This window comes from Nostoc mirabile CHAB5784, assembly GCF_020829645.1.
Lineage (GTDB): Bacteria > Cyanobacteriota > Cyanobacteriia > Cyanobacteriales > Nostocaceae > Nostoc > Nostoc mirabile.
In genome coordinates this window covers 1-51,522 of sequence record NZ_JAIVFS010000057.1, presented here as the reverse complement: position 1 = coordinate 51,522, position 51,522 = coordinate 1, and the positions used below count along the sequence as shown (strand labels likewise).

Here is a 51,522-nt window from a genome sequence, read left to right as displayed (position 1 = left end):
TATTTGATTACTTCTCAATATTTCCGACATAGCAGCGCCTGTATTGTTCACAGTCTTCAAGGAATTTCAAAAATCTCAGCAAATCAGAGCATTTTTCTCTCACCAGAGACATAAAAGAGCGTTAGTTATGCCAGCTAATCTGCAACGATTTCAACTAGAAGCTGAATCTACTCAAGTTGATGAATTGTGGAATCAACCAGGTAATGAGCCAGTACCGCCAATTTTAGATGCGGGTGCGATTCAGTTTCAAGATGGTAGCTTTCGCATCGGTCAAATTAGCCGCGTTCTCACAGATCCTTATGCCAAGGTAAACTCAGAGGCGAGTGAAAAATGGTTGCGAAAAAATGTTGGTCAACTTTTACCAACTTTGGAGAATTTACCAGGAACTTGGCATCATTGCTTGGTGGGATTTAGTAGCGATCGCCTACCCTTGATTGGTACTATTCCAGATTTTGAAAGCATTCATCTATTCTCTGGTTTTAGCAATCCTTTGGTGATTATACCACCTTTGGCAAAGCGCTTTGCTAATTTTGCATCTGGCAAGAAAGATGAGATTATTATCCAGCTATCTCTTCATCACTGATAATAATTTCACAATCCTAAGCTTAACAAAGATTAATATTGTAAAGTTATTTTTTTGTTACAAAATCATCTATTTTGTATAATAAGTAACTTTTTACTAGTAAACTATCGCACTATCATCACACTTTAAAGTTTAATATTGTCAGCTTTCTATTAAGTTGGCTGATTGGTCAAGAGGAAAATTCATAAAAAGATGAGAAGACAATTTAACAGACGCAAGTTTTTAATCTACGGTTCTTTAACTTTTGGAAGCAGCTTTTTTCTGAAGGCTTGCGCGAATAATTCCCCAACTGCTACAGAGAGTCCAGTCGCACCTCCTGCTGCATCTCCTGCTGCTGCTACTGCTGGAGGCACAGTTAAAGTAGGTATTTTGCACTCCCTTAGTGGCACAATGGCTATTAGTGAGAAAAGCGTTGTCGATGCTGAAAAATTAGCAATCAAAGAAATTAACGCTGCCGGTGGTATCTTAGGTAAACAAATTGAAGCAGTTACCGAAGATGGTGCTTCTAACTGGGATACTTTTAGAGAAAAGGCAACTAAGCTAATTGATCAAGATAAAGTCGCTGTAGTTTTTGGTTGTTGGACATCTGCTAGCCGCAAGAATGTGAAGCCAGTATTCGAGAGCAAAAATCACATGCTCTGGTATCCTGTGCAATATGAAGGTCAAGAGTGTTCTAAAAATATTTTCTACACTGGTGCTGCTCCAAATCAACAAATTGAACCATCTGTTGATTGGCTGTTAAAAAATAAAGGAAAAGAATTCTTCTTAGTTGGCTCAGACTACGTTTTTCCCCGCACTGCTAACACAATTATTAAAGCCCAATTAGAAGCTGTGGGCGGAAAAACAGTTGGCGAAGATTATTTACCTCTTGGCAATACAGAAGTTACACCAATTATCACTAAAATTAAGCAAGCTTTGCCTAATGGAGGTGTAATTTATAATACTCTGAATGGTGATAGCAACGTTGCTTTCTTCAAACAATTGAAAGGTGCTGGATTGACACCAGAAAGATATCCTTCCATGTCTGTCAGTATTGCCGAAGAAGAAGTTAAAGCAATTGGTGTAGAGTATCTCAAAGGTCACTATGCAGCTTGGAATTACTTCCAAACAGTAGACACACCTGCTAACAAAAAATTTGTAGCAGCTTTCAAGAAAGAATACGGTGAAAATCGGGTAACAAATGACCCAATGGAAGCAGCATACATCGCTGTTTATTTGTGGAAGCAAGCAGTAGAAAAAGCTGGTACTACAGACATAGCGAAAGTGAGTGCTGCGGCGTATGGTCAAACTATAGATGCACCTGAAGGTAAAGTGACAATGGATGCCAATCATCACATATCCAAAGTTGTGCGAATTGGTCAAGTAAGGCTAGATGGTTTATTTGATATTGTCTATGCTACCCCGACAGCCGTTGAGCCAGTTCCTTGGAATCAATTTGTAAAAGAGACTAAGGGATTTGCTTGTGATTGGAATGACCCTGCTAAGGGTGGTAAGTACAAGAAAGTTTAAATAATTCGTAATGACGCTCCTGCGTCGCTAACGCTGCGCTAACGTAATTCGTAATTAATTACCAATTACGAATTAGTCAATCTTAACTTTGTAGTGGCGTGACAAGGCTAAAATGTTGCAAAAAAAATGTAGGTTGGGTGGAGGCTTTGCGTAACCCAACATCCTGATATATGTTGGGTTGCGCTCCGCTCCACCCAACCTACGTCTACGTTTAATGCACTATTTTAGCCTTGACACGCTAGTAGGGTGCGTTATAGCGAAGCGCAATGCAGCATTTATATCGGTGCGTTATGGTAAAAATATTTATTGTCGCTATGTTTAGTCACTTGTGCTGTAACACACCCTAAACATAATTACGAGTAGTATGTGAGGAAAAAAGTGTTAGCAGGATTTTTAGAAGCTGTATTTAATGGTATTAGTATTGGCGCTGTATTATTAATTGCCGCGTTGGGGTTGGCGATTATATTTGGATTGATGGGCGTTATCAATATGGCGCATGGTGAATTGATGATGTTCGGCGCTTATACAACATTTGTTGTGCAAAATGCCTGTAAGCAATTAGGCGGGTTGTGGTTTGAAGTCTATATATTTTTGGCTTTGATTATCGCTTTTATTTTCACGGCTGGTGTGGGATTAATTCTAGAAAGAGGCGTGATTCGTTATCTCTATGGACGGCCTCTAGAAACTCTCTTGGCAACTTGGGGAGTAAGTTTGATTTTTCAACAGTTTGTTCGTAGCGTAAATTGGATATTGGTAATTGGCATAGGCTTATTTTCTCTGTTGTTTTTTGGAGGTTTATGGATTTTAAATTCTCGCACTGATTTGGGAAGAGTTCGTAACTGGATTGTGGCTGTAATATTTTTATTATCGCTGGGAGTGACAATCACAACGGGCAATTTATTGAGTCAAACTTATCAGTTAGCAGTTACTCAACCTTGGTTTGGCGCTCAAAATGTAGATGTAACTGCGCCTACTTGGTTACAAGCGGGGATGTCTTTGGGTGGTGTGCAATTACCCTTTGCTAGATTATTTATTATTGGTTTAACGATAATCTGTGTGGCGGGAATTTATCTATTCTTACAACGTTCTAGCTGGGGTTTAAGAATTCGGGCTGTGACGCAAAACCGCAGTATGAGTGCTTGTTTAGGTATACCAACTCAAAAGGTTGATGCAATTAGTTTTGCACTGGGTTCTGGTTTAGCTGGTGTGGCTGGATGTGCAATTAGTTTGCTCGGTTCTGTAGGGCCAAATACGGGACAAAACTATATTATTGATACTTTTATGGTGGTTGTGGTTGGAGGTGTGGGCAATTTAGCCGGGACGATTGTGGCGGCGTTGGGTATTGGTACGGCTAATTTTTTAATTGGTTCTGGGACTTTGGCTTTGCTGTTGAGTTCTGTGAAGCCTTTGGCTGATTTGTTTAGTTTTTTTGCGACGACGAGTATGGCTAAGGTGATGGTATTTGCGCTGATTATTGTGTTTTTACAGTGGAAGCCTGGGGGGATTTTTCCGCAGAAGGGACGTACTGTAGATGTTTAAACCGCAGAGACGCAGTGAACCAGCGCTGCGGGAGGGTTTCCCTCCGCAGGCGACTGGTGTTAGCGAAGCGTTAGCGACGCAGGAGCGTCACCCGAAGGGAGGACGCAGAGAATGAGGAAGAGGGGAGGAGGGTTATTAATTGAGGTGGGGGTGGTGGTTGCGATCGCACTCTTCCTTATAATTGTTATGCCACTGTTGCTTACGGAGTTTCGTCTAAATTTGTTGGGACGATTTTTGTCGCTGGCGATTGTGGCTTTGGGTATCGATTTGATTTGGGGTTATACTGGTTTACTAAGTTTGGGACATGGTATTTTCTTTGGTTTGGGTGGATATGCGATCGCAATGTACCTGAAGCTGCAAGTTCCTACTGGTGAGTTACCTGATTTCATGGGACTTTATGGGGTTACGGAACTTCCCGCCTTTTGGCAACCTTTTTATTCTTTTCCTTTGACAATAGCTTTTGTCGTACTAATTCCAGGGTTATTGGCGGGATTATTGGGATATTTGGTTTTCCGAAATCGCCTCAAGGGAGTTTATTTTTCTATCTTGACTCAAGCCGGAACTATTGTATTTTTCAATTTCTTTAACGGTCAACAACAGCTTTTCAACGGTACAAATGGACTGATAGATTTTACAACTTTGTTTGGGGCAACGGTCAGCGATGCGAAAACGCAATTTGTTTTCTACATTTTGACGGTAGTGTTTCTCGCAGCCACCTACGGAATTTGTCGCTGGTTGACAACTGGACGCTTTGGGAGGTTGTTGATAGCTATTCGTGATGATGAAAGTCGGGTAAGATTTTCTGGCTACGACCCTACAGATTATAAGGTACTGGTGTTTGCAGTTTCAGGTGCGATCGCAGGCATCGCAGGAGCATTTTACACCATCCAGAGTGGTTCTGTATCACCCAGATCAATGGATATTGCTTTTTCCATTGAAATGGTGATTTGGGTAGCTGTCGGAGGACGCGCTACTTTAATTGGCGCGATTGTGGGAACTTTGTTAGTAAATTATGCCCGCACTTTTTTAAGCGAACAATTTGCTGAAATCTGGCTATTTTTCCAAGGCGCACTATTTTTGATAGTCGTTACAGTGCTTCCTGACGGCATAGTGGGATGGTTGCGTAGTCAGAATATTTCTCTTTTCAACCGCCGTCAACAAATTGCTACATATCCCACCTTGGAAGAAGACCCCGAAGTGCAACATGAACGCGAAAATATTGGAAACTGAAAACGTAACTGTTAGTTTTGACGGTTTTAAGGCGCTAAATCAGCTTAACTTTAGCATGGATGTGGGTGAATTACGAGTAGTAATTGGCCCCAATGGTGCGGGAAAGACAACATTTCTGGATGTGATTACGGGGAAAGTGCAACCAACTGTTGGGCGAGTTATGTTCAAAGGAAGAAACCTGCGTTCTTTACCTGAACATCAAATTGCGCGTTTAGGAATTGGGCGCAAGTTTCAAACACCCCGAATTTACTTAAATTTAACGCCCCGCGAAAATCTAGAAATTACTAGCAACCGCAATAAAAATGTCTTTTCTACTTTGTTTGGACGTTCTAATACTGCTGAAACAAATAGTATTAAAGGATTATTAGAAACTATCGGTTTAACTCATAAAGCTGACATCAGAGCAGGTTTACTTTCCCACGGCGAAAAGCAGCGTTTAGAAATTGGGATGTTAGTAGCACAGTCACCAGACTTATTACTCGTTGATGAACCCGTTGCTGGTTTAACAGATGAAGAAACCTACAATATTGGCGAACTACTTTTAGCATTAGCACAAAGTCATTCCATTTTAGTAATTGAACATGATATGGAATTTGTGCGTCAAATTGCCAAGAAAGTAACGGTATTACATGAAGGTTCGGTGCTGTGCGAAGGAAATTTTCAGGAAGTTCAAAATGACTCTCGTGTAATTGAAGTATATTTGGGAAAACAGGAAGACTAAATTTTTAGCTCTACAAGGCTTAGATATACTATAGTCACAAGCTTAGTGGATGAGGAAATATGAGGTTTAATGTAACGGTTGATCGTGATGAAGATGGTGCATGGATAGTAGAATGCCCCAGCATTCCGGGTTGTGTAAGTCAAGGTCAGACTAAGGAAGAAGCACTAGAGAATATCAAAGATGCGATAGCTGCCTGCCTACAAGTTCGTGCCGAGCGCGGTTTGCCACTTACCATAGAGACTCACCAAGTAGAGGTTGTGGCTTAGTTATGGCGTTTACTCTTCCTGTTCTTAGCGGACGTGAAGTCGTTCGTGTGTTTGAGTCATTTGGTTGGGAAGTTGCACGTTAAAGTGGAAGCCATATCATCCTGGTTAAGGAAGGAGAGTTAGCCACACTGTCTGTTCCTGAGCATCGTGAAGTAGCAAAAGGAACGTTGCGAAGTTTGATTCGCACTGCTGGACTTACAGTCAACGAGTTTGTTTCTGCAATTTGATGCGGAGTGCATCCCAGTTTTTATTTTTCAATAAGATTCTATTTGCTTGGTAATTCTGGTCGATTTGCGCTGTTAAACACCTGCTCTACTGTTAGCGCCCAATCAGCAATTACCACTGATTCCATGCAAGTCGCACCTGTAAATACCTTATCCTCATACTGTCCCTCCACCCACTGGCAAATCGTAATTTGTTGCATTTGTAAGTCAACAATCCAATACTCCAATATTTCTTTAGCGGCATACTCCGTCCGCTTGTAGCGATAATCACGAATGCGGTTTGCTGTACCCAAAGAAACAATTTCAATCACTAGCGCAGGCGGCGGCATATCACGGGTGAGGGTAGCACGAGTAGCACCGATAAGGGCAGCATAAGATTCTTCTGTGTGAACCATTAAGTCAGGTAAACGACATCTCGCCCGTCGCCCCGCTACCTCAATTTCTGTATCCTTATGAGCAACTAAATAAAAGGGGAAATGTTTTAGGAGTTCAACAAATAGAAATCTTGCCAGATTGCTATTTTCCTGACTTTCTGGTGGCATCTCGACTAGTTCTCCATCCACCAACTCATAGCGGGTGTCTGTACCATCGTCATAGGTAAGATACTCATCAAAGGTCAGCAGTTTTTGGCTTTTCGTCCTTTGGATCATTTGCTTTGCCTTCTTACCGCTCTGCTTTTTAATAGAAGTAGAAAAAATATAGTTTCTTTGGTATGTTTTTCCTGTTGTTAATAAAAAAGACGCAAAGACTTCACATTCTTTAACAATTTCCCCAAGTGGTGTTATTACAATTCCCAAGAGTATTACTAAATTAATGTGTTTATTTTAACTCTATAATCACTGTTTTTTCTTATAAGTAGAAAAATTATGATATTTTTGGTGTTTTTTACTATTGATAATAAAAAATGATTAAACGCATAACAACAACAATAGTACTAATTCTAGCAGTAACTTTCTTTGCTACTCGAGCATTCGCTGTAATAGTACAAACCAATCCTAACTCGACTATAATTCAGGGAAAAGATATTGTTGGTAGTACTTTGCCACTAATTGTTGAGCAAAAAGCTCAATTTTCTACCGAAAATACCTGGGGAAGAGTAATACGGTTAGTTGGTTCAAAAGGAGTGCCTGCACAATTTTTCGACCTTGGAATTGATGAACAAGGAAACTTTTTCATCAACACACCTCAAGACACAAAGACTTCACATTCTTTAACAATTTCCCCAAGTGGTGTTGTTAGAATTCCCAGGAGAGGATAACCCTACATAGGTTTGAGGCTTAGAGGATATCTGAACACCCCTTAATCCCCTCCCCAAAGCATCGGGGAGGGGAGGCAAAGCATAATTTTCTATGCAGTTTTAGCATTTTTATCTGATGCTTGTTCTGCAATATTTTTTAAGCGGCTCGATCTCATTTTGCGGAGGCGATCGCTATTGCGAACACCACCCGCCATCTCATATTCAGCGCTGTCTTTGCCGTACTTGATAGCAACCACCATTAACATTTTCTCAGAAAGCTGACTCAAATTTTTTTCCATCTCTTCAACTTCAGTTAGAGAAGAGTCAACTATAGCCAGAGCGCTATTATGAACATCAAGTTTGTTACGTAACTGTTCGATTGACTCAATCAGTTTTTGTAAAGTATAATCTTGTTCAAATTTAATGCTTGGAACAATCGATTTCATCCCAGATGCTCTTAACTCAACTTTTTCTAAAATGCGGGATGTACGTTTTTTACGAGACATAAATTTGCTCTTTTAAGATACTTCTAGAGCTAGCTTGCCTCAATTAAGCCCGATTCCGCTTCAGCATAAATCGCAATTTCTGATCATAAAATTTTTGAGCTTATCTCAGTAATATTTCGGTGTATAATTACTCATGTAAAAAGGCAAGAGGTAGCAAACACGAGAGTAGTCGCTACAGACTTGAGAGTAGTCGCTACAGACTTGAGAGTAGTCGCTACAGACTTGAGAGTAGTCGCTACAGACTTGAGAGTAGTCGCTACAGACTTGAGAGTAGTCGCTACAGACTTGAGAGTAGTCGCTACAGACTTGAGAGTAGTCGCTACAGTATTCTATATAGCAATATGCTTGGGTTAAGGATTTTTGGTATTGATTTTAGGTATGTAGAGACGTTGCAATTGCTAGTCTCTACAAATGATTTGGGGCTTAACTGAACTGTATTGAGCTATAATTGCCCTAGCTTTACTTGCAATCGTTTATTCCTATGAGCCAACTGCTAACACTGGAATTAAGTGATGATGTCTATGCAGCTTTGCAGCAGCAAGCTGATGCCATCGGGCTTTCGGTAGCAGAATTGATTGTGACATCTCTTGATGGGCAGCATCGTCTTCTGACTGGTGCAAAGCTACAACCAGAAGTTCAGCCAGAAGAAGCACATCAACGTTTACTTAGTTATGCAGGTGCAATTAGCTTGGGTTATGCCACAGGTATAGATAACGAAAGCATTGATGCTGACTTGGCAAAAGCTTATACCGTTTCTTTGTGAAGCTGCATATATTTACCCCCCGGCTACGCCGTCCCCCCTTATCAAGGGGGGACTACAGGGGGGTCTTATTATATGCATCTTCATGCAGAATTGGTATTACACCAATGACTTTTAAGCATTGGTAATGTAGATTATGCTGCTTGATACGTCAGGATTGCTCTGCTTTCTCCATAAAGATGAGCCACAACATGAAAGGGCAGTTGAACTGATTGCTAGTACAAGCAGAACTCGGCTTACGCACAACTATGTTTTAGCAGAATTAGTGGCTCTAGCATTGGTTCGAGGCTTTTCCCGTTCAATTGTACTGTCATACAGCCTTGAACTGATCAACAATTCAAACGTTCAAATTGTATGGGTTGATGAGCCGCTACATCGAGAAGCAATAGATTTATTGTTAGCAAGACAGGATAAAACCTATTCGTTATGTGATGCTGTAAGCTTTGTGTTAATGCGTAGGCAAGGAATTATGGAGGCATTAACAACTGATAAACACTTGAGCAAGAAGGTTTTACTCGTTTGTTGGAGCAATAGGCTAACACTGCGCTGCGCCTCTGGGTGAAATTTTCATATACAGGTAATTTCTAATGCTAAAAATCTCTAATCTTAACGTTTACTACGGTGAAAGCCATATTCTCCGCAATGTAGATTTAAGCGTACCATCTGGGCAAATGATATGCCTGATTGGACGCAATGGCGTAGGGAAATCTACTTTACTAAAAACAATTATGGGTTTACTCAAACCCCGCAGTGGTACTATTAACTTAGCTGGAGAATTAATCAACTCGAAATCTCCTGACCAAAGGGCAAAGTTAGGAATCGGTTATGTCCCCCAAGGACGAGAAATTATCCCCCGTTTGACAGTCAAAGAAAATCTGCTACTGGGGTTAGAAGCCAGACGCAAACCAGTAAAAAAAGCAGAAATTCCAGAGGAAGTTTTTAGCTTATTCCCGGTGTTAAAAACCATGCTTTCGCGGATGGGCGGTGATTTGAGTGGGGGACAGCAGCAACAATTAGCGATCGCTCGTGCTTTAATGGGAGAACCTCAATTACTCGTCTTAGATGAACCCACCGAAGGTATTCAACCCTCCATCATCCTAGAAATTGAAGCCGCAGTTCGTCGCATTGTCGAAACCACAGGCATTTCGGTTTTATTGGTAGAGCAACATTTACACTTTGTCCGTCAGGCTGATTACTATTACGCTATGCAAAAAGGTGGTATTGTCGCCTCCGGTTCCACAGCCGAACTCAGCCAAGATGTGATTCAACGCTTTTTAGCTGTTTAATTTTGGAAATGTCTATATCAACAGTATCTGAAGCAATTAAGTCTGCGGCTTCTTGTAAAAGCTCATGTTGTTCCTTTTGAATTGCTTCTAAGCGATAAGAAATTTCTGCTAATCGTTGTTGCTTACTTGGTTGAAAATTTTCAGGTAACAAAGCTGGTAGGTTATCAATTGTTTTAGTAGCTGTGATTCGTTGAACTGCAAAACTGCTAACTTTAGTTAAGGATAGAAAGCTAACTTTAAACAAAGCCTGAAGCAATTTTAACGGAACTTGGAGTATTGACCAACTAGCTGTTTCAATCAAGCGGACAATTGCTTTAATGATGCTCCAGATGAGAGCGATCGCAAACAGCAAAATCACTATACTAATAATTGGGTGATTAGTCGCCCAACCTAGTATTTGAACTAACCTAAAAAATATCGGGTGTTGTGTCAGCCAATCACTTACAGAAGATGCCATCGCATTTTTAACTGCGCCCGATGTTGTACTTTTAAATTTCTCAGCAGTTTGCCAAGTTTCCTCTAAACTTGTGGTGACAGTATCAATTGCTTTATCAGTCGTTGTAGTTGCTGTTGCCTTCAAAGACTCCCCAACTTGTTGTGCTGAGTTACTTAGAGAGTTAACATTTTCACTTACAAAATCTTTCACATTTTGTAAGCGTTGCAAAACTCCATTAGGCAAATGTATGTCTATTTGGGATGCCATAACACATTTCACCGAGGTTGAAATCTAACCCGCAACCCATCTTTAGGGCGATTAGTGGGAACCACAACTACCTCTAAACTTTGGTTGGGTAATATCTCCCAATGATAACTACGTAGCAAAAAAATTGTAGGTTGGGTGGAGGCTTTGCGTAACCCAACATCCTGATATATGTTGGGTTGCGCTCCGCTCCACCCAACCTACGTCTACGTCTAATGCACTATTTTGCGTAGACAGTCCACTACGTGCATTTCAAAAATCAAATACTAGTCCTATATCTCCCAATGATAACTACGTAGAAGATGAGCAGCAAGAATCTTCATAACCTAACCTAAAATGTATGGTGTGTTAGGCGAAGCTGTAACCATTGGTGTCAACTGAAGCTAGATAATAGCTTAACCGTTGGCTTGACTCACCCGCCTGGAACTAAAGTTCCTCTCTTATAGCTAAAGTCTACTAAAGTAGACTAAAGATTTTTTGGATTATTTAGTCATCTTTAGATGACTTTCGCTATTAGCAAGGAACTTCAGTTCCTTGTGGGACATGAGTTTTGCGTTAAGTTGACACGTATGAGCCGTAACGCACCAATTCGCTTGGTGCGCTACACAAGTCTCTCTCGTTGAAGCAGAAGATGGTTAACCCAACGCGGACTTTAACTCACTTTCGGCTTGTTCCAACGCTTCTGGTAATTTACTCGCATCCCGTCCGCCTGCTTGGGCTAAGTTCGGTCTTCCACCGCCACCGCCACCGCAGATTTTAGCGATCGCACCTACAAATTTACCAGCTTGCAAACCTTTTTTGTTCACTTCTGAACTAAAAGCTGCAACTATACTAACTTTCCCTTCTTCAGGAACAGAACCCAGCACCACTGCACCGTTCCCGATTTTTTGCAGCAAGCGTTCGGCTGCGGTTTTCAATGATTCTGGATCAACATCTTCTAATTGGGCGACAATAATTTTAGAATCGCCTACAGTTTCGGCTGTTTGCAACAAGCTGTCAGATTTTGCGATCGCTAACTGTACCTTCAAGGTTTCCAGTTCCTTTTGACTGGTTCTAAGTTCGCTTTGCAAACTTGTGATTCTGTCTGGTAATTCTTCGGGTTTAACTTTAAAGCGATCGCTCAAATCTTTAACTACTTTATCCCGAAGATTGAGATAATCCAGTATTGCTGGCCCCGAAACAGCTTCAATACGCCGCACCCCAGAAGCCACACCAGCTTCAGAAATAATTTTAAATACGCCAATTTCAGCCGTATTACTCACATGAGTTCCACCGCACAGTTCCATTGATACGTTGGGGAAGTCAATCACGCGCACTTCCTCGCCGTATTTTTCGCCGAACATCGCAACAGCACCTCTAGCTTTCGCCTCTGCTAAAGGTAATACTTCCACTTTTGCAGCATGTGCTTGGGCAATCCAAGTGTTCACCTGTTCTTCAATTTGTTGCACTTCCTCTGCTGTCAACGCGCGAGGACAGTTGAAGTCAAAGCGCAACCTGTCAAAAGATACTAGGGAACCAGCTTGAGATATGCTATCATCAACAATTTTTTTCAAAGCTGCTTGCAACAGGTGGGTTGCGGTATGGTTAGCTTGGGCGCGACGGCGACAAGCCGGATCAATTTGAGCGGTTACATTATCGCCTACGCGCAGTGTACCGCGTTCGATGCGTCCGAAGTGAACAAAGAAATCAGATTCTTTCTTCACATCTTCTACCCGAACTACAATACCATCACCAGAGATATAACCGCGATCGCCAATTTGTCCCCCAGATTCAGCATAAAATGGCGTTTTGTCAAGGACTATTTGTACCTGTGTCCCCGCTTCTGCTTCCTCTTGAGAAACACCTTCTACCAAAATCGCTTCGACTTTTGCCGTCGCCGCCGATTGGATATAGCCTAAAAACTCGGTGACTTGGATGTGTTCTGCCAATTTGTCGAGGGAACTTTGTACAGTTAAATCGATGGTTTCGTGTGCTGCTTTGGCACGTTCCACCTGCTTTTGCATTTCGGCATCGAATCCCGCTTCATCAACTGTGAGATTATTTTCTTCAGCAACTTCTTGAGTAAGTTCCAGGGGAAATCCGTAGGTGTCATAAAGGGTAAATGCGCTTTCACCACTAATTTGAGTTTCCCCTCGCTGTTTCACCTCTTGGATAATTTCTTCTAGAAGTTTTTCGCCTCTATCCAGAGTTCTGAGAAAATTCGATTCTTCCCGTTGCAACTCAGCTTTAATTGCGGCTTCCCGTTGGCGCACATTGGGGTAAGCTGATTCAGAAAGAGCGATCGCAGTTTCGGCAACTTGAGTAGTAAATTCTCCAGAAATGCCAATTAATCGCCCATGACGCACCACCCGCCGAATTAACCGCCGTAGCACATAACCCCGTCCCACGTTGGAAGCGCGAATTTCATCGGCGATCATGTGGACGACAGCACGAACGTGATCGCCAATGACTTTTAGAGAGACTTTGGTTTTTTCATCACTTTTGTGGTAGTCAATACCAGCAATTTGGGCTGCTGTTTGAATAATTGGGAAAATTAGGTCAGTTTCGTAGTTATTGGGTACTTTTTGGAGGATTTGCGCCATTCTATCCAAACCCATCCCAGTGTCAATGTTCTTGTTTTGCAGTGGCGTTAAATTGCCTGACGCATCCCGGTTATATTGCATGAAGACGAGGTTGTAAAACTCGATGAACCGGGAATCGTCTTCTAAATCTATATTTTCGTCACCGCGTTCTGGGTGGAAGTCGTAATAAATTTCTGAAGAAGGGCCACAAGGCCCAGTCGGCCCAGATACCCAAAAGTTATCGTCTTCGCCCAAGCGCTTAATTCTCGCTATCGGCACACCAATTTGATCGCGCCAGATACCAAAAGCTTCATCATCTTCTTCAAAAACGCTGACAACCAGGTTGTTTGGGGAGAAGCCAAAGACTTGTGTAGAGATTTCCCAACCCCAAGCGATCGCTTGTTCTTTAAAATAATCACCAAAGCTGAAATTGCCCAGCATCTCAAAAAACGTCTGATGCCGTTTGGTGCGTCCGACATTTTCGATATCGTTGGTGCGGATACACTTTTGCGAAGTCGTAGCCCGCTTAAATTCTGGTGTGCGCTGCCCCAAGAATATCGGCTTAAATGGTAGCATCCCCGCGATCGTCAGCAGCACGGTTGGGTCTTCTGGCACGAGGGAGGCACTTGGAAGAATTTGGTGATTCCGTTGGGCAAAGAAGTCGAGAAATATGTTGCGAATTTCGTTACCGCTTAGGTACTGGGGATTTGAAGACATGGGTGTTTTTAACTTTAGACTTTACAGACTTGGGCGTAGCGGCACTAAGTAAGTGTATTTTCATAAATAGCTTTATATATTCTTGCATTTTGTTTCATATTACTGCCAGCGAATTGTGCCAGTCGGTGAGCAAAATGCAGTGATTAGAAAGCTTTTACACCATAATCTGACTCTGGCAGGATGCGCGATCGCGCATTTTGGTCTTTAAGATTAATCCTTAAGAAATACTTTAAAATTCCCATACTAGGGTAACAAATGGCACTAAAACTAAAAGTATCAAATATTGCTTGTGAGGGATGTGGAGAAATACTTACTAAATCCATCCACGTTAGGGAACCTGAGTCCAAGGTGAATATCGATGTTAATTAATGCTAAAACTGTCACGCTAGAATCCGCAGCTTCTGAAGAGTCAATCAAACAGGTAATTCTTGCTGCTGGTTATGCTTTTGAGGGTTATTGATCAGGTTCTAGCTTTTCACAGAAGTTGAGATTTTCATATCTTAGGGTACGCTAACAAAATTTTTTATATTTTTTCCGCCCTTTCTACGGGCGGAATTGAACTAATTTCCCCACACACATTAGGGGCAGGTTTTAACATAAACTCTTTTATTTAGCTTTGTTTTCTAGATTTATGAGGTTGCGGTAAACAAAGAAAGACGTGAATTAAGTAAACAAATAAACACAGCAAAAGTGTAGATAGAAACCTTTTGTTTCTCCTACTAACACATTGTGGAACTTCACTTAAAGTGTGAATTTTTACCCTAAAAATTCCATCTAAAATTGTAGGGTAGGTTAGTGCTATAAGCCTACTGCCTTAGTAGTGGCGACTTTTGCTGTCTATTTGATTCGCGTTTTTTTTTGCAATTCAACCCCTACCTTGATACTTCATAAAAGCCTATTTTTTAAAGAAAAAGGCTTAACTACTGTTTGGTTAATAACATTTCTCATTCAATGAAATAGTTTTGGCTTTTATAATTGGATGAAAAATTTTTATAATTTATTTATTTATTTTTCTTCACAGGAATAAATTTGGCTACCTAAGATGACAGCTATTACAAATTATTTATTTTTGTAATTAGTTGAGGAAAAGAACACTTAAGAAACTACAAAAACAGTTTTCTGCTTCTCAATAATATTCAGTATTATTACGGTTTTAAAAATATACTGTAAAGAAGACATTAGTTGTCAGAAGAGGAGGTTTCAGAAACGGTAGTAGTAAAGATAAAGTCTAAAGAGGAGATTAAAATTGTAAAAATATAGTAGATTCGGCGACAAAATAATATATCAGCAAATATAACTCCACCTAAAAAATAATATTTGGTATTAGCCAACAAGAGCAGCAAGTCTTAGAAAGTTAATCTCTTTAAAAGTTAAATAGGATAAAAAATAAAGCAATGAATATGTCTATTCTGGTCTTTGGAAAAAATAACTTTATCGCCACACTTCCAGATCAGATCCGTTATGCGACTGCTTTTAGTGTAGAAGTTATAGACAATCTTAATCAAGCAGTGTCGCGGATTCAAATTACGCCCCCCGATATAATACTTGTGCAGGCTAGTCTGGATGGTAGTATGGAACTTTGCAGTTGGTTGAAAGACCAGACAAAACTATCCTGGATATACTGTATTCTCTTCGAGGATCGTCCCCAGGAGCTTATTGATAGAAATAAGGGTTGGCACAGGGAATTAGAGATGAGTGCTGCGGCACTAAAGCAAGGAGCCGATGCTTATATTTGGCATCTTCTTGATGAAAAAACAGACCATATGGCAGAGTTGACCGCCAAGCATGGACTAATACTTGCTCAATTGACTGTTGGCTTGCGAAAAGCACAAAAATACCGAGATTTGATTCGGACAAATGATATGTTATCAGCGATCGCCTTATCTGATTCCTTGACAGAATTAAATAATCGTCGTGCTTTAGAATGGGACTTACCCAGGCAAATAAAAAAAGCTAAGACTCAAAAAACTTCCATGAGTTTGATTATTCTGGATGTAGATCATTTCAAGAAAGTTAACGATACTCACGGGCATTTAGTTGGCGATCGCATCTTACAGCTGCTATGTAAGCGTCTGCGGCATAATCTGCGCTGTCAAGACACAGCATTTCGCTATGGTGGCGAAGAATTTGTGATTATTTTGGCTAATACTACCGATGAGGAAGCACTATTAGTAGCTCGTCGTCTGAATCGGGTAGTCTGCGAGGAACCATTTTCACTCAGCAATAAACTGACAATTAATATCACCATTAGTCTAGGCACAGCCTGTCTGCAACCTGAGGATGACGATCAAGGAGTAAGTCTGTTGCATCGTGCCGATCAATGCTTGCTACAAGCTAAAACTACTGGACGTAATCGGGTTATTGCCTCGAACTATTTATCTCATGTCCCACATCTAAAAGCTGTTTCTTCTTAAAATTGGGAATTAGTCATTAGTCATTAGTCATTAGTCATTAGTCATTAGTCATTAGTCATTAGTCATTAGTCATTAGTCATTAGTTATCGGAAATTAAAGGGTTTAAGACAATACGGTTCGGATAAGGTTTTTTGATGACACGCCGCTAATCGCAAAGACGCGAGAAATCGCCGTCTTTACAATTAGGACTTACGCAAAAAAACTCTCAAACTCTTATTCCTCCGTGTCGCGCCAGTTGCTTCTCCCAAGGGGAGACGCTGCGCGAACAAGTCTCTTAACCGCAAGGGCGCACTGGCTTCTCTGCGTCGCGCCAGTTGCTTCAAGTCTCTTAACCGCAAGGGCGCACTGGCTTCTCTGTGGTAGCCTGCGGCAAGCCGAAGAAGCGTCTACGATTTTCCATTCCTTGTGCGTAAGTCCTGACAATAATCAGTCCTTTGTCTTGACGGCGATTTATCGCGTCTCTTGCCTTAACCGAACCGTATTGGGGTTTAAGACCCCAACCATTACACGTAGCGCAGTTTCAGTTGGGGTTTAAATCCCCATCTGAAAATGTCTAAAATGTTTGAATTTTGAATGCGTGAATTTTGAATTGTTAATCTCCCCCTGCTCCCCCACTCCCCACTCCCCACTCCCTACTCCCCTCTTACTCCTAACTTTGCATGACAATCTTCTACCGAAGTGCGTTGTCGCATGGCATTAACTAAAGCCTCGTAGCTAGACCAATTTTCTTGCAGTAGGGTTTTTGCCTGGAGGGTATGAAACCGCAATTTCTGCTGATAAACTGACTCAGAAAAGCCCAAAATTGTCAAGACTCCTATCAGCTTATTTTTATCATCAGATCCCCCCTCAGCATTATTAAACACTAGGGTTTCAGCAGCAATACCCGCCATCCAAACAGTGCAGTAGCGGTCTAGCATTTGGGCACTGATTTTACCCACTTCTAGTTGAGATGCTAATTCGCCGTCATCAAAGCTAACGCCGCCTTGCCCAGGTTGACCCTGTTTCCAGGCTTCCCAAGCGCTGAGGGTGTAGCCGGTAACGGGAATACCTAACAGGTAAGCAACCAAGAAATGCCCTGCTTCGTGGTGGACGATGCGATCGCGGTGTTCACTTGAAAATCCAGCAATCCAATCTAAAAAGATAGTACCACCCTTGCCTTGCAAGCTAAAACTGTCAAAAGTGGCTATTCCCAAAATAGCGAAGGTAGCGATCGCCGGTACTGCTGGTGATAAATTCAAGAATGGCCCCAGCAGTACCGATAGAGTCATCAGAAAGATAGATATTGCAACTAAATTTAGGCTAGTCTGGCTCATTGAGAGTTTTCTGAAAATCTGCTTAATCTTTCTACACTATGAGGCAATGTCTACGATTGGCTACGCCCACGCAGAGTTTCGGTATCAATTTTAGGCGATTACTTGGGTAGTTAGAGGACCGTTAACGCCGTTTATTTTAGCAATTTCGACGGAGCCAAATTGCGAACCGCTACCATCTCTGTCGAAGAATAGAATCGAGCTATTGATGTCAAATCTAAAGCGTTGGTTGGTATTGGTGAAAGCACTACCGAGCCTGAATTGAGAAGCTTGTAATAGCCCTACTTGGAGTTCACCTCCGAATCCAGATGCGGAAACTTGGATTTTATCACCTTGAGATGCATTTAAGTCGTTGATAATATCGCCACCCTCTAAAGCACTATTGTAACGGAAGGTATCAGATCCTGCTCCACCAGTTAAGATATCTTTACCCAATCCGCCAATCAGAATATCATTACCATCTCTACCATTAAGGTTGTCATCTCCATCCAGGGCATCGATTACATCGTTGTTGAGTGTACCGTTAAGAACATCGTTTAGAGAGGTTCCAGTGATAATAGACATACTTATTTATGAGGTAATTGGTGTTTTAAGTTACAAGGTCTAAAAATCAAAGATATACTTACGTATCGCAAACATGCAATATTTTCTTGTAAGCATGTGTGTATTGTAAATATACAATATTTTTTCCGGCTGCAAACAGCAACTTGCTGATTTTTACTTCAATCGGCAATTTTGACTTTAGGATTGTGCAATCGATAGCAGATAGCCTTGTCAAATAAAACCCGCTTGAATGATTCATCTAGGCTGATAGTCGTTTCACCACTACCAAGAAATAAGTAGCCATCTGGCCTTAATTGCTGCTTGATCTTTTTTAGCAAGGCTTTCTTGGTCACAACATCAAAGTAAATTAAAACATTCCGTAAAAAGATAACGTCGAATTGCGGTAGAGATGACCAAGATTGCAAAAGATTTAACTGACGAAAATCAACCATCTGGCGAATGTATTCCTTTATTTGCCAGTCAGTTTCTAGCTTGTGAAAGTAGCGATCGCGAATATTTTTAGGGAGTCCCCGATTAATTTCAAGTTGGTTATAATGCCCTTCGCAGGCACGCGCTAAAACCTTAGTAGAAAAATCAGTCGCAATTAGCTTGTGCGACCAATTGGTAAGCATGGGAAAATGTTCATGAATTAATATGGCAATGCTATAAGGTTCTTGTCCATTAGAGCAGGCAGCACACCAAATGTTGAGCGATCGCTCAATTGCTCGTTCTTTAATTAACTCTGGTAGCACGTATTTTTTCAGTGCTTCAAAAGGGTGTCTATCACGGAAGAATGACGTTTCGTTAGTGACTAGCGCCTCGATTGTCTGGACGTGAAGACTATTAAACGGCTGAGTTCGCAAGTAAGTAACCAAATCAGTGATGGAAGCGAATCCTGCCGATTCGATAATTGGCTGCAAATGTAACTCTGCTAAATAGCTTTTATCACCAAACAACACAACGGCTGAATGATGATGAACTAATTCCCGAAGATACTCAAAATCAGTGCTGCTTACACCCATAATCTTTGTCATTACAGGTCTGAAAGAGGAACTTGATTGGAACGAATTCTGTGCATAATTTCATCTGCGATTTGGTTAAGCGGAAGAACTTGATTGGCAAGTCCGGCATTAACGACAAAACTAGGCATTCCCCAGACGACGCTAGTGGCTTTGTCTTGTGCAAGTACCTGTCCACCCGCCTCGCGTATGCACTGACAGCCATGCAACCCATCTTGCCCCATACCCGTGAGGATAACAGCGATCGCCCCAGCACCATAAACCTGTGCAACTGATCGCAACAGCACATCGACTGAAGGACGACAGGAATTTTCTCTTGATGCTTGATGGGTGGTAAGTTGAACCCCAGTTTTGTCGCGTTGCACAATTAGATGAAAATCTCCTGGTGCAATCCAGGCATGTCCCGGTTTTACTATCTGTCCAGAAACCGCTTCGTCTACTGGAATTTTGCACTTGGAAGCTAATTGTTTAGCTAGTAGTTTCGTAAACATTGGCGGCATGTGTTGCACAATCAAAATCGGCACTGATAAATCTGCTGGAAACTCTTTAAGCACTACACCTAGAGCATTTGGGCCTCCGGTAGAAACCCCAATTGCCACAACCTCCACCTGCTGTATATCGCTACGAACAGGAAAAACAACTGGATGGGTAATTGCGCTGGGTGTGAAAAATGCACCAAATACCTTAATTTTGGGAATCAAATCATCCCGAATATGTTGGTTTGTTGCCTCTACACTTCCTAAGTTACTAGGTTTTGTGGCATAGTCTGAAGCACCTAAAGAAAGAGCTTCCAGCGTTGCGATCGCTCCACTGCGTGTGAAGGTACTATACATAATCACTGGTAAGCGTGGATATATTTGTCGGATAGCGGACAGGGTTTGCAAACCATCCATCTCCGGCATCTCAATATCCAGGATGATCACATCGGGATTAACATGGGAAATCTTGGCAAGAGCAATGCGACCATTAGCCGCGACTCCTACCACCTCCAGTTCTGGATCGCTAGACAAAATTTTACTTAATCGACTCCGTACTACAACGGCGTCATCAACAACGAGTACCCGGATTTTGGGCATTGGGGAATGGGGGGCAGGGGGCAGGAGGCAGGGGGCAGGGGGCAGGGGGCAGGGGGCAGGGGGCAGGGGGACAAGGTGAATTTTTATGCTTGTTCACGAGTATCAAAGACTCATTAATGGAGTTCAAAGACTCATTAATGGAGTTCAAAGACTCATTAATGGAGTTCAAAGACTCATTAATGGAGTTCAAAGACTCTTTAATGGAGTTCAAAGGCTCATTAATGGAGTTCAAAGGCTCATTGTTGGATTCTAAAATATATCTCCTCTCCTGCCCCCTGCCACTTCTTCGGGACTATTGGTGTCAACAAAAGCCTAGAAATAACTTAACTGTTGGCTGACTCACCCGCCTGGAACTAAAGTTCAAGGCTAACAGCTAAAGTCTACTGAAGTAGACTAAAGATTTTTAGGTATATTTAGTCATCTTCAGATGACTTTTGCTATTAGCAAGGAACTTCAGTTCCTTGCGGGACATGACTTTTACGTTAAGTTGACACCTGTGCTTCGGGACTGCCTTCTCTTAATACTTAAACTGATTGACGACTTTCTGCAAATCTACTGCCATTCGAGAGAGTTGTGTAGCTGCCTCTAAGGTATTACTAGTTCCAGTAGTCGTACTTTGAGTGTTGAGTGCCACAATTCCAATACTTTTGGCAATATCTGATGTTCCTTTGGCTGCCTCAGCCATATTTCGACCAATTTCATTTGTAGTTGCAGTTTGTTCCTCAATAGCACTGGCGATCGTGCTTTGGAAGTCGTTGATTTGATTGATAATAGTAGTAATCTGAGTGATGGCTTGAACGGCACTTTTTGTATCTGTCTGAATAGCTTCAATTCGCTGGCTAATATCTTCAGTAGCACTTGCCGTTTGTTTGGCTAATTCTTTCACCTCATTTGCGACTACGGCAAATCCTCTACCTGCATCCCCGGCTCTAGCCGCCTCAATCGTAGCATTGAGTGCTAGCAAGTTTGTTTGCCCTGCGATCGAGGTAATGACTTTAATAACTTTGCCAATTTCAATGCTGCTTTGACCGAGTTTGTTAATTGTCTCGTTCGTGCGTTCAGCTGTTTTAACTGCCTCAGTCGTGACCTTTGCTCCTTCAGTAACGGTCTTAGCAATTTCTCGAATGCTAGCATTCATCTCTTCCACGGCAGTCACAACTGTATTAGTATTCTGACTTACCTGTTCAGCAGAGGCAGAAGCAGAAGTGGCCTGTTCGGCTGTTTGTTCGGCGTTCTCAGTCATTTCTTTACTGACTGCGGTCAGTTCTTCTGCCGAAGACGCAACTGCTGTTGCCACCTCTGTCATCCGTCTGATTGAAGACTTCAGGCTGCTAATCATCTGATTTGCATTATCCGTGAGCTGCTTAAACTCTCCTGCATTGTTTGCCTCGATTTGCTTGGACAAATTTCCTTGAGCGACGGCAAGGCTGACCTGATTAATACCTTTTATCTGCTCTTTTAAATTTGTAGACATCTGATTCAAGTTGCCCTCCGATTCTTTCCAACTCCCACCTGCTCCTTTGACAACGGCTTGAGAACCAAGCTTCCCTTGGATACCAATCTCGGATGCCAAGCGATTAACTTCGTTAGCAAAGTTTTGATTTAAACTTACCAATTCATTAAAAACTGAGGCAATTTCACCCAGTTCATTATTCTCATCAGCTAAACGGATGGTAAAATCACCGTTTTTTGCAGCCTTCAGTGCTATTAGTAACGCTTGCAATTGTACTTTTGTCACACTGTCATCGGTCGGTTGCGAATCTGCACTATCCACCGAGGGAGATTTAGAGTTGGCTGTTTTCCCAGCCCGATTTGTAGTCATTGCAAAGCGCTCCTGAATTATTCGATAATCTGATTTTTTAAATTAACATCTAGAATTTTCTCAGCGTCTAGAACTAACAGAAATCCCTCTGGGAGCGGGTAAGCTCCTGCTAGCATCTGACGCATTCTACCTTTTAACGTTGCGGGTGGGGGTTGAAAGGTGTTTTGTGCGAACTCTAAAACATCTCCCACGCAATCAACGAACAGACTGACTACTTCATTATCAGAACACACAATGATATTAAATCCCTGCGGCTGATCTACAAGTTTTGTAGTTGATTGTGTCTGCGGTTCGCTGATCTCTAATCGACGCTGCAAATCGATGACAGTAATAATTTGTCCACGTAAATTAATCAACCCACAGATATCTGGTGGTGCCAAAGGTACACGAGTCATTGCTTGTGGACGAATCACTTCTTGAACGTGTTGCACGTCAATACCAAAGTAAACTCCTTTGAGAAAAAATGTGCAAATTTGTTGTTCAGTCATGAGTCGCTAATTGTAGCAAATGAGGGTTAGCAATCCGAATTACAGTCTCAATGTCAAGAATTTCTGTGATTTGTCCTTGAATTACAGCACAGAAAAGCACACCAGGTCTACTAGGGATACCTTTAATGGTTAGTGGTTCTTCCACAATGTCGAGAATGCGATCAACCACTAGCCCAACACTGAGTTCTGAGTATGGAGAAACAATAATTATCTGGAGCGTTTCTGCAACTGTCGCCAAAGCCTCATCATTAAACTGATTACGATCGCGATGCCAAAGGCGGGCTACGCCAACGCAAAATATCTTATAAAGATCAATCAGTGGCAGAATTTGACCGTAAGACTGTAAAACATCCTGATTACCCACTTTTTCGACAGCAGAAGCAAGAATCTCTTCGAGCCGAAAGGCGATCGCCAGTGGAATGCCCATGCGTGCGCCTTGGGGCCCCTCAAACAGCAAAATTGTTTGGCGTGAGCCTGCTTGCTCTTGGCTATTTGTAGCATTTTCGTTTAGCAACTGCTTTTGTTTGGCGATTATACCAGTTCGGTTTGCCAGACCGACAACATCAATAATTAATGCCACTGTGCCATCCCCTAAAATAGTGGCTCCTGCAAATAGGGATAGCGCCTTTAACTGTTTTCCTAAAGGTTTAACTACAATATCTTGGATGTCTTCGATTGTATCTACGACTAGTCCAAAGCGATAATTATCAACTTGCACAATTACCAGACTGAGCGTTTCTAAGTTGCTGACACTATCCTGTTGCAACACTTCGTTGAGATAAATCAAGGGTACAAGATTACCCCGCAAGCGATACACAGGCACATCGTATAACATCTCAATACTATTGAGTGCTTCTAGGCGTACTAGCTCTTGTAGACTCGCTTGGGGAATAGCATAGAAATCGCCCCCACTGCTGACAATCAATGCTGGAATAATTGCTAATGTCAACGGAATCTTGATTTTGAAGGTCGTTCCTTGTCCGTCTTGGCTGTAAATTTCAATCGTTCCGTTAATCTTCTCAATATTACTCTTGACAATATCCATCCCAACCCCTCGCCCGGAAAGGTAAGTCACCTGTTGAGCAGTCGAGAAGCCGGATAAAAAAATTAAGTTCATCGCTTCTGACTCGCTCATGGTTGCAGCTTGCACAGCGTTTACTAAACCAAGTTGCTGCGCTCGCCCTTTGAGGCGTTCTAAATTCAGACCGCGACCATCATCGCCAATTTCAATATTTACTTTGCCGCTTTCGTGAAAGGCTCTAAGAAATAGCCGTCCTAAGCTTGGTTTACCACAAGCAACCCGCTCGGCTGGTAATTCAATCCCATGATCGATGCAATTGCGTACTAAATGCGTCAAAGGGTCTTTAATTGTTTCAATAATACTTTTGTCTAGTTCAGTATCTGCCCCCTCCATCTCCACTTCAACTTCTTTACCGGAAGCGATCGCTAAATCGCGGGTCACGCGAGGGAACTTTTGCCAGATGGAACTAATTGGTTGCAGCCGAGTTTTCATCACCCCTTCCTGCAACTCGGCTGTAAGTAGGCTCAGGTGCTGGCAGGTAGCAGCAAAACCATTATCCTTAAACTTGGTACTAAATCCGATTACCTGGTTACGGGCTAAAACGAGTTCACCCACTAGGTTCATCATCTGATCTAGCAGATTAACATTGACTCGGATATAAGCAGATTCTGATGTTGTCGAAGTTGATATTTCTGTGAGTTCGTTATTGACAGACTCACTACCTGCTGTATCTTTTTGAGCTTCTGCATCTATTTGTGGCGTTTGTATATTAACAATAGGCTCATGCGATTGAGAGGGTTTTGGAATCTGTTTAGTTTCTGACAATCGGGTTAAAGTACCAATTATTGCTGAATAATCGCGATCGCCCTCATGCTTTGCAGCTTGAATTTGAGACAGAATTTGCCGAATGCTGTCAACTGTTTGTAGTAAAGTACTAACAATGTCAGGGGTGATTGCTAGTTGGCGATCGCGCAGACACGAGAGCAAATTCTCCCCAGCATGAGCAAGTGATTCCAAATTAGGAAACGGCAAAAAGCCGCAATTTCCTTTAAGCGTGTGAAGTGAGCGATAAATGCGAACTAATGCTTCTCCATTCGCAGATGCTTTCTCTAGCTCAATAATATCGCCTTCAATTTGATTCAAGTTCTCATAGCTTTCAACGAGAAATGCTTCTATATCATCGTCAATTTCATTCAACTCCATTGGTTAATAAAGTAAAAATTTGTATATCCTTTAATACTAATTTAATATTCAACCTCAGCAATCTCTATCTAAAGAGAGATGTTTGTCTTTTATGAGGCTGAAGACATTATATTTGCCCTAATGATATAGTTAAAAGACAGGCAATGTTATCGTTGCTATTCAACCCAAAGTTTCAAGAATGGTCGTCGTCAAGACAGAGAATGTTACAAGTGCAAATAATGCGACGTGCGTTCCGCCCCGCTTCTCTACGAGACGCTGTTCGCGTTCGCTAACGTCAGTTTCTCAAATCCTAACAACCTTGGTACTATTCAAACCATGTCAAGCAGGTATGCCTCAAAATGTATCTTAATGGCATGAGCCTGCGAGAAATCGACCGTCTAACCTATATCCATCACACAAGGATTTTGCATTGGCAACGGATAGGAAAGCTGGAATTAGCTCGGATTTTAAATACTTAACAAATTTTAAAAGTTCCCATTATTAATAATTTTAGCTGCCCAGCATAGCATTATAGTTTTAGCGAGTTTGAGAATTTTTCCGAAACTATTATTGATAATTGTAAAATTATATTTATTTATTCTTGAATTCATCCATTTTAATTAATAATGTAGGCTAATTAGCCTAAATCAAGAATTATTAAGTTAAAGCATAAAAGGACAAAGCTGATGGCAATGGTTTTGATTATCGATGATGCAGCTTTTTCTCGCAGAATGATCCGTAAGTTTCTGCAAATCGATGGTTATGAAATTATAGAAGCAACTAATGGGCGTGAGGGATTAGAAATGGTTTACAACCATAAACCAAATTGTGTATTAGCGGATCTTCTCATGCCAGATATGAATGGCTTTGAATTTCTGAAAGCTATGCAAGATAAAGAATTAAAAATTCCCACCATTATCATTTCCGCCGATATCCAAGATGGGGCACGCAATCAAAGTTATAGCTTGGGGGCAGTGAACTTTATTAATAAACCGCCAAAAGAAAATGAATTGCGAAAGGCAGTCCAGGAAGTTCTTAATACCAAGGAATAAGTTTTCATGAATGTGACAGCAGAAGAACTGGATGCCCTGCAAGAGTTAATTAATATTGGAGTCGGTCGAGCAGCAAGTCTACTTAATGAAATGGTAGACTCTCACATTCGTCTGAAAATTCCGGTTGTTAAAGTGTTAACTGCTGCCGATGCCTATCAAGAATTAGCAACACGATTTCATGATCAGACTTTGGCATCTGTAAAACTACGCTTTACAGGCTCTTTCTATGGCACTGCTAGCTTAATTTTTCCAACTGACAGTGCATCAACATTGGTTGCAGTGCTTACAGGTGAAAAGCCAGGATCGGTTGACCTAGATGCGGTGAAAATTGGCACACTGAGCGAAATTGGTAACATTGTTATAAATGGGGTAATGGGTTCACTCAGTAATGTGCTAAAGAAGCATCTAAACTACACATTGCCCGTTTATTTAGAAGATACCCTTGAAAATTTATTATTATCTGCATACGAGAGCGATTCAAAAATCTTACTGGCACAAGCCAGTTTCACAATTGAACGCTTAGAAATTATCGGAGATATTATTTTAATCTTTTTGGTGGGCACTTTTGATGCGCTCATCAATGCAATGAATGACGAAATTGGAATAATCCAATAATATAATATTAGCAAAAATCGGTTAAAAAAGTCTTAAAAAATTTTGAGAAGACAATGAATATAATTGAACAAGCTCAGGAAAAATTTAGCCTTTTAGATAAAATTCCTTTAGGAGCTTTTGTTCTACAGTCAGATTATATTGTTATCTTCTGGAACTGCTGCTTAGAGGAATGGACAAAAATTCCGAGAAGTCAGATTTTGGGAAATTCTATTCATGAATATTTTCCTCATCTGAATCAACCTCGTTACGCTAGCCGTTTGCACCAAATTTTTCAAGGTGGGCCGCCGACAATTTTTTCTTCTCAACTGCATAAATATATTATTCCTGTACCTATATCCAAAGATAAATACCGCATTCAACACACAACTGTTACTGCTGTGTCTGCATTGGATGGAGATAGATTTTATGCTCTCTTTTCAATTGAAGATTTGACAGATTTAACGTTCAGAGTTCAGGAATATAAAAACCTCCGCGATCAGGCTCTAGCAATAGCAGAAGAACGTCAACAGGCGAAAGAAGCTGCTGAGACAGCAAACCGAATTAAAGATGAATTTTTAGCAATTGTCTCTCATGAACTTCGTTCTCCTCTTAATCCAATTTTGGGCTGGGCAAAGCTACTGAAAAATCGCTCATTAAACGAAGCTACTACTGTGCGTGCCCTTGAGACAATCGAACGAAATGCTGAATTACAGGCTCAGTTGATTGAAGATTTGTTGGATATCTCTCGCATTCTCCAGGGCAAGCTAGCACTTAATTTAGAAATTGTTAATCTTGTTTTTACTATTGAAGCTGCTTTAGAGACAGTGCAATTGGCAGCAGAAGCAAAGTCGATTCAAATTAATCTTCATTTGGATAGAGAAATTGGACAGGTGAAGGGTGATAGTAATCGGATTCAACAAATTATTTGGAATCTGCTCTCTAACGCTGTTAAATTCACACCATCCGGTGGACAGGTTGAAGTCTACTTAAAACAGATTAATTCTGAGGTACAACTGAGAGTTAGTGACACGGGTAAAGGTATTAGTCCTGACTTTCTGCCACATGTATTTGAATATTTCCGTCAGGCAGATAGTCGTACAACCCGAAGTTTTGGTGGGCTAGGACTTGGTTTGGCGATTGTGCGCCAACTTGTCGAGTTACATGGCGGTACAGTTTTGGCAGAGAGCTTAGGAGAAGGGCAAGGTGCGACATTTACAGTTACCCTACCCGTGTTTCAACATCTGGAATTAGGAAAGGAAAATCACAATGTATCAGACGATTCCTATCCATCCTGTATGCTTTATGCTCCACTAGAAGGAATACGTTTGTTAGTTGTAGATGATAATGCTGATACCCGTGAGTTTCTGGCTTTTCTATTAGAACAGCAGGGAGCAATCGTGACGATCGCAGCATCTGCCGGTGAAGCACTGACTGCAATTATAAAGTCAAAGCCAGATTTGCTGTTAAGCGATTTAGGTATGCCAGATGTTGACGGTTACACTTTGATCAGAAAGTTACGAGCAATGCCCGCCAATTTAGGTGGACAAATTCCCGCGATCGCCCTAACTGCTTACGCCGCAGAAACGACACAAAAACAGGTTTTTACAGCCGGATTTCAACTCCACATTGCTAAACCAGCCGATCCTGCCAAATTGGTAGCTGCGATCGCAGCCCTTGTTAAAAATTGATGTATCCAAAAAGCATGCGATCGCTGTGTTGGTTAAGCCTGAAAACATACGCAAACTATAGGGAGATGGGCAAACTTTACGGATTGGAGACGCTTGTATAAGTCAATATGAAATTTTATGACTGGATTCAGCACTTATATTGATCAAGGTGATATCTTTTCAATAGTAATTAAGCCTTGTGATTAACTGCATTTTGCCCTATCTCAATTACTGTAGAGCTTTTGGGTTTCGCACCGCAAACTAGCCAAGTTCCTTGTGTGCTTGTAACTGAAAATTATCTTTCAATGACCAATGGTGGCTGGATCTCCCTGGATTGACTAATAGGTAGTAGATAGTGTTTTAAATTTGTTCAAGCTATAAATTTTTTGCTTACTTGCGTATTAATGCACAGGCTTGAATTACTGGTTATAAAATATTAGTTACATCTAATTTGCAACAGGCATCAGACCTAACTGTTGGTAATCTTTATTACTACTTTAAAATCAGAGATGAATCGAAAGATAAGACAGAGGTTATTTTAGCTCAATACAGTTCAGTTAAGCATTTATTTCTTCTCTCAGTGCCCTCTGCGCCTCTGTGGTTCGTTAAAAAACTTGACTTTGCTAAAAGGTTTTAGCCTTAACTGAACCGTATTGTATTTTAGCTAACTAAAACAGCTACGGCAATTCTTGAAATAAGTATTTTTGTAAAGTCCGCGTAGGTGGACTTTTTTGTATAGCTTTTACTTCCAGTGGCTTGAGCATCGTTTACTCAAAGACTACTGTTCTATTACCATATACCAATACACGATTTTGCAAGTGCGATCGCACCGCTCTTGCTAATACAACTCTCTCCAAATCTTTGCCTTTTCTCACCAAATCATCAACTTCATCACGGTGGCTAACTCGCACTACATCCTGTTCAATAATTGGGCCTGCATCTAAATCAGCAGTGGCATAATGAGCCGTTGCACCAATAATTTTCACACCCCGTTCAAAAGCTCGGTGATAAGGGTTTGCTCCGATAAAAGCTGGTAAAAAGGAATGATGTATATTAATAATCTGCGGAAATTGACTAATAAAATCTGCACTAACAATCTGCATATATTTCGCCAATACAACTAAATCTATTTTGTACTGGCGCAGTAATTCTAGTTGTTGGGCTTCTTGTTCTGATTTATTATCTTTATTGATGAGAATATGCTGGAAGTCGATATTAAACTGCTCCGCTACTACCTTTAAATTAGAATGGTTACTAATTATTAAAGGAATTTCAGCAATAAATTCTTTAGCACGTTGTCGCCAAATTAAGTCAAATAGACAATGATCTTGGCGACTTACCCAAATAGCAATGCGTGGTACTGTATCAGAAAAACGTATTTCCCACTTAGCGTCTAAAGGTTGTGCGATCGCATTAAATGCAGGGGCAATAAACTCTCGTGGCAAATTGAACCCATCTAACTGCCATTCAATCCGGGTAAGGAATAACCCAGCAGCAAAATCTGTATGCTGATCTGCATGGATAATATTACCACCATTAGAATAGATGAAATTGGCAAATTTCGCTACCAGTCCCCGTTGATCGGGGCAAGAAATCAGCAATGTTGCTGTCGGATTTGTCATAATAATATCGCCAGATTTTGAATTAATTATTTGCTGTTTGTCGGAGTCGGTTTAGGAATCGTGAGTGGAGGAAGTTTCTGACTATTATCTACAGGTTGTTTCCACTCTGATAGTTCCCGATTTACGGCATTTGCAAAATCTGTAGATACCAACAGTACATTTATATTTCCATCGGGTTTAGCAGTCGGGTCAGCTTGAGCATACAAGAAACGACCATTAAAGTTAGATTTACCCAAAATCAACTGATGCCTTTGTCGGTTTTTCAGGGTGATATTGATAGTTGCTTGGGGTTGATCTAAGGCAAATTCTCCAAGCTCTTTTGCTGGAGTTGAGAGAGTGCGATCGCTATTACCTTTGACTAACAAATCTATTAAATAAGAAACAATAGCATCATTTGCTGGGCCCGATATCGGAGATTTGATTAACCACTTGGGGTTACTACTAGATTCAGGGTTACGTTCCAGATTCAGGGTGAGTTTTTTTGTCGTGATTGTTAAAGACTGCACATCATCTTCGGCAAAAGAGAAAATTTGCTGCTTTTGCTCCTTGGTTTCTTCTCGCACAGTCGCACCCCGAATTTCATGGAAGTAAACAAAACCACCTAAACCTAGCGCTAGCAGTATCAGAATTAAAGTCGTTCGCGGCAATTTCATTTTTTAAATATTGGGCATTGGGCATTAGACGCGATTAATCGCGTCTCCTAACTCACTTCTTACCTTCGTTTCCACCAAATAATAACTGCGATCGCAAACCCAATTAAAGGTAAAAGCAACAGAGATGACAATATTAAAAGATTACCTTGTGTGGTTGTCAAGGTTATCCGACGGTTTTTCGGTTCTTTGGGGCGAATGGAAAGGGGTTGCTTCTCCTGTTGACTCAGCCAAGTAACTGAGTTGAGGAATACATCTCCATTTAATTGCTGTTGAAACAAGCCATCGGTGGCGAAATCGGAATTTCCTAAAACCACTAAACGGGACTCGGTGGCTGTTTGAGATGAGGGAGCAGAGGGAGCAGAGGGAACAGAGGGAGCAGGGGAAGCCTTGCTTTGAGTGGTTGGTGATGGTAGAGGTGAAGGTGTCGGTGCAGGTTGGGGAGTGGAAGCAGATTTGGGTGTTTGTTTTCTGGTTAAGGCAACGCCCAAGGTTAGAGGCCCTTTGAGGTCTTTATCTGCATTAAACTCCAATTTCTCGCTTTGGAGGTCGCTTTCTGCCCAACTGTTGGGGTAGGGTTTGGTTCGCAGCAGAGGAGTAGCTTCGACACCAGGTACAGAGGTAATTTCCAGTGGTCGGGCAATCCGATAAAAAGAATTACCGTTATCGAAATCTTTGGTAATCGGATGTTGTCCGTATTCTGTGACTAAGGGCGTAGCAGGGCCAAGTCCCACGCTTCCGCCAGAGACATCGACTGCTAAACGATTATCCAGACGAACACCCCACTCTTGTAGCAAGCTGTTAAGTTTGGGATCAGTATTAGGATCAATCATCAGCAGTAAGTTACCACCGCGATTAAGATATTCTTGCAAAGCTTTGACTTCGCCTTCAAACAGCCCTCGCTTGGGGCCAGCTACTATCACTACAGCAGCATCTTGAGGAACTTTAGAAGTTTCTCCTAAATTCAGGGGTGATGTTGTAAAACTTTTATCTCCTAATCCCTGAACTGCTTGTGATATTGCATCTTTACCAGGTGAAAGTTGGCGTTCGCCATGACCTTGGAGTAAGTAAACTTTGGCTGTGGTTGAACTTGTTAGTTGTTGCAGGCGACTAGTTAATCTGATTTCTGACAAGCGCTCATTTTCATTTACCGTTTGCACTAATTGCCGTTTATCGCCAGATTCTAAATAAACTTCTCCGTAATCTTTGACGCCAAACTTTTCTGCAAGTCCTGGTCTAGTTTGGGGGTCAATGTACTCATATTTAAATTTTGAGCTTTGGCGTTGATAATTGTCTAGTAATTCTCGGTCTTGGGGATTCTGGTTAATATCAAACACCCACACCTTAACTGGCTGTGGTAAAACCCTCACCAGTTCCCGTGACTGGGGCGCAAGGGTAAATAATTGAGTTTCTGTTAAGTCTGCCCGCAAGTGGTAGCGAGTTCCCAAAAAGTTAATCAATCCTAAAATTGCTAACACTGCCAGAGTTGCCACTAAAGCATTAGTACCAGCTTGGGTAGAACGACGCTTCCACCAGTTAGTTTGGTAGCTTTGCCATATTATCCCCAACGCAGTGATGACAATTCCTGTAATCAGAAATACTAATGGAATTAGTCCCCACTGTTCAGAGACTAACGCAACTGTTAAGCCGACAGCAATTAGGAACGGCCCCAACCAAAACAGATATTTCCACAGTTTCTTTTTTGCAACTATCTTCATGTGATTTGTCATTTGTCATTTGTCATTTGTCATTGGTCATCTGGTACATTGCCAATTGAGTTTAAATAGGAGTTTAGTTTTGGCGCTAGTTCGTTAATGATTGTTTTGGTTGCATTTATCTGTTCGGTAGTTAAAAGGTTACGAGTGTAAGCTCGTCTTAACCAATGTTGAGTTTCATTCAAAGAGCCTCTAGCTATTTTTATAAAACGTCTATTTTCTTAAAAACTACCTCTTCCTAGACCTTCCGCTATATTGGCACCGATACTATCGGCTGAACGTACAATCTGTTTACCAATTGTATCTGCAAAAAAATTCCATCCTTCAACAATTTTCCAAATGTTATCTGCTAATTGTTCTGATAATTTATAAACCTGTAATTCTTGGAAACGCTTTGTTGCCATTTATTGAGTTGTCTTGCTGATTTTTAGTCACTCAATTTTCGTCCATATATTTTTAAGTGTCACTATTTTTTGACCAATGACCAATGACAAATGACAAATGACAAATAACTATTGCCTTTGAAAGCGCAGTGCATCAATTGATTGAGCTGTGAGAAAGATGCCCAAAAAAATGTAACTGGCAAATAAAATTAAGGCGCTGGTATCAAAAATGCCTTGAATTAAGGTGTCGTAATGTTTCAGCAATGACAGATAACCTAATGCTTCGCCCACGGGGCCAGGGACAATTTTGGCGATTAAATCAATCAATAACAATAATAAAATTACTGCAAAGGTGAAAACGGCAGACAGAATTGTGCTGTCTGTTAATGAAGAAATAAACATTCCTAAAGATAAAATTGCTGCTGCTAGCAAGATTAATCCAAAATGACCCAGTAAGGGAATTGAGAGCGCCATTGGGGGATTTGATCCACTGATTGCGATCGCTTCAAACACTAGCATGGGTAGAACCATTGTGGTAAAAAATGTTAGCACGCCCAATAACTTACCTAAAGCTACCGCCCAATTGGTGATTGGTGAGGTGGTTAATAATTCTAAAGTGCCCCGCTTCCGTTCTTCGGCATAGAGTCCCATCGAGAGAATTGGCAGGATAAATAACAATAGCCACCCCATGCGATCCAAGAATGCCCGGATAAATTCGTAGGGGACATCTATCGGCGGTACTGGCACTCCGAGTTGTTGCCCTTGTGCATCTATTGCCGCAACTCCTACCAAAATGCCATCTGGCCCTAGCAAAATCATCACCAAGAATAACCCCGCAATTAACCAAAATATGCCTGCGATCGCATAAGCCAAAGGTGATACAAAATAACTCTGTAACTCTCGGCGATAAATGGCAATAATATTACTCAGCACTACACCCATTTACACTGCCTCTCCTTCGTTGTCTGCTGCTAAGTCTACCTCAGTATCGAAATTTTTCTCTTCTGTGGTCAGTTGCAAGAACACATCTTCTAAGGTTGCATTAACTCGCCGCAGTTCATGTAAACCAAATCCTGCACGCACTAATGTTGTGGCAATATCCTTTCCTGGTTCTTTTCCCGGTTGCGATATTACCCGCAGGTAAGCGCGATTTGCCTGGGGTTGATGACCTCCGGCTGTCGGAATTGATTCTATCAAACTCACACCCGCGACTTTTTGCAATACCTGTTTCGCTAGGGCAGCTTCTCCTTCTATTTCCACTTCATACCCTGAACCACCTGTCAACTGAGTCATCAGGTTTTCTGGTGTATTAGTTGCCACAACTTTACCGCGATTGATGATGGCGACGCGGCTACAAGTCATGCTCACTTCTGGCAGAATGTGCGTGGAAAGAATAATTGTGTGAGTACCAGCGAGACTTTTAATTAAATTCCGCACCTCAATTATTTGTCGGGGATCGAGTCCAACGGTGGGTTCATCTAAAATGATCGCTGGTGGATCGTGGACGATCGCTTGAGCAATTCCTACCCTTTGGCGGTATCCTTTAGAGAGTTTGCGAATAATCACCCGCCGCTTATCTTCTAAGTTGCAGCGTTCGATAGCGGCTGTTACCTTGTTGGGGCGATCGCCTGCTGATACTCCCTTAATTCGGGCGACAAAATGCAAAAATCCCTCCACCGTCATGTCTGGATATAACGGCGGTGTTTCTGGTAAATAACCAATGCGTTGGCGTACAGCTAGGGAATTTTCATGGACATCATAGCCAGCAATCCGGGCATTTCCATTGGTTGCCGGTAAATAACCAGCCAGAATCCGCATGGTTGTGGTTTTACCAGCGCCATTGGGACCCAACAACCCTAAAATTTCCCCAGGTTCGACGCTAAAAGTGACATCAGTAATCGCTGGGGTGGAACCGTATATTTTACTTAGATGCTCAACTTCGATCATCGGTATAGTGGCGATCGCAATTTATAAGATACCCAACAATCTTAGATCACGATATAGGGTATCGGGGATTGGCACTAATGATTCGCCGACAATGGGTAAAGTTCCTGAAAAATCTAATTACCGAGCAAGCTTCGCTACTAGAGACAGGCGAAAAATCAAAGCTTCTTTCGTTGTAAGGCTTTGTCAGAGTGAAACTGTCACACTCACCGACATCCCGCCCAGAACTGAAGTTCAGCGGCTCATAGCTGAAGTCCACTCAAGTGGACTGAATTGATCATTTATAGGACTTACGCATTGACAGAAGCAATTAAATATGGGTATGGATTTTCAGGCATTCAAGTTTGATTTTTTCACCATTAGCCAGCGATGCCTGCGGCGGGCTGCGCCTACGCTACTGATAATTAAGCTAGTAGCCAATAGCCTGAAACAACGGATTTTCGTTGATACACATGATAGTCATTTTGTACAGTGCGTAAGTCCTAATTTAGTCCACGCTTAGTGGACTTCAGCTATGAGACTCGGAATTCATTCCGAGGCGGAATAGAAACGCAGTGCGAGATTTATTAATAAAGATATGGCTGCGGCAAGACTTGTGTGTACACCGTAGTCTTAAGAGGAGAGAGGAATGAAAGTGAGGTTTTCCAGATCCCGTGAAACAATGGCATTGTCAATCAAAACAATGGCATTGTCAGTCGAAACAATCACATTGTTAGCCGAAACAATCACATTGTTAGCCGAAACAATCACATTGTTAGCCAAAACAATCGCATTGTCAGCCAAAACAATCGCATTGTTAGCCGAAACAATCGCATTGTCAGTCAAAACAATCGCATTGCAACTCTAAAAGACTTGTGTGTACCTGACTACGAAAAACCTAACCCCCTAACCCCCTTCCCGACGCTCTAAGGGGGAAAATTCAAAGTCTCTGACGCCACGTGCTTCAAGTCGGCAGAGCCGCCCAACGCAGTGGCTCCTCCTTAAAGGAAGAGAGAAATAGAAGTGAGGTTTTTGAAATACCGTGAAAAGTCAGGTTAATAATAACTGCCAGATTTCCGATGCTCCAAAGCAGTGACACCATCATTTTCCAACACTTCACCGTGATCGATGACGGCATAAATTAACCATCTATCACCACATTCAAGTTGATTTTGCACCGTACATTCTAAATAGGCTAATGCCTCATTCAAAATCAAACAACCATTAAAAGCAGTTTTTGTGTCAAGATTTGCAAAGGGATTATCTCCTAAAGTGCTATGACGAGAAAAATAGCGCCGCACATTTCTTCCTTCTTTGAGGATATTCAGCACAAATTTATCACCAGGATGATGCATTAAATCTGCATTTTGCTCGTTAGCGATCGCAATCATAATTCCTGGTGGGTTAAAAGTTGCCTGAGATACCCAAGAAGTTAAAACCCCTTTGTGAGTTTCTTCATCACGAGTTGTCACAACACACAGAGAACCAATGATCCGCCCCACCGCTTGTTCGGTACGATCTACATGGGTTTCTGTCACAACCTGCCGAGAAGTCCGCAGTTTTTTGGTTTTCTTCAAGTTTTGGGCAAAGGAAGCACCTGCTTCTTTTTCTCCAAAAAGAATATTATCTGGAGTGAGTTTTATGTTTCTTATATTTACCTGAAACACTCAATTAGTAAAATGCCAATTTCTAAAGCTAATCATCAGAAAGATTTATTCCTCATTTTGATTGACTTACCATTGAATTACTCCATGTTCATCATTACTTTTATGTTCAATAATGAACGTGAGAGAATGTAAATTCTAAGTTAGAATGTTTACGCATGTCGTTAACCTTTTTTCCTCCTCCTCTACAACAAATCAACAGTGAAATCGCCCGTAACGCAGGTGTTGATCTGTATGTGCTGCGCCTCGATCTCATGCACCCCTTGGTTAACGGCAACAAGTGGTTCAAGCTGAAATACAATCTTTTGGAGGCCAAGGAGAAAAATTTCACGACGCTGCTAACCTTTGGCGGCGCTTATTCCAATCACATCTATGCAACTGCGGCGGCTGGTAATCTTTTCGGTTTTCGCACCATCGGCGTAATTCGTGGCGAAGAAAGGCTACCGTTGAATCCTACGCTGAGTTTTGCTGTACAACAGGGTATGCAGCTTGTGTATCTGAACCGTGAGATGTATCGACAGCGCAACACACCAGCGTTAGAGGAATATCTGCGACAACGTTTCGGCGAGGTGTTTATCATTCCCGAAGGCGGGAGTAATTTAAATGGTATACGCGGCTGTACAGAGATAATTGATCGTGCGATGCCTACGGCTGGCTACGCCTACGCATTTGATCATATATGCGTAGCCTGCGGTACAGCTACCACAATAGCAGGTATTGCGCTTTCGTTGCATGAAGGACAAAGAGCGATCGCTTTTCCAGTATTGAAAAATGGGGCTTTTCTCGCACAAGAAATCGAAAGTTTATTGACAAATTACCTCACCTCTGGTTTGCCCACACCATCTACTTCTCCCCCTTCCTGGGAATTAATATGTGATTACCACTTTGGCGGTTATGCAAAGGTGAACGACGAGTTGCTACTGTTCAGCCAGCAGTTCATGGAGGAACATGGCGTACCCCTCGATTACGTATATACCGCCAAAATGTTTTACGGAGTGATGGATTTACTAAAGCAGGGATTTTTTAGTAAAGGCGACTCATTGCTGCTGGTACACACAGGCGGCTTACAGGGCAACGTTGGCATGGAAGAAAGGTTGCAGAGATTTTCTAAAATATGAGTTGCCACTTAATTAAATATCAGTTAACCTTGTATGGAATTTTACTAAAACAAGTTAAATTCACACACCAATCTTGATATTTACTCAAACTTAGGTAAGGTTAATTTAATGTCTACATACACTGATCGCATTCAGCCAACTAATTCTGCCATTGCTACCTATTTAGATAATCTTTTAGCTAGAAAGTATCAAATTCCCACTTTTCAACGAGATATCGTCTGGGAGAAAGAGAATGTTAAAAAGCTCTGGGATAGTATTTATAAATTTTACCCGTTAGGAAGTATTTTAATTTGGAAAACTAGTACCAAGCTTGAAAGTCATAGAGAAATAGGAGGTATTAAGCTTGCTGACGATTTTTCCTCTAACGAATACCAATATATTTTAGATGGACAACAAAGGACTACTGCCCTTCTAACCTCAATATATGGAGATAAGAATAAGATTGCTTGCAAAAATAAGTTTAACCCAACGCTATATGTAGATTTGACTATTGAATTTACTGATGCAACAGATGATATAAGTTACATCAAAAGATTTCTATTTTGGGATGAGATAGATGATAACAATGGGCAAAATAAATTAAATAAAAGTAGAAATAAACGTTATGAAGAAAACCTGATTGTCAAGTTAGAAGATATTAAAATTAATTATAAAAATATTGAAAAAAATCTTCATAAAGGTGGCTACGGTGACTTTGATCATCCCTATAGAGAACAGCTAGCGAAGTGTAAAGAAGTTTTGGACAATTATAGAATGTCCTTTATTGAATTACGCGGTATTGAAGTTGCAGAAGTTTGCCAAATATTTGAGCGAATTAATCAAGCTGGTAAACCCTTGGATATCTTTGATATCGTGGTAGCTAAAACTTTTCGGATTGAGGACAAAAAGAATAATATTTCTGGGTTTTACCTTCGTGAATTAATTAATAATTTTAGAGAGTCTATTGCTAGCAGTCAATATGTGACTGTTGATGATTGGACATTGCTACAGATGCTAGCTGTAGTAGTAAAACTTACATTTCCTGATGCAGGCATACAAAATATTACTGACAAGTATCTTAATGAGCTAAAAACAGAGCATATTGAAGCTGTATGGTCTGATTTTAAAATAGCAATTGCGAAAACTTTTGATTTTTTTGATAATTGTTTGCATATTAAGGGTGGAAGATTAATTCCTTACCGATATTTATACCTGACTATCACAGCATACTTTTATCGTAATCATAAACCAGATTATAGTTTTTTAAAGAAGTATTTTTGGTATTATAGTTTTCATAATGCAGACTTACTAACAAACACTACTCACCTCTGGCAACATATAGACTTTGTTAATCAACAAAAGGCTAATAATACTTACTCATTCAATCAATTTGATATTGACAAGAATTCGATAAGAAAATCCTTCTACAGTTATAGAGGTCGTTTATCCAGAGCGATACTATCACTTTATGCAAACCATGAGCCAAAGGATTGGGCAAAACCTCATCAATATGTTTTGTCTGATGTTTATTATCTGCTAACAGATAAGCCTAACCTGCACCATATATTTCCAGTTAACTTTATTAAGCAGAGTGGCATTGGGAGTCAAATAGAATCTGACAGCTTGATGAATATTGCCTATCTGTCTCAAATAACTAATTTGAAAATTAGCGATAAAAATCCATTAAATTATCTCAAAGAATATGACGAGCCTAGTTTAGAGACAGTCCTAAGCTCTCATCTTATACCGACAATTATTCTTGAATGGTCAAGAGCCGATGCACTTCCTGAACACGCGCTGAATATTTTTATTGAAAAAAGAGTAAATCTTTTATTAGAGGCTTTGAGGCTGAAGTTAGACGGGATTGAATTTAATGTTTTTGATATGGGCAATCGCACAGATAATATATATCCCTAAATAAAAGATAACAAAGAGCGTTCCGAATTGCGGAACGCTATATATTGGTAAATTCTGTTAAGATAATATGAATTTAAATTGAAAATTGCTAGTTCTTAAAATTAGGCATGGAGATTTGCTTGTTCTTGCAACCAAGCATCTACAGGTTGCCCATCTTTGCGGCGTAATTCAATTTCCACTACCATCACTTCTTTAGAACCAGGAGGTGCGGGTTTTTTATGGAAAAGAATCTCATAATCTTCTGGATTGTGTTTGCGTTCTTTCAACCATTCCTGTACTCTGGTTGTGGCAAAAAATGATTGCCCTTGCTCAAACATTCGGGTAATCTGCAATTGCAGTGTATAAGGATTTAGCCGACCCATTTTCTACCGCCTTTGTTAAGTTAATTTTAGGACAAGTAATCTACTTACCCTAGATAATCTAATGTTAGTGCGAAGTACGCACATCTGACTAAATAATTACTAATTCGTAATTCGTAATTCGTAATTAAGAGGGTACAGCGCAAGCACCAAAATCTCCGGTTTAGTAGTTTTCAAGACGGTCGCGGACTCGTTAACGCTACGCTATCAGTGGAAGGTTAAAGCAAGCACTGATTGCAACTACGAATTACGAATTGTTTTGACACTTCGCGTACAGGTGCAAATTTCAGTTTCAACGCCCTACTAGTTTGTCAAGTTTAAAATAATAGGTAAGCAAGTTTGTAGTAAGGACTTTAGTCCTTATTAGACATAGGAGTGAAAAAGAATTGTTTTGACGTTGCAATGCAACGTCTCTACAAGGGTTTCAGGTAACGCATAATTAATTACTGGAGATATCTATTTTCTAAGCACTAAAGTCCTTACTACAAACCGTTGCGTCAAAAAGTTTACTGCACTCCCCCACTGAATTTCTACGTACAGTAAGGGCGAGGAAACGGATTAGTTAAGGATTGTTCAGCATTTCCCACTGCCTCTACAACATTTCACTACTTAATTCTGTTATAGATTGGAGAGAGGCACGCCGCTTCAAAAACTGACCAACAGACTGAGATGGTTGTTATGAAGAGCAAAAATCAAGCTGTTTTCGCTTTAATTGTAAAAAGCACTATTGTCTTCTTACCCTTACTGCTGTCCCCTGGAATTGCCAGTGGACAATCTGCACCATCACCTTCCCCAGCACTAACTCCTGCTCCGGTGTTATCGAATCAGGAACGGGAAGAATTAACGCGACTAAGAGCAGAAAAGCGAATTCAACAGCAAGTCCAATCTGATTTTAATAGCGCTTTTAGCCGGACAACTATCTTACTCAATGTCTGGCTAGTTATATTAAGTTTATTCCCAGTCGCAATCATTGCTTTATTTTGGCTTCTGCGACGGGTGGTAATCCGTGAAATTGTTGATAGAGCGATGCAACAATTACGGGGAATGGAAAAATTGCAAAATCAGCTAGCCACCGCTAAACAAGAGGCTGAAAATCTTATTCAAGAAGCTAAAAAAATAAATTATGAATTAGAAGAGGAAACGATTAGTTTAAAACAACAGATTAAAAACGAACAAAAAAAATATTTATCTAACCTTACATCTGAACTAGATTTAGCTAAAACACAGGTATTAAGTAGATTAGAAACTGAACTTAAAAAATCTCAAAAAAATATACAAACTTTAGAGTCAGAATTTGCTTCTGGGCTATCTAAGTTAGAGTTTGATGCTCAACAACAAAGAGATATAGCACTGGATAATCTCGGAAAATTAGCATCTGTCATGGCAGAGGAACTGTCTAATTTAAAGTTAGGTGTGCAACAACAGCAAGAACTAGCCGTTGGTGATTTAGAAGTATCAAGGTTTGAGTTCACATCTCAACTTTCAAGATGGCAGTCTGATGCTCAAAAGCAAAAGGATATAGCTATTGAAAATTTAACAAAATTGCAGTCAGAATTTGCGGAAGAATTATCTAAATTACAGGTAGATGCTCAGAAACAAAAAGATATTACACTTGACAATTTAGGAAGATTAGATAATGAATTGAAATTTCAATTATCTGAATTACAGGTAGATGCTCAAGAACAAAAAAACAAAATTGTTGAGAGTTTAGCAGCATTGCAGTCAGAATTTGCAACTCAACTATCTGAATTAGAAGTAGATGCTCAAACACGCAAAGAGCTAATCATTGAGAATTTAGAAAAAGCTGGTTCTGAGTTTACTTCGCAATTCTCAGATTTACAATGGAATGCTCAACAACAAAAGATTCTCATTTTGGAGAAGTTAGAAAGATTAGAAACTGAGTTTGTCTCTCAACTCTCTGAGTTACAATTGGATGCCCAAGAAAGAAAGGATCTCATCCTTCAGGAACTAACTGAAATTACACCTGAATCTATCCTAGAGGCGGTGAATTCTGAAGTTGACGTTGAGATTAAAGCTGCATCCATCCCAGAGGTTGTAAATTCTGAAGTTGAGGAAGAAATACAGGAACAGCCACAACAACTAGAATTTACTGCTGATGAGTATGTAAAACAGGGAGATACGCTGTTTTCCCAAAAGCGCTATGAAGATGCGATCGCAGCTTACAACCAAGCGGTTAAAATCCAAGCTGATGAACCTGTGGCTTGGTTAAAACGAGGTCTAACTTTGGGAAGGTTGAAACGCTACAAAGATGCGATCGCTTCATACAATAGAGCTATTGCGATTCAACCAGATTATCATCAAGCTTGGTGCGATCGCGGCGTTGCTTTTGGTAACTTACAACAGCATCAACAAGCCTTTGACTCATTTGATAAAGCTACACAAATCAAGCCTGATGATGCAGTTGCTTGGTTGAATCGCGGCCTTTCCCTAGTAGCATTAGAACAATATGAAGAGGCAATAGCGTCCTTTGAAAAAGCGCTGGAATTCCAACCCAATTCCCCCAAAATCTGGGATAAACGCGGTTATACTTTGGTAAGATTGGGGCGCGATGATGAAGCGATCGCTAGTTTTAATAAAGCCTTAGAAATTAACCCAGATTATGCCAGTGCCTATTACAACAAAGCAGCCTGTTACGCACTGCAAAGACAAGTTGAACTATCTCTGCTAACTCTACAACAAGCAATTGAACTTAATCCCAGGTATAAAGAAGACGCAGTAACTGACCTAGATTTTGATGATATTACCGATGATGAGCGCTTTAAGCAGTTAGTTGCACAGTAACAATTTAAAAAGCATTGGGCATTAGTTATTCCACTCTTGCTCCCCCTGCTCCTCTTCCCCTCTTCCCCCCACTCCCCACTCCCTACTCCCCACTCCCCCCAATTGGCCGATTCTGTTCCCCAGACATCGCTTTGAGTTTAGATGTAAAAGACTCAGAGCGATCGCTTTTTTCTGGAGTAAATTGCCCGATTGGGGCATGAATGGGAGCAGGTGGGAGTAGTTTTGGCTGTCGTTGATGAGGAATTGGTGATGGTGAAGGCGGTGGACTTTCTTGTGAAGCTTGCCTTTGGCTGATAGCAGACGATAACTGAAGCGTTGTTGAAGAAGCAAATTTTCCCGAAAGGGGAGACTTCAGGACAGTTTTATTGTCCCTGGCTTCCTCCTTCGCTTCTTCTTCATCTAAAGATGTTTTTTGTTCGTAACTTTTCAGTTGTAGAGTTGCAGTATTGCTGTGTTGATAGCCGTTGCGAATCTTAGCAGGTGGTAATTGAGGACTCGTGACTTTCTCCACAATTGGATTTTTCTTCGCTGGCGGTAGGGCTGGAGCAGGCGATGAGGTTAAACTTTGGGGAAATTTGCTACAAATCATCCGTTCAAATTCCATGTTGAAATGATATGTAGCCTGATCCCGGCGCTGCCAAAATACTAAAATTTGCTGCACAGAAACAGCTTTATAACGACCTTGATATAGTGCCTCAATCACTGCCAGGTGTAGCCAATTAAGCGGGTATTGCGTTTGCCAACGCTCAACTAGCTCATTGGCAGTATAGCCACTGAGATCAAAACTATAGTTAATTAACAAGGCGATCGCTAAGTTGGCAGAGGTGTCTGGAAGTGTTGTTAACATGGGGCTATTAGCTTTAGGCAATAGGTCTAAGATTTGTCACCCATCGCATATTAGCCTAGCGTGCTTTTAACTACATGGTTTTTTTTCCAAGAGTACCAAGCCGATAAGCAGTGTTTCCTATTTTACTTGTCAACTTCTAGAATGCAACCCTACATAGACTGATTTAATCGCAGATGTTCGCCCAATAGCTACTAATGCCTGATAAACCATTGCTGCAACTTCGGCGCGTGTTGCCGGACGTGAAGGTGCAAGCAGTTTGGTTTCTGGATAGTTGACAAATATTTCTCGTTGTCTAGCAGTGGCAACAACTTTTCCGGCATAGTCGGGAATGGTATGACGATCGCTATAAAGTTCTAAAATATCGCTATCAACAGCTGGTAGTCCCAGTCCGTTTACTAGTGAGACAATCACCTGTAGCCGTTGGACATTTTGATCGAGGCGAAAAGTGCGACGCCGTAAGCGTTGCGTTAGCGAGTCTTCTCCCAAGGGGAGACGCCAAGGGCGAACGAGCGTCATAGCCCGTCGTAGACATCGCTAAATCCGCCAACAAAGCCACCGCTAGCCGCGATTTGGATAGCACTATAAGCCCAAAAATCCTTGGGTACATCCGTAAAATCAGGGGCTGAGATTTTTGGAAATGGGTTAAAAGCGATCGCAACCAGAGCTGCATACTGGGCACGAGTCATGGGTTTATCTGGCTGGTATCTACCATCAACAAAAGCATGAGTTAAATCCATACTCACTAATGCCTGAATAAATGGTTTTGCCCAATGTTCATCTAGTTCGGGAAACGCAGAGAGTTTTTGAGATAGGAATTCTGTCGAAGTGTTAGAGAAACTATTGCTAACCGCTACTAGGCTGGCTGGGATCAATTCGACTAAGCCCTTGACTAGAGATGGATTTAATTGATTACCTACAGAAACTAACTTTTGTGTAGTGGCATTGTATAAATCAAATTCACTATTATCACGAAAAATATTATCAGCCGGATCTCCCGTATTACCTAAATCGGGGATTGCATTGCCATTGACAAATAGACCACCTTGGGTATTTTTAACAATCAGATTTCGACGCAGTACAGGTTGGGCATTGCGAGAAAGTGCGATCGCGGTACGATTTTCTGATAATTTGTTATTTGCGATCCTAGGGGCGTTTCTTGCAAGCGGATAATCTGTACACACAAGTTATAGACTCTCACGCAACATTCCAGGTTCTCATCTCGATGCCATTGTCAGCCAAAACAATGCCATTGTCAGTCGAAACAATGCCATTGTCAGTCGAAACAATGTCATTGTCAGTCGAAACAATGTCATTGTCAGTCGAAACAATGCCATTGTCAGTCGAAACAATGCTATTGTCTGTCAAAACAATGCCATTGCAACTCTAAAAGACTTGTGTGTAAACCGTAGCGCCTGCGGAGAGAGGATTAAGGGGTGAAGTTCTCCGGGTTTAACTAAGTAATCAAGCAAATATGATATGAACCTCAAATTTCGAGTTTGCAGTTATCGCAAACGTGTTGACGCTGACTAAGATCCTTTTTTTCTTGATTTTCTTGGTAGGGTATAGCCTAAAAGTAGCTCTACGCAACGCCAACACTAATCACCTCCATTTAGCAACAGGGCGTTTCGTTTTTGACTCGCTTACATCCCCACCCTATAGAGGGATGGGGAATTACGCGATTAGGGTTAAAGTAGTTCACATTTAAACATTCTCATCCAGGATTGTTCCTTCTATATTGGCTCCATCCAAAATTGCTCCGCTCAAATTTGTCTGGTTCAAATCTGCTTGAGTGAGATTTGCTTGGGATAAGTCGGCTACAGTTAAGTCTGCACCACTCAAATCGGCTCCATCTAAATTCGCCGCTATCAAACTAGCTTCCTGCAAATCCGCTTCACTCAAGTTAGTTTCAATCAGTTTAGCAACCGTCAAATCAGCCTGACTTAAATTAGCTCCATCCATTGCTGCTCCATCCAAGATAGCTCCATCCAAGATAGCTCCCCTTAAGTTGCTACCACTTAGGTCAGCATTGCTCAAATCTGCTCCATTTAAGTCTGCCTCAATCAAACTGGCTTGGGCTAAATTAGCATGACTCAGATTAGCTCCATCTAAAATTGCTCGATCTAAAATTATGCCACTGAGATCGGCTTCTCTTAAGTTTGCCTCGCTCAAGTTGACACCAGTAAAGTCTCTGACACCTGCGGCATAGTTTTTCAGGAGTTGATCTGCTTTCATATCTGTCGCTGTGTTAAGGAACGTTTAATTGAAGCTATCCAGCTTACTCAGACAGGCAGTAAATCCCCAGCACGCGCCACGGAGGATTGGTGTGGTGAATCAAACCGGAGTGAATATCAAATCACTTTTGTCTAGATTAGCCATCCTCAACTACAGGCGCTACTACCTAGAGTTATGATTTATTTTCATACTTGGGAGGGATGTTGAGGGATTTAAAAATTTAAGCATTAGTGCAAAGCGATCGCTATACTCAATTGTGGTGTTCATCTGACAGAGGTTATGGCAAAACCAATCCGTATTCTTTTGCAGACTACGATTCCTACAACTGAAGATGACTGGAGCATTTTTCGTTTTTCGATGTTACAAGATTACTTAGCATCGATTAAAGACGAAGCAGGAAACTCCTTATTTGAAGTTACGGGACGCGATTACGAATCAGATGCAGTAAGTGGCGACCCAGTTTTAAGTAGTCTGGACAAATCAGATTTTGATGAACTTTGGCTATTTGGATTAGAGGTGGATAAGGGTTTAACCGAAAAAGACATTGCCGGAATCAATGCTTTTCGGCAACGCGGCGGCGGTATTTTGACAACACGCGATCATCAGGATATGGGCTGTTCGATGTGTGGTTTAATTGACATTGGTGATGTCCACTATTTCAACACCAAAAATCCCGATCCCGATGAATCTCGCTGGAGCCGAGATGACTCATACACAACTTATATCTCCTGGCCCAACTATCATTCTGGAGCTAACGGCGATTATCAAAAAATTACCATTATTGAACCCATTCACGAACTTTTAAAAAATCCCAATTCACCTTCGGGAAGTATCGAATTTTTCCCAACACATCCCCACGAAGGCGGTATTGGCGTACCTTTGGGCAATGCCAATGCGCGGGTAATTGCTTTAGGTAAAAGTTTAGTTACAGGTCGTAACTTCAATCTAGTTGTAGCGATCGAGCATCATCAAGATGAACAGGGCAATATACTAGGACGAGCAGTAGCTAACTCCAGCTTTCATCATTTAGTAGATTACAACTGGGATATTAACAAAGGTTGTCCCACTTTTGTAGATGAGCCACCAGGAGATGGCATGAAAAAGGAGCCACGCGCCTTAGAAGATATCAAAACCTATGTGCGTAACGTCGCTTTCTGGCTAGCAAATTTATTAAGTAGTGATTAGTCATTGGTCATTAGTCATATCAGGTTCGGTTAAACACTGGTATCCCAAACCAAGCACTAATGACTGGGCGAAACGGTTTGATTTTTTTTACTATAGGACTTACGCAAAAAACCTCTCAAACTCCTATTCCTTTGTGTCGCGCCAGTTGCTTCAAGTCGGGGAACCCGCCCAACGCACTGGCTTCTCTGCGTCCTCTGTGGTTCGTTTTCCGTTGCTTGTGCGTAAGTCCTAGACTAATTGCTCTAAGTCCGCCGCGATAGCTAAAATACTGGGTATCGCGGCGGGTAATTCACGTTTCCCCACCAACCACTACATCTCGAATTCGGAGACTGGGGCCACCACAACCCACTGATAAACCGTTTTGCCCTCCTTTACCGCAACCGCCAGATTCATCCCAGTAAAAATCATCACCAATTGCCTCAATATCCGCTAAAGTTTGGAATACATTACCCGAAAGCGTTACATCCCTTACTGGTTCAGCAATTTTGCCATTCCGAATCATCCACGCTTCCCCAGCACTGAAGGTGAACATTTCCCCATTTGTCATCCCACCTAACCAATTGCGGGCATAAACTCCTTCTTTGATATCGGTGAATAAGTCTTTGACTGGCGTTTTACCCCGTTCAATCCAGGTATTTGTCATCCGCACAATGGGAGTAAAGTGATAGTTGAGACAGCGTGCGTTCCCGGTAGGCGCTTCTTCCAATTTGCCAGCAGTTTCACGAGAATGCAAACGTCCAACTAAAACTCCATCTTTAATTAGTTGAGTAGTTGTGGCAGGCGTGCCTTCATCATCGTAAAAATAGCTACCGCGATGTCCCTCTGGGGCAGCACCATCAAAAATTTGGAGTTCTTCCGGGCCAAACCGCCGTCCAATGGTCATGACTTCCAACAGATCGGGGTTTTCGTAAGCCATATCGGCCTCAGAAAGATGTCCAAAGGCTTCGTGGACAAACAAACCCGTGAGAATTGGGTCAATGACTACGGTGTAAGTATTGCCTTTCACCGATGGCAGAGATAAAGCTGCGATCGCTCTTTGAGCGGCACTTTTAACCTGTTCATCTAAACCAGTTAAATCTTCGTAAGCTTTGCGAGAGCCAGTAGTTTCCCGTCCAGTTTGTACGGTTTCGCCATTTCTGGCGGTAGCCGCAAAGCGCATTTCCATGTCCACCCAAGATTGCTCGATCAAAGTGCCTTCTGAGGTAGCTATGATCACTTTTTGGGCGCTGTCACCGTAACGCACCGAAGTAGTGGTAATCCGGCGATCAACGCTTTTGAGCAATTCAGTATAGTGATCGCACAATTGTTTTTTCTTCGAGAGTGGGATTTTTCGGGGATCGCTGCCTTTTAGGGGTAAAATGCATACTGCTTGCACCGGGTCAATGGGTGCAAGTAAAGTTTCTTCATCACCAACCATCCGCGCAGCAGCGATCGCTTCTTCTATCCGATCCTTAATTGTCGCCAGCTGGTTAAAGCAGCTCAAACCCCATCCACCTTTATAACAGGCGCGAATATGTCCACCAATGGAGATGCCAACGCTTAGGGTTTCTACCTTGTCGCCACGCAACAAGATATCAGTCCCTTCTGCTTCTTCAAGGCGAATCATCAGATAATCTACACGCTCACAGTAGCGGGCGATGAGGTCAGAAAGTAAATTTTGTGCGTCAGCAAGTGTAGTAGGCATTTCCAATTAGTAACAATGACTAACTGCATTTATTTTGCAATTAATTAGGGAATATCTGCTACTGAATGTCAAAGTTGCCTCTGAATTCATGACTTAGACGATGTTTGAGAAATCCGCAGGCGATCGCTGGCTCTTAGTACTTCCTTTTTTACGGTGGGTAAGAACTGAATGATGTGCTAAGGTAATTAAGTGAGAATAAAATTCGGTTACAGCGTTTGTTTTTAGTATTGACAGGCTTTTCCCTTTTGGTCTTAACAAGCTTGTCTCCGAAATCTAAATCTCTACACACCTATGATTTTGGAGATAACGCATGTCAATTTATGTAGGTAATCTATCCTACGAGGTCACACAAGAAGACCTCACATCTGTTTTTGCCGAACATGGTTCTGTAAAACGGGTTCAGTTGCCTACCGACCGCGAAACAGGACGTCCACGCGGCTTTGCTTTCGTAGAGATGGGTACAGAAGCTGAAGAAACAGCTGCCATTGAAGCTCTTGATGGTGCTGAGTGGATGGGACGCGACCTGAAAGTGAATAAGGCTAAACCCAAGGAAGATAGAGGTGGTTCCTTTGGTGGTGGTGGTGACCGTCGTGGCGGTGGTGGTGGATACTCTCGAGGAGGAGGAGGACGCTACTAAACTTTAAGATCAAAAATTAAGTTTTAACGTCTTAAGGGCAGAATCATTATCTGCCCTTTTTGCGCTCCGGTCTACTGGACGGCTTAAAATTGCCCAGTACCAATTAAGTAGGAGATGAAAATGACCCAAGTATTTGTGGGCGAAAATGAAGGAATTGAGTCAGCCTTACGTCGATTTAAGAGGGAAGTTTCCAAAGCAGGTATTTTTCCAGACATGAGAAAGCATCGTCACTTTGAAACGCCTTTGGAAAAACACAAGCGCAAAGAAGTTGCAAGGCACAAACAACGTAAGAGAAATTTCCGTCGCAATTGAAAACAAGCGATGCCTACAGCAAGCTACACTAACGCACTCTCTCATTACATTCTTAGCTGTCGAAGAGGCGATCACTGTGCTGCTGCATGTAAATCTAAAGGGTAGGTTTTGGCAAAAGCATTACTGATTAGGGGATGGGCAATGTAAATAATGGTGTGTCCCCCAATTGCAAAAAACTTTTGATTGTTACTTACAGAGTAGCGATCGGTACGCTGACTTTACTAAAATTTGGCTGAAAAATTTATTTTTGGCATTCCCTTAGTAGTCTACAAGACTTTTGAAGATTCTGTCTTGGAAAGTTGAGCCAGGACTTTGGGCGAGTAATACTCTACTTCCTACCCTTGTCCTGACGCAGAAGGGTAGGAATTAGCATGGGAAACCCCAATTGGTCGGATTGCTGAGACGGAGATTGGGCATACATCCACTCCCAACAGCGATCGCAGCCTATTGAGTAGCTCCTCGATCTGGAGGGTTTAGGCAGGAATGCTTTTGCCCCTGCCTTCAAACTCCGCTGGTGATTTTCCTCGAATACGCTGGCACTAAAAACGATTATAACAGAAAGGTTTGCGGATGCTTGTAGGTGAACTATTAGCTCAAAACCATCCATATTGGGCATGGCTAAATGAGCAGAATCACATCTGGGTTGTGTGTTTAGTTGCTACTTATAGTGCGTGTTTACAGGAAAATCACTGATAGCTGTGAAACACTATCCTTTACTCAGGAATTGAGAAGTGCCCATCATCATTTTGTTTTTTGTTCAGTATGATTTAGTAGGTTTGGGACACTTTTTCCTCTTGAGTAGAAAGAGAGCGAATTAACTCCCGAATTACATCGGTTGCTGGTCTTCCCGTCATTGAACAGTATTGTTCAAGCTTCTGTGCCTCACTTGATGTGAGATTGATTGTAAGTCGTTTAGCAGCCCATTTTTTATTCATGTAGTAGACAGACAAGCTATATTTTTAAACTACTTCTCTAATATCAATCTTTTAAACTGCTACTACAAGGGTATAACTAATGACATTTAATTTAAGTAATCATGAAGCAACATATTATGTTTTTCTAAGCAATAGTGAAGAGGTAGAGTATATTCTCAAGTATGAAGTTTAGCTCCTTTTAGGGCAATAATTATAAATAGAATGTAAAAGGAATATTAAAGTAAAAGGCTATTTATAAAGTCAATCTAAAGGGGAAATTGAGTAGAAGACTAACTCGAAAATGCAAATAGAGATTACATCTATTGGTAACAATGTTCCGCAAGACATATCCTACCGATCTCAGAAATGCTGAATGGAGAATTTTTTCTCATCTGATTCCAGAAGCAAAACGGGTGGTCATCTCCGCACCACTGATATAGCAACCGTCTAGTCGATTAGGACGTAGACTAAAAGTATTATCATGATCTGCTATCGTCTGATTTGCGATGGCAAAACCCTACAGTTACGATTTCCGCTCTTATGGTGATCCAATCCATTGAGTTAGAGGATTGAAGAAAAGCGAAGCCAGTGAACTCTTCAACATCAGCCGCAACACGATCAACCTATGGTTGCAGCGCAAAGCCGAAACCGGAGATGTTCTGCCGTTGCCCAACCACCCATCTGGAAACAACCACAAAATCACAGACTGGGAGCAATTTCGGGCTTTTGCTAAATCTCATGGTGATAAAACCCAGGTAGAGATGGCTCAACTGTGGGAGGGCAACATCAGCGATGCCTGCGGCGAGCTTCGCTTACGCACAATTGCAAGAGCGTTAAAGAAAATAGGGTTCACGCGAAAAAAAAGACCTATGGCTATCAAGAGCGCGATGAAATCAAACGGCAAGCATTCATAGAACAGTTGACAACCCAAGCAGATGAAACGATTGTTTATGTCGATGAAGCGGGTATGGACAATCGAGAAGACTACGGTTATGGCTGGAATGAGAAAGGAGAACGGTTTCATGCTCTCAAATCAGGACGAAGGCAACGCCTGTGTTAATATGATTGCGGCTTTGCGTAACCACCAACTAATGGCTCCTTTTACTATCGTTGCGTTCCTGCAACCGGATTGTGTTTGAGATTTGGTTGGAAGGAGAGCTTAATCCCTTTGCTCGAACCAGGGCAGGTGGTAGTCATCGATAATGCCACGTTCCATAAAGGCGGTCGCATTGAGCAACTGATTCAGCAAGCAGGTTGTAAACTGCTGTACTTACCCCCCTATTCACCGGATCTCAACAAGATTGAGCGATGCTGGTCTTGGCTCAAAAGTCGCATTCGCAAGCAACTTGACCAATATGAGTGTCTACGGGATGCGATGGAGCATATCTTACATCTAGCGTCCTAACCGTTATGGCGGCTGCTATATATAGCAACCGTCTAGCCCATTAGGACATAGACTATAAGTATTATCATGACCGACTCTCGCCTGATTTACTATGGCTAAACCTTACAGTTACGATTTCCGCTCTTATGGTGATCCAATCCATCGAGT

At 41.5% G+C, this 51,522-nt stretch carries 46 protein-coding genes and 6 pseudogenes; 25 read left to right on the top strand and 27 right to left on the bottom strand.

Annotation, left to right across the window (positions count from 1 at the left end):
* Window positions 1-115 precede the first annotated feature (115 nt).
* The 7 genes and pseudogenes from LC653_RS28225 to LC653_RS28195 all read left to right on the top strand — a co-directional run.
* Window positions 116-583 (top strand): annotated as a pseudogene (locus LC653_RS28225) (FAD-dependent oxidoreductase); the annotation flags it as partial.
* Window positions 584-775: 192 nt separating this feature from the next.
* Window positions 776-2,092, top strand: a complete 1,317-nt coding sequence (urtA, locus tag LC653_RS28220; protein WP_229497960.1) for an urea ABC transporter substrate-binding protein — start codon at window positions 776-778, stop codon at window positions 2,090-2,092.
* A gap of 378 nt (window positions 2,093-2,470) precedes the next feature.
* A complete protein-coding gene (gene urtB / locus LC653_RS28215; RefSeq protein ID WP_229497963.1) occupies window positions 2,471-3,631 on the top strand; it encodes an urea ABC transporter permease subunit UrtB in 1,161 nt (386 codons plus the stop codon).
* 111 nt (window positions 3,632-3,742) lie between these two features.
* Window positions 3,743-4,861, top strand: coding sequence for an urea ABC transporter permease subunit UrtC (gene urtC / locus LC653_RS28210; RefSeq protein WP_229497959.1), 1,119 nt, complete (start codon window positions 3,743-3,745; stop codon window positions 4,859-4,861).
* A complete protein-coding gene (urtD, locus tag LC653_RS28205; protein WP_229497958.1) occupies window positions 4,836-5,582 on the top strand; it encodes an urea ABC transporter ATP-binding protein UrtD in 747 nt (248 codons plus the stop codon). Before urtC ends, urtD begins: the two co-directional genes overlap by 26 nt.
* A gap of 59 nt (window positions 5,583-5,641) precedes the next feature.
* Complete coding sequence (locus tag LC653_RS28200) at window positions 5,642-5,848, top strand: type II toxin-antitoxin system HicB family antitoxin (protein ID WP_109007382.1); 207 nt, start codon at window positions 5,642-5,644, stop codon at window positions 5,846-5,848.
* A gap of 95 nt (window positions 5,849-5,943) precedes the next feature.
* Window positions 5,944-6,075, top strand: coding sequence for a type II toxin-antitoxin system HicA family toxin (locus LC653_RS28195; RefSeq protein ID WP_308189151.1), 132 nt, complete (start codon window positions 5,944-5,946; stop codon window positions 6,073-6,075).
* A 38-nt stretch (window positions 6,076-6,113) separates the two neighbouring features.
* On the opposite strand, the gene LC653_RS28190 is transcribed toward LC653_RS28195, so the two are convergent.
* Window positions 6,114-6,722: a Uma2 family endonuclease gene (locus LC653_RS28190; RefSeq protein ID WP_229497957.1), complete on the bottom strand. Its 609-nt coding sequence runs from the start codon at window positions 6,720-6,722 to the stop codon at window positions 6,114-6,116.
* A gap of 254 nt (window positions 6,723-6,976) precedes the next feature.
* On the opposite strand from LC653_RS28190, the gene LC653_RS28185 reads away from it, so the two are divergent.
* Window positions 6,977-7,330, top strand: coding sequence for a hypothetical protein (locus tag LC653_RS28185; RefSeq protein ID WP_229497956.1), 354 nt, complete (start codon window positions 6,977-6,979; stop codon window positions 7,328-7,330).
* A gap of 89 nt (window positions 7,331-7,419) precedes the next feature.
* On the opposite strand, the gene LC653_RS28180 is transcribed toward LC653_RS28185, so the two are convergent.
* Window positions 7,420-7,815, bottom strand: a complete 396-nt coding sequence (locus LC653_RS28180; protein WP_229497955.1) for a hypothetical protein — start codon at window positions 7,813-7,815, stop codon at window positions 7,420-7,422.
* A gap of 180 nt (window positions 7,816-7,995) precedes the next feature.
* Here LC653_RS28180 and LC653_RS28175 point away from each other — a divergent pair, with 180 nt between their 5' ends.
* The 4 genes from LC653_RS28175 (at window position 7,996) to urtE (ending at window position 9,861) form a co-directional block, all read left to right on the top strand.
* Window positions 7,996-8,169 carry a hypothetical protein gene (locus LC653_RS28175; RefSeq protein WP_229497954.1) on the top strand — a complete coding sequence of 58 codons (174 nt, stop codon included), beginning with the start codon at window positions 7,996-7,998 and terminating at the stop codon, window positions 8,167-8,169.
* 127 nt (window positions 8,170-8,296) lie between these two features.
* Entirely contained in the window at window positions 8,297-8,578 is a 282-nt protein-coding gene (locus LC653_RS28170) for a hypothetical protein (protein ID WP_229497953.1), read from the top strand.
* A gap of 133 nt (window positions 8,579-8,711) precedes the next feature.
* The gene (locus LC653_RS28165) at window positions 8,712-9,137 is read left to right on the top strand and encodes a type II toxin-antitoxin system VapC family toxin (protein ID WP_229497952.1); all 426 of its coding nucleotides are present in this window, start codon (window positions 8,712-8,714) and stop codon (window positions 9,135-9,137) included.
* A gap of 25 nt (window positions 9,138-9,162) precedes the next feature.
* Entirely contained in the window at window positions 9,163-9,861 is a 699-nt protein-coding gene (gene urtE / locus LC653_RS28160; protein WP_190733880.1) for an urea ABC transporter ATP-binding subunit UrtE, read from the top strand.
* Here the strand turns inward: urtE and LC653_RS28155 are convergent.
* The 3 genes from LC653_RS28155 to LC653_RS28145 all read right to left on the bottom strand — a co-directional run bounded on the left by LC653_RS28155 (window position 9,824) and on the right by LC653_RS28145 (window position 14,162).
* Window positions 9,824-10,564, bottom strand: a complete 741-nt coding sequence (locus LC653_RS28155; RefSeq protein ID WP_229497951.1) for a hypothetical protein — start codon at window positions 10,562-10,564, stop codon at window positions 9,824-9,826. The two genes, urtE and LC653_RS28155, sit on opposite strands and share 38 nt — an antisense overlap.
* A 632-nt stretch (window positions 10,565-11,196) precedes the next feature.
* On the bottom strand, window positions 11,197-13,839 hold the full coding sequence (gene alaS / locus LC653_RS28150; RefSeq protein ID WP_229497950.1) for an alanine--tRNA ligase: 2,643 nt from the start codon (window positions 13,837-13,839) through the stop codon (window positions 11,197-11,199).
* Window positions 13,840-13,982: 143 nt separating this feature from the next.
* Window positions 13,983-14,162, bottom strand: coding sequence for a hypothetical protein (locus tag LC653_RS28145; protein ID WP_229497964.1), 180 nt, complete (start codon window positions 14,160-14,162; stop codon window positions 13,983-13,985).
* Here LC653_RS28145 and LC653_RS28140 point away from each other — a divergent pair.
* Both LC653_RS28140 and LC653_RS28135 read left to right on the top strand, forming a co-directional pair.
* Window positions 14,095-14,299 (top strand): annotated as a pseudogene (locus LC653_RS28140) (heavy-metal-associated domain-containing protein). The gene LC653_RS28145 and the pseudogene LC653_RS28140 sit on opposite strands and share 68 nt — an antisense overlap.
* 934 nt (window positions 14,300-15,233) lie before the next feature.
* Window positions 15,234-16,253 (top strand): diguanylate cyclase, encoded by a 1,020-nt coding sequence (locus LC653_RS28135; RefSeq protein ID WP_229497949.1) that lies wholly within the window; start codon window positions 15,234-15,236, stop codon window positions 16,251-16,253.
* A gap of 632 nt (window positions 16,254-16,885) precedes the next feature.
* On the opposite strand, the gene LC653_RS28130 is transcribed toward LC653_RS28135, so the two are convergent.
* The 7 genes from LC653_RS28130 to LC653_RS28100 form a co-directional block, all read right to left on the bottom strand.
* Window positions 16,886-17,566 (bottom strand): ATP-dependent Zn protease, encoded by a 681-nt coding sequence (locus tag LC653_RS28130; protein ID WP_229497948.1) that lies wholly within the window; start codon window positions 17,564-17,566, stop codon window positions 16,886-16,888.
* A gap of 90 nt (window positions 17,567-17,656) precedes the next feature.
* Window positions 17,657-18,127: a calcium-binding protein gene (locus LC653_RS28125; protein ID WP_229497947.1), complete on the bottom strand. Its 471-nt coding sequence runs from the start codon at window positions 18,125-18,127 to the stop codon at window positions 17,657-17,659.
* 158 nt (window positions 18,128-18,285) lie between these two features.
* Window positions 18,286-19,140 carry a CheR family methyltransferase gene (locus LC653_RS28120; RefSeq protein WP_229497946.1) on the bottom strand — a complete coding sequence of 285 codons (855 nt, stop codon included), beginning with the start codon at window positions 19,138-19,140 and terminating at the stop codon, window positions 18,286-18,288.
* Window positions 19,140-20,201: a protein-glutamate methylesterase/protein-glutamine glutaminase gene (locus LC653_RS28115; RefSeq protein ID WP_229497945.1), complete on the bottom strand. Its 1,062-nt coding sequence runs from the start codon at window positions 20,199-20,201 to the stop codon at window positions 19,140-19,142. The genes LC653_RS28120 and LC653_RS28115 overlap by 1 nt, the downstream gene beginning before the upstream one ends.
* 517 nt (window positions 20,202-20,718) lie before the next feature.
* Entirely contained in the window at window positions 20,719-22,023 is a 1,305-nt protein-coding gene (locus LC653_RS28110; protein ID WP_229497944.1) for a methyl-accepting chemotaxis protein, read from the bottom strand.
* Window positions 22,024-22,040: 17 nt separating this feature from the next.
* Window positions 22,041-22,511, bottom strand: coding sequence for a chemotaxis protein CheW (locus LC653_RS28105; RefSeq protein ID WP_229497943.1), 471 nt, complete (start codon window positions 22,509-22,511; stop codon window positions 22,041-22,043).
* On the bottom strand, window positions 22,504-24,735 hold the full coding sequence (locus tag LC653_RS28100; RefSeq protein WP_229497942.1) for a chemotaxis protein CheA: 2,232 nt from the start codon (window positions 24,733-24,735) through the stop codon (window positions 22,504-22,506). Before LC653_RS28100 ends, LC653_RS28105 begins: the two co-directional genes overlap by 8 nt.
* Window positions 24,736-25,400: 665 nt before the next feature.
* On the opposite strand from LC653_RS28100, the gene LC653_RS28095 reads away from it, so the two are divergent.
* The 3 genes from LC653_RS28095 to LC653_RS28085 are packed head-to-tail and all read left to right on the top strand — an operon-like array spanning window position 25,401 to window position 28,048.
* Window positions 25,401-25,766, top strand: coding sequence for a response regulator (locus LC653_RS28095; RefSeq protein ID WP_229497941.1), 366 nt, complete (start codon window positions 25,401-25,403; stop codon window positions 25,764-25,766).
* 6 nt (window positions 25,767-25,772) lie between these two features.
* Entirely contained in the window at window positions 25,773-26,381 is a 609-nt protein-coding gene (locus LC653_RS28090) for a chemotaxis protein CheC (RefSeq protein ID WP_229497940.1), read from the top strand.
* Window positions 26,382-26,434: 53 nt separating this feature from the next.
* The gene (locus tag LC653_RS28085) at window positions 26,435-28,048 is read left to right on the top strand and encodes a hybrid sensor histidine kinase/response regulator (RefSeq protein ID WP_229497939.1); all 1,614 of its coding nucleotides are present in this window, start codon (window positions 26,435-26,437) and stop codon (window positions 28,046-28,048) included.
* Between the two features lie 746 nt (window positions 28,049-28,794).
* On the opposite strand, the gene purU is transcribed toward LC653_RS28085, so the two are convergent.
* The 6 genes and pseudogenes from purU to LC653_RS28055 all read right to left on the bottom strand — a co-directional run bounded on the left by purU (window position 28,795) and on the right by LC653_RS28055 (window position 34,344).
* The gene (gene purU / locus LC653_RS28080) at window positions 28,795-29,649 is read right to left on the bottom strand and encodes a formyltetrahydrofolate deformylase (RefSeq protein WP_229497938.1); all 855 of its coding nucleotides are present in this window, start codon (window positions 29,647-29,649) and stop codon (window positions 28,795-28,797) included.
* 26 nt (window positions 29,650-29,675) lie between these two features.
* A complete protein-coding gene (locus LC653_RS28075) occupies window positions 29,676-30,302 on the bottom strand; it encodes a DUF4340 domain-containing protein (RefSeq protein ID WP_229497937.1) in 627 nt (208 codons plus the stop codon).
* Window positions 30,303-30,361: 59 nt separating this feature from the next.
* Window positions 30,362-32,017, bottom strand: coding sequence for a GldG family protein (locus LC653_RS28070; protein WP_229497961.1), 1,656 nt, complete (start codon window positions 32,015-32,017; stop codon window positions 30,362-30,364).
* A gap of 29 nt (window positions 32,018-32,046) precedes the next feature.
* Window positions 32,047-32,418: pseudogene (locus LC653_RS28065) on the bottom strand (four helix bundle protein).
* A gap of 108 nt (window positions 32,419-32,526) precedes the next feature.
* Window positions 32,527-33,339 (bottom strand): ABC transporter permease, encoded by an 813-nt coding sequence (locus LC653_RS28060; protein ID WP_229497936.1) that lies wholly within the window; start codon window positions 33,337-33,339, stop codon window positions 32,527-32,529.
* A complete protein-coding gene (locus LC653_RS28055; RefSeq protein WP_229497935.1) occupies window positions 33,340-34,344 on the bottom strand; it encodes an ABC transporter ATP-binding protein in 1,005 nt (334 codons plus the stop codon).
* Between the two features lie 663 nt (window positions 34,345-35,007).
* Between LC653_RS28055 and LC653_RS28050 the strand changes: the two genes are divergently transcribed.
* A complete protein-coding gene (locus LC653_RS28050) occupies window positions 35,008-35,250 on the top strand; it encodes a hypothetical protein (protein ID WP_372478231.1) in 243 nt (80 codons plus the stop codon).
* 125 nt (window positions 35,251-35,375) lie between these two features.
* Here LC653_RS28050 and LC653_RS28045 read toward each other — a convergent pair.
* Window positions 35,376-35,924: pseudogene (locus LC653_RS28045) on the bottom strand (flavin reductase family protein); the annotation flags it as partial.
* Window positions 35,925-36,142: 218 nt separating this feature from the next.
* Between LC653_RS28045 and LC653_RS28040 the strand changes: the two are divergent.
* Entirely contained in the window at window positions 36,143-37,102 is a 960-nt protein-coding gene (locus LC653_RS28040; RefSeq protein ID WP_229497933.1) for a 1-aminocyclopropane-1-carboxylate deaminase/D-cysteine desulfhydrase, read from the top strand.
* Between the two features lie 108 nt (window positions 37,103-37,210).
* Entirely contained in the window at window positions 37,211-38,998 is a 1,788-nt protein-coding gene (locus tag LC653_RS28035) for a GmrSD restriction endonuclease domain-containing protein (RefSeq protein ID WP_229497932.1), read from the top strand.
* A gap of 101 nt (window positions 38,999-39,099) precedes the next feature.
* On the opposite strand, the gene LC653_RS28030 is transcribed toward LC653_RS28035, so the two are convergent.
* Window positions 39,100-39,360, bottom strand: a complete 261-nt coding sequence (locus tag LC653_RS28030) for a hypothetical protein (RefSeq protein ID WP_229497931.1) — start codon at window positions 39,358-39,360, stop codon at window positions 39,100-39,102.
* A 675-nt stretch (window positions 39,361-40,035) separates the two neighbouring features.
* Between LC653_RS28030 and LC653_RS28025 the strand changes: the two genes are divergently transcribed.
* On the top strand, window positions 40,036-42,159 hold the full coding sequence (locus tag LC653_RS28025; protein WP_229497930.1) for a tetratricopeptide repeat protein: 2,124 nt from the start codon (window positions 40,036-40,038) through the stop codon (window positions 42,157-42,159).
* An 82-nt stretch (window positions 42,160-42,241) separates the two neighbouring features.
* On the opposite strand, the gene LC653_RS28020 is transcribed toward LC653_RS28025, so the two are convergent.
* The 4 genes and pseudogenes from LC653_RS28020 to LC653_RS28005 all read right to left on the bottom strand — a co-directional run bounded on the left by LC653_RS28020 (window position 42,242) and on the right by LC653_RS28005 (window position 45,238).
* Window positions 42,242-43,006, bottom strand: a complete 765-nt coding sequence (locus tag LC653_RS28020; protein ID WP_229497929.1) for a hypothetical protein — start codon at window positions 43,004-43,006, stop codon at window positions 42,242-42,244.
* Window positions 43,007-43,135: 129 nt separating this feature from the next.
* Window positions 43,136-44,157: pseudogene (locus tag LC653_RS28015) on the bottom strand (S-layer homology domain-containing protein); the annotation flags it as partial.
* Between the two features lie 43 nt (window positions 44,158-44,200).
* Window positions 44,201-44,371 (bottom strand): hypothetical protein, encoded by a 171-nt coding sequence (locus tag LC653_RS28010; RefSeq protein ID WP_229497928.1) that lies wholly within the window; start codon window positions 44,369-44,371, stop codon window positions 44,201-44,203.
* 336 nt (window positions 44,372-44,707) lie between these two features.
* Window positions 44,708-45,238 (bottom strand): pentapeptide repeat-containing protein, encoded by a 531-nt coding sequence (locus LC653_RS28005; protein ID WP_229497927.1) that lies wholly within the window; start codon window positions 45,236-45,238, stop codon window positions 44,708-44,710.
* A 279-nt stretch (window positions 45,239-45,517) separates the two neighbouring features.
* On the opposite strand from LC653_RS28005, the gene LC653_RS28000 reads away from it, so the two are divergent.
* Window positions 45,518-46,423 carry a hypothetical protein gene (locus tag LC653_RS28000; protein ID WP_229497926.1) on the top strand — a complete coding sequence of 302 codons (906 nt, stop codon included), beginning with the start codon at window positions 45,518-45,520 and terminating at the stop codon, window positions 46,421-46,423.
* Between the two features lie 289 nt (window positions 46,424-46,712).
* Here LC653_RS28000 and LC653_RS27995 read toward each other — a convergent pair whose 3' ends face one another.
* Window positions 46,713-48,107, bottom strand: coding sequence for a TldD/PmbA family protein (locus tag LC653_RS27995; RefSeq protein ID WP_229497925.1), 1,395 nt, complete (start codon window positions 48,105-48,107; stop codon window positions 46,713-46,715).
* A gap of 310 nt (window positions 48,108-48,417) precedes the next feature.
* Between LC653_RS27995 and rbp the strand changes: the two genes are divergently transcribed.
* Window positions 48,418-48,744, top strand: coding sequence for an RNA-binding regulator (gene rbp / locus LC653_RS27990; RefSeq protein ID WP_229497924.1), 327 nt, complete (start codon window positions 48,418-48,420; stop codon window positions 48,742-48,744).
* Between the two features lie 120 nt (window positions 48,745-48,864).
* Entirely contained in the window at window positions 48,865-49,056 is a 192-nt protein-coding gene (rpsU, locus tag LC653_RS27985) for a 30S ribosomal protein S21 (protein ID WP_094333031.1), read from the top strand.
* A gap of 328 nt (window positions 49,057-49,384) precedes the next feature.
* On the opposite strand, the gene LC653_RS27980 is transcribed toward rpsU, so the two are convergent.
* Window positions 49,385-49,663 carry a hypothetical protein gene (locus tag LC653_RS27980; protein ID WP_372478230.1) on the bottom strand — a complete coding sequence of 93 codons (279 nt, stop codon included), beginning with the start codon at window positions 49,661-49,663 and terminating at the stop codon, window positions 49,385-49,387.
* Between the two features lie 160 nt (window positions 49,664-49,823).
* The gene (locus LC653_RS27975) at window positions 49,824-49,991 is read right to left on the bottom strand and encodes a ribbon-helix-helix domain-containing protein (RefSeq protein WP_100901972.1); all 168 of its coding nucleotides are present in this window, start codon (window positions 49,989-49,991) and stop codon (window positions 49,824-49,826) included.
* Between the two features lie 485 nt (window positions 49,992-50,476).
* Between LC653_RS27975 and LC653_RS27965 the strand changes: the two are divergent.
* Window positions 50,477-51,375 (top strand): annotated as a pseudogene (locus LC653_RS27965) (IS630 family transposase).
* Window positions 51,376-51,522: the final 147 nt, after the last annotated feature.

Bases quoted from the DNA above. Each gene is read 5' to 3' on its own strand.
- urtA (WP_229497960.1), top strand. From the start codon at position 776: ATGAGAAGACAATTTAACAGACGCAAGTTTTTAATCTACGGTTCTTTA.
- urtC (WP_229497959.1), top strand. From the start codon at position 3,743: ATGAGGAAGAGGGGAGGAGGGTTATTAATTGAGGTGGGGGTGGTGGTT.
- urtD (WP_229497958.1), top strand. From the start codon at position 4,836: ATGAACGCGAAAATATTGGAAACTGAAAACGTAACTGTTAGTTTTGAC.
- LC653_RS28200 (WP_109007382.1), top strand. From the start codon at position 5,642: ATGAGGTTTAATGTAACGGTTGATCGTGATGAAGATGGTGCATGGATA.
- LC653_RS28190 (WP_229497957.1), bottom strand. From the start codon at position 6,722: ATGATCCAAAGGACGAAAAGCCAAAAACTGCTGACCTTTGATGAGTAT.
- LC653_RS28185 (WP_229497956.1), top strand. From the start codon at position 6,977: ATGATTAAACGCATAACAACAACAATAGTACTAATTCTAGCAGTAACT.
- LC653_RS28180 (WP_229497955.1), bottom strand. From the start codon at position 7,815: ATGTCTCGTAAAAAACGTACATCCCGCATTTTAGAAAAAGTTGAGTTA.
- LC653_RS28170 (WP_229497953.1), top strand. From the start codon at position 8,297: ATGAGCCAACTGCTAACACTGGAATTAAGTGATGATGTCTATGCAGCT.
- LC653_RS28165 (WP_229497952.1), top strand. From the start codon at position 8,712: ATGCTGCTTGATACGTCAGGATTGCTCTGCTTTCTCCATAAAGATGAG.
- urtE (WP_190733880.1), top strand. From the start codon at position 9,163: ATGCTAAAAATCTCTAATCTTAACGTTTACTACGGTGAAAGCCATATT.
- LC653_RS28155 (WP_229497951.1), bottom strand. From the start codon at position 10,564: ATGGCATCCCAAATAGACATACATTTGCCTAATGGAGTTTTGCAACGC.
- alaS (WP_229497950.1), bottom strand. From the start codon at position 13,839: ATGTCTTCAAATCCCCAGTACCTAAGCGGTAACGAAATTCGCAACATA.
- LC653_RS28145 (WP_229497964.1), bottom strand. From the start codon at position 14,162: ATGGATTTAGTAAGTATTTCTCCACATCCCTCACAAGCAATATTTGAT.
- LC653_RS28135 (WP_229497949.1), top strand. From the start codon at position 15,234: ATGAATATGTCTATTCTGGTCTTTGGAAAAAATAACTTTATCGCCACA.
- LC653_RS28130 (WP_229497948.1), bottom strand. From the start codon at position 17,566: ATGAGCCAGACTAGCCTAAATTTAGTTGCAATATCTATCTTTCTGATG.
- LC653_RS28125 (WP_229497947.1), bottom strand. From the start codon at position 18,127: ATGTCTATTATCACTGGAACCTCTCTAAACGATGTTCTTAACGGTACA.
- LC653_RS28120 (WP_229497946.1), bottom strand. From the start codon at position 19,140: ATGACAAAGATTATGGGTGTAAGCAGCACTGATTTTGAGTATCTTCGG.
- LC653_RS28115 (WP_229497945.1), bottom strand. From the start codon at position 20,201: ATGCCCAAAATCCGGGTACTCGTTGTTGATGACGCCGTTGTAGTACGG.
- LC653_RS28110 (WP_229497944.1), bottom strand. From the start codon at position 22,023: ATGACTACAAATCGGGCTGGGAAAACAGCCAACTCTAAATCTCCCTCG.
- LC653_RS28105 (WP_229497943.1), bottom strand. From the start codon at position 22,511: ATGACTGAACAACAAATTTGCACATTTTTTCTCAAAGGAGTTTACTTT.
- LC653_RS28100 (WP_229497942.1), bottom strand. From the start codon at position 24,735: ATGGAGTTGAATGAAATTGACGATGATATAGAAGCATTTCTCGTTGAA.
- LC653_RS28095 (WP_229497941.1), top strand. From the start codon at position 25,401: ATGGCAATGGTTTTGATTATCGATGATGCAGCTTTTTCTCGCAGAATG.
- LC653_RS28090 (WP_229497940.1), top strand. From the start codon at position 25,773: ATGAATGTGACAGCAGAAGAACTGGATGCCCTGCAAGAGTTAATTAAT.
- LC653_RS28085 (WP_229497939.1), top strand. From the start codon at position 26,435: ATGAATATAATTGAACAAGCTCAGGAAAAATTTAGCCTTTTAGATAAA.
- purU (WP_229497938.1), bottom strand. From the start codon at position 29,649: ATGACAAATCCGACAGCAACATTGCTGATTTCTTGCCCCGATCAACGG.
- LC653_RS28075 (WP_229497937.1), bottom strand. From the start codon at position 30,302: ATGAAATTGCCGCGAACGACTTTAATTCTGATACTGCTAGCGCTAGGT.
- LC653_RS28070 (WP_229497961.1), bottom strand. From the start codon at position 32,017: ATGAAGATAGTTGCAAAAAAGAAACTGTGGAAATATCTGTTTTGGTTG.
- LC653_RS28060 (WP_229497936.1), bottom strand. From the start codon at position 33,339: ATGGGTGTAGTGCTGAGTAATATTATTGCCATTTATCGCCGAGAGTTA.
- LC653_RS28055 (WP_229497935.1), bottom strand. From the start codon at position 34,344: ATGATCGAAGTTGAGCATCTAAGTAAAATATACGGTTCCACCCCAGCG.
- LC653_RS28040 (WP_229497933.1), top strand. From the start codon at position 36,143: ATGTCGTTAACCTTTTTTCCTCCTCCTCTACAACAAATCAACAGTGAA.
- LC653_RS28035 (WP_229497932.1), top strand. From the start codon at position 37,211: ATGTCTACATACACTGATCGCATTCAGCCAACTAATTCTGCCATTGCT.
- LC653_RS28030 (WP_229497931.1), bottom strand. From the start codon at position 39,360: ATGGGTCGGCTAAATCCTTATACACTGCAATTGCAGATTACCCGAATG.
- LC653_RS28025 (WP_229497930.1), top strand. From the start codon at position 40,036: ATGAAGAGCAAAAATCAAGCTGTTTTCGCTTTAATTGTAAAAAGCACT.
- LC653_RS28020 (WP_229497929.1), bottom strand. From the start codon at position 43,006: ATGTTAACAACACTTCCAGACACCTCTGCCAACTTAGCGATCGCCTTG.
- LC653_RS28005 (WP_229497927.1), bottom strand. From the start codon at position 45,238: ATGAAAGCAGATCAACTCCTGAAAAACTATGCCGCAGGTGTCAGAGAC.
- LC653_RS28000 (WP_229497926.1), top strand. From the start codon at position 45,518: ATGGCAAAACCAATCCGTATTCTTTTGCAGACTACGATTCCTACAACT.
- LC653_RS27995 (WP_229497925.1), bottom strand. From the start codon at position 48,107: ATGCCTACTACACTTGCTGACGCACAAAATTTACTTTCTGACCTCATC.
- rbp (WP_229497924.1), top strand. From the start codon at position 48,418: ATGTCAATTTATGTAGGTAATCTATCCTACGAGGTCACACAAGAAGAC.
- rpsU (WP_094333031.1), top strand. From the start codon at position 48,865: ATGACCCAAGTATTTGTGGGCGAAAATGAAGGAATTGAGTCAGCCTTA.
- LC653_RS27980 (WP_372478230.1), bottom strand. From the start codon at position 49,663: ATGGATGGTTTTGAGCTAATAGTTCACCTACAAGCATCCGCAAACCTT.
- LC653_RS27975 (WP_100901972.1), bottom strand. From the start codon at position 49,991: ATGAATAAAAAATGGGCTGCTAAACGACTTACAATCAATCTCACATCA.